The organism is uncultured Maribacter sp., assembly GCF_947496775.1.
Lineage (GTDB): Bacteria > Bacteroidota > Bacteroidia > Flavobacteriales > Flavobacteriaceae > Maribacter_B.
The window spans coordinates 807,400-865,070 of sequence record NZ_CANMDU010000001.1; the positions used below are offsets into that span (position 1 = coordinate 807,400).

Consider the following 57,671-nt stretch of genomic DNA (forward strand, 5'->3'; position numbering starts at 1 on the left):
GAAACTTTAGGACTATTTCTATTAATACCCCAACCTGGTCCGCTGGTTTAAATGGTAATAACTGGAGATTATTCAGGTTAGGTCATATTATTCTTTGGAGAGCAGAAGTTGCTGTTGAAGAAAATGATTTGGAAACTGCTAGAACTTTAGTTAATCAAATTCGTCTTAGAGCTCAAGATGATATCGTTATGGGACGAATCAGCAATACCACTTTCGGTGCAGATGATGCAGTGGTTATTGACGAAAGTCAGCCAGCTGCAAACTATTTATTAGGATTATATCCTTCTTTTCCTGATCAAGATTATGCAAGAAAAGCGGTTCGTCATGAAACCCGTTTAGAATTTGCATTAGAAGGAATGCGTTTTCAAGATCTAGTACGTTGGGGAATAGATGCTGAAACTATGAACGCGTATTTAGCGTCAGAATTATCTAGCAACAAGCTTCCTTGGATTCAAGGAGCCACGTATACAGATGGTCAAGACGATCATTTTCCAATACCACAAACGCAGTTAGATTTACAATCAGGGGTATTAACTCAAGACCCTGCGTATTAAAAAATAGTTATTATTTGAGTTAAGTTTTGAGCAAAAACGGTAAGCGACATACTTTGTCAATTACCGTTTTTTTTAACTTTCTTTTCTATCAAAAAAACAAAGCTTTTTTCGCCCTTATCTCATAAATTAAAAAGTAATAAAGACATATGATTTTAAATTACTTAAAAACGAACCATTAAACTTTCTAAAAAGACATTAGTTATGCCATATTAATTATGTGTGCTAACTAAATTCTTTAGATACTAATATTTTCGCAAGGATTTTAAAACTAATCAATAATGATAGATAAGACTACCACTAAAAAAAGATACAACATACTAGTCATGGTATTTATTACTGTGGTGATTAATTATTTAGACCGAGCCAATATTTCGGTTGCAGCTTTTGCTTTAAGAACTGAATTAGGAATAAACACAGAACAAATGGGTTGGGTGTTTTCTGCTTTTGGAATATTCTATGCCGCATTACAGATACCTGGAGGTATTCTTGCTGATAGAATTAAATCTAGATTTTTCTACTCCATTATATTAGTACTTTGGTCATTAGCTACTTTGTTTCAAGGATTTATAAACTCATTGGCAGCTTTAATTGGATTAAGAGCCAGTATAGGAGTTTTTGAAGCTCCTTCATACCCCATTAACAATTTAGTGGTGAGTAGATGGTTTCCTGAAAAAGAAAGAGCTTCAGCTATTGCAGTATATACGTCTGGGCAATTTTTAGGATTAGCATTTTTACTACCAGTATTAACATTAATTCAAGATTCCTTAGGATGGAGAGGATTGTTTATCGTTTCTGGTATCATAGGTTTAGTTTGGGCCGTAATCTGGTACTTCTTTTATAGAGACCCAAGAGATCATAAATCTATAAGTGAATCAGAATTAAAATATATAGAAAAAGGAGGCGGATTAATTGGATCAAAAAATAAAGAAAAAGAAAAAAAGAAATTTACTGTAAATGATTTAAAACAAGCTTTTATCTACAAAAAATTATGGGGTATATATATTGGGCAATTTTGTTTAGGGGCAATTACATGGTTCTTTTTAACTTGGTTTCCAACCTATTTAGTAGAATTTAGAGGACTAGACTTTGTTAAATCAGGTTTTTATGCTTCAGTACCTTATTTGGCTGCTTTTTTTGGAATTCTACTATCTGGTTTTACATCAGATTTTTTAACCAAAAAAGGCTTTTCTGTTGAAGTATCAAGAAAAGCACCTATTATAATAGGAATGTTAATGACTATTTTTATAATTGGGGCCAATTACACAGATGATATCTTTTTTATCATTTTATTTTTAGCCTTAGCTGGTTTTGGAATGGGACTTGCAAGTATTGCATGGGTCTTTGTCTCTTTAATAGCTCCTAAAGAAAATTTAGGATTAGTAGGAGGAGCTTTTAACTTTATTGGAGGCTTATCCGTATTTATTCCTGCTATTATTGGGTATCTTGTAGCTGACGGAGACTTTAGTCCTGCATTGATTTTTATAGCTGTTATTTCATTAATAGGTGTCCTTTCATATACCTTTATGGTCGGAAAAGTAGAACGTATTGTCCCAAAAGAAAATGTTTAAAATAGCAGCAGATAAATTAAAAAAATGAAAATTACAAACATAAAAACATTTCCAATTAATGTTGGCGGAGGTAGCCAACTTGTTATTAAAGTGGAAACAGATAGTGGAATTTATGGCTGGGGAGCATCTGGATTATCTGGAAGAGAACTTGCCGTTATTGGTGCTATAGAACACTATAAAACCTTATTAATTGGTAAAGACCCAAATCAAATAGGCGCTATTTGGCAAAACCTATATAGAGGTCAATACTTTGAGGGAGGAAGAGTACTTACTGCTGCTATATCTGCTATTGACATTGCCCTATATGACATAAAAGGAAAAGCACTTGGCGTACCTGTTTATGAGTTACTTGGTGGCAAACAAAGAGATTTTGTAGAATGTTTTGCATCTGTACGCTTTTCTTCTTTGGAAGAGCTTTTGAAACTATCTAAAGATTTAGTTAACGAAGGCTGGAATATGCTTCGCTTAGCTCCTGCTGAATTTGAATCTCAAGATGACCAAACCAGATTTGAACCAAGAGAATCCATATCCATTATTGCTGAATGGGTAACAAAACTACGAGAAGAAGTAGGCAAGAGTATTACCATTGGTATAGATTACCATACTAGACTCTCTCAGGCAGAAACATACTCTTTTATGCAAAAAATGCCGAAAGGCACTATTGATTTTATTGAAGAGCCTATCCGTGATGAAAATCCCGAGGCCTACGAAAATCTCCGCAAAATGATAGATGTCCCTTTTGCCATAGGAGAGGAATTTGCTAGTAAATGGCAATTTCTTCCATTCATTGAAAAAAACATTACTCAATATGCAAGAATAGATGTGTGCAATGTAGGCGGCATTACCGAAGCCATGAAAGTGGCTTCTATGGCGGAAGCTCATTATATAGATTTAATGCCTCACAACCCCTTAGGACCTATTTGTACAGCTGCAACAATTCATTTAGCAGCGGCATGCCCAAATTTTAGTTGGTTAGAAGAAGTAAATACTGGTGCTCATGTTATTACAAACGACCCAAAATTTTACCCAATACAACACAAACTAAAAGGACCCCGATATCCCGTAACGGATACACCAGGATTAGGCGTAGATTTCGATGAGGAATACGCAACAAAACAAAAATTTAAACCTATAGAAATCCCTCGCTTACATAAAAGGGACGGATCTTTTACAAATTGGTAAATAACATATGAGTTTTACAACCTTTGGAGAAATAATGCTTAGACTAACTCCTAGCGATCATGGATCAAAAATTATTACAGCTCAAAATTTTGGAGTTCATTTTGCTGGCTCAGAATCAAATGTAGCAAGCTCCCTAGCTCAATTGGGAAACAATACACAATTTATTACAAAATTGCCCAACAATTCATTAGGCGATGCCGCTATTAATTCATTGGCATCTTATGGTATAAACACAAATAACATCTTGCGAGGGGGAGATAGAATTGGAACCTATTTTATTGAAATTGGTTCTTCAATAAGACCTTCAAGTGTCATATATGACCGTAAAGATTCTGCTATTAGTAGAATAAATCATAAAGAGTTCGATTGGGAAAATATTCTCAAAGACCAAAAATGGTTATTTATCTCCGGAATAACACCAGCTATCTCCGAGAAATGCGCAGAAGAGGTTATTTTTTTAGCTGAAAAAGCTAAAAAAATGAATGTTAACGTAAGCTTTGACATGAATTATAGAAGAACACTATGGAGTGATGTTTCTAAAGCTCGAAAAATATTTGATAGAATTTTAGAGCACACAGATCTCCTTTTCGGAAATAATGGTGTTTTAAAAGATGTGTATGATATTGATGTACAAGGCAATAATTTAATAGACAAAACTATTAACACAACGAAAAAAGCAAAAGAAGTATTTGGGATAAATCAATTAGCATTCACGGTACGAAATCATCATTCCGCAAGTGAAAATGAACTTTCTGGTGTATATTTAGATAAGGATACCCCAACCGTATCTAATTCTTACAAAGTAAACATACTTGATCGCTTTGGTACCGGAGATGCTTTCGCTGCTGCTTTTTTACATGGATTAAATAAAGGTTGGAGTCAAGAAAAAACTATAGGATTTGCTACCGCTGCTTTTGCATTAAAGCATACCATAAAAGGAGATCAACATACAAGTAATGAAAAAGAAATAAGTTCCATATATCAAGGGAACATAACGGGACACGTTTTACGATGAAAAGAAAAGAAATACTAAATATTATTCTAGAAGAAAAAATAGTTGTAGTTATACGTTTAAAAGAACAACAACAAGTAGAAAAAGTTATTGAGGCACTGGTTTCTGGTGGTATTAGAGCTTTAGAAGTAACCTCTAACACACCTGGTTATTTAGAAGAAATTAAAAAAGCTAGAGCTAAGTATCCTAATGTCCTAGTTGGCGCAGGAACCATTACAAATAAGGCTAAAGCCCAAAATGCGGTTGCAGCGGGAGCTCAATTCTTAGTAACACCAAATACTAATATAGAAACTATACATATTGCACATGAAAATGATATTCCTATATTAATGGGTGCAATAACACCTACTGAAATTTGTAACGCATCCGAAGCGGGGGCTGATATAGTTAAACTTTTCCCTGCCGGTGATATGGGACTTGATTATTTTAAAGCTGTAAAAGGACCGCTAAACACCATTAACCTTTTCGCCGTTGGCGGAGTAAACATTAAAACTGCTGCGGATTGGATTTCCGCAGGAGCGGGCGGTTTAGGTATTGGTGGTGGGTTAACAAAACCTATTAATTCTGAAAAAGATTTTGATGATATTGTGAAACTAGCCAAGCAATATAAAGAAATCCTTAAGTAAAAGTATTTTTTCAATATAAAACTCTAAACACCATTTACTGACAAAAAAAATCGCCTGTTATAAGCAGGCGATTTTTTTACAATGCGCTAGTACTACTACTATTATTTCAATATAATTTTTTGCGTCTTCTTGTAATTTTCGCCACGAATAGTAATAAAGGTATCCATCATCTCTTTTAATTTTTCAGGATATTCTTCTGCTATATTCTTTTGCTGCCCTAAATCATCTTTTAAATTAAATAGCATTGGCACATCAGAGTTTGCTGGCTCTATATTTACTTGATCCATAACTGCTACACCTTTATACGCAGGTATCATAGCCCAATCTCCTTGCCTTAAAGCTGTTCTTGATCCAGCTTCTAAAACCAAGTTATCTCTACCTATTTTACTTTTTCCAAGAAAGACATTCATTAAATCTTGGCTATCACCTACTCTAACATCACTTCCCACTAAAGAAGCTAAAGAAGAAAGCAAGTCTAACTGACACACTAAAGCATCAGAAACACCCGGAACAATATTTCCTTTCCAATATGTAAAAAAGGGAACACGCGTACCTGCTTCAAATAAGCTATACTTCCCTCCTCTTAAACCGCCTGCTGGTGTATGTTTTCCTAATTTTTCTACAGCCTCATCATAATAACCATCATTCAATACTGGACCGTTATCACTAGAGAAAACAATAATTGTATTTTCTAACAAACCTTCTTCTTCTAAAGTTTTTACAAACTGACCAACACACCAATCTGCCTCCATAACAACATCACCTCTTACTCCTAAACCAGATTTACCAACAAATCTTGAGTGCGGTGTACGTGGTACATGTGGTTGTTGCATTGCATAATACAAGAAAAATGGTTCGTTTTTATGCTTCTTTACATAATCTTGAGCTCCTTTTAAAAAATGATCTGCCATATCTTCATCTACCCATTTTGCAGATTCGCCACCCTTCATATAACCTATTCTTGGAATACCGTTTACAATACTATTGTTATGTCCATGGTGCCATTTTAGTTTTAATAATTCTGGGTTGTCAACACCCGTAGGTTCTCCTTCAAAATTTTCCTTATAATTAATTTCAATAGGATCATTTGGATCTAGGTTTACCACATCTCCATTCTTAATGTAAACAGTAGGAACTCTATCTTGTGTAGCAGCCATAATGTAGGAATAATCAAAACCTACATCATTAGGACTTGGTTTCACCTTTTCATTCCAATTAACATGTCCGCTTCCTAAACCTAAATGCCATTTACCAACAACACCTGTATAGTACCCTTTTTCTCTTAACATTTTTGGCACAGTCATTTGGTCTTCACTAATAAGTAATGGCGCAGTACCTGGTAGTATTTTTGCATTTTCATTTCTCCATGGGTAAGACCCTGTTAATAATGCATATCTACTAGGGGTACAGGTAGCTGATGATGCATAACCATTTGTAAAACGCATACCGTTGTTCGCCAAATTATCCATATTTGGAGTTTTCAATACAGTAGAACCATTAAAGCCAACATCTCCATAACCCAGATCATCCATATAAATAAATACGATGTTAGGTTTTTTTTGAGTTTCCTCTTTAGAAACAATAGCTGCCTCTTTCTTTTCTTTACAACATGTAAAAACAGTTAAAGAAGTCATAACCAAAACTAAAAAAACTATTCTTTCCAAGTATGTGATTTTAAGTACCTTTTTCATTTTACCAAAGTGATTTAATTTAAAAATAATAGATATAAAATTGCCCCAAATGTCTTCAAAAATTTCAAAGTTCAGGAAATATACAGAAATATAACCTGACAACCCTTACAGTAAACGTAAAATATACGCTTAATAATCATCTATTATATTTTTATTTTTCCAGAACTCGAATACAGCCAACTTACTATAATAGGCTGAGAGTAACATATTAAAAAAGTGCTGTCCTTTATAATTATGTAATTAAGACAGATAACATCTTAACATACTGTGTACATTTTACATTCATAATATTATTTAGAAAAAACAAATTTCTCCATACTCTTTAACTCCGGAGAACCACCCTTATTTCCAGACCCGGATGCCACATAACAAGCATTTTTATAAACAACAATACCCGACCCATGTCTACCTCTTAATAAAGCAGGCTTTTTCTCCCAAATTTTCGTCTTTGTATTTAAAACCTCAACCTCATTATGAGCAACAGATTGGTTATCTGATTCTCCGCCAATTACCCAAATATATTCATGGATTGGGGTTACCATATTCCCTGCTCTCATTGTAGGTAAATTATTAGGTAAAATTTCCCATTTCTCTTCTTGAAAATCAAAAGCGCAAACCTCGGCTATTGTATGTTTAAAGGTTTCATCAGGGGCTTTAGATTGCCTACCTCCCAAAAGATACATTTTATGGCCTACTATTGCCGCTTGAAAATGATCTCTTTCCATAGGTGCGTCTGGCAGAATCTGCCATTTTCTTGTTTTTAAATCATATGTATCTAACCACTTTTTATGCTCCCCTATGTGGCCATTTTTTATTCCACAAGAAATATAAACTTTATTATTATAGATTACATTTCCTGTTGAGCCCCTTAATCTATCTCTGGGAATAGAATCACCTATAGTCCAATTATCATTAGAAACATTATAAATGTATATATTAGGAACTGGTGTCTCATCTGGATAGCCACCAGTCATTGCTCCAATAACATACACCAAATTCTTATGCACTACTGGCTGAAAATGATGTATTTCTATAGGCGGTTTAGCCCCGTTAGACCAAGTACTTGTTGCGTTATCATATATACTTACAGGTCTAATTCCTCTACCTCCTAATAAATAAAATTTATCTTTAACACCGACAAATGCTGCTTCGTGCCTTGGAACAGGTTCAGATTGGTCCACTGTAGTAACATATTGCCACATATTTTCTTTACTTGCCTTCTTCTTGGGCTCCTCACAGGAAGTTACTAGTAATTGAAACGCCATTAATCCCAATAAAAATCTTTTCATCTTTTTATATATTTTTAGGATTACCCAAAAACTCTTCTATTGGTATATTTTCATTAAACTCTTTAATTTTTATATTTCTATAGAAAATTTCTGCCGTTTCTGCCTGTAAACCAACTACCCCTTCTTTATGTTTTAGGTTCGTAATTACATTTACCACTTTACCGTTCAATTTAAAGATAGCATAGGCATCCGCCATAACAATAACTTCGCATTGATTCCATTTGCTATTTAAGCCATTATAAGTAGCATCTTTAAGTGCTCTATGTTCACCCCATTTATGGGGCTGTAGAACTCCACCATCCTCCATAGGTAAATACGTTTTACTTTCTAAAGTAGAAACATTTTCATCAGCAGACCAATCGAATTTGGATCCAGAATTCCATATATCTCCTGTATGATTTCTATTTTCTATATGATTATAGCGCACTTGATATTCTATACCCTCCGGCCATATTTTAGCATTAAACACGTGAAAGTACATTCCGGCATCATATTGATAATCTTTAAAATTATTAAAAATCTTTTCTCCCCATTTATAATCGAACTTAAAACTATATCTACTATATTTTTTATGGGTAAAAAACATGCAATGCGTTTCGTTTTTGTTCTCAAAAACTCCATACTCATTAGGAAAATCTTTAAAAACATGCATTTCTCCATTGTTTCCGGCTGCAAACACTTTCTTAGGCAAGTTCTTATCTGCACCACGACATTGACAGTCCCAATCCTGTACATCTTTACCATTATATAGGGCTGTGTATCCATCATTTGTTTCTTCACACCCAATAGTACTTAAAATAAAAATTGCGATTATTAGCCTAACAACAAACAACATGTTATTGTATTTTCCTTAATAGTATTGCCCAATCTATTTGTTTTTTACTAGGAGATTTTCCTAATGCAACTATACTTCCTCCAGTAACTTTTTTAACTTTTGATTTTACTAATGCTCCACCTTGTTTAGGGTTGTACCATAGTACTTCATAAGTACCAGATGCATTTGTTAAATCTATAGATGTTGTAGTCACAGAATTAAGATATACAACATACGTATCGCTCTCTTTTGCTAAGCAATATGCCGTGTGCTCATTTTTAGAGTTACCCACTAAGTCATTTCTATTTTCCATTTCCCAGAAAGGAATGTGGTTATCTTTAAAAAAAGAAATACAATTTACGGCTTGGTTCCAAAATAAATCTCTTGATCTATAATCTTGGCACGTAATATCTGAATGCGCATGTTTATACCCAAAATACCACTCGTTACCCCAGCCACCGGCCATATGTGTTCCCCAAAGGGCATTTCTCCTTGCCGTATCATGATTAGGGTTATCTGCATCTGGAACTAAAGAATGCTGCGCATCGCCTGGCTCATCTACGGCAACTGCCCATTGCTTACCTGCTTCCTTAGATGCCTTCAATAAATGCAAAACTTCTTTATGAATAGTACTAAAATCTGCTTTATGCGTTTGCACTGAAGGGCCTGTTAAACCACTATCTGGCCCCAACAAATCGTCATAAGGAATCCCGTTATGTATTACTAAATGATGGTGATATGGATCATTATTTTTAAAATAATGCGTCATGGCTAAACGTTGTTCAGTCTCTTGCGGAGGAGTTGTATGGTTCTGGACCCATTCTCCATTCTCTTCACAAAGATTCCAGTTTAATGCTAAATGATGCCCAAAACGTGCCATTAATTCTCTGTAATACAACTTACTATTTGCACCTACGCCACCATTATCTAATAATCCCTGATTTTCAACTTCTAATGTTTTAAAGTGCAAGAACAATCCAAGTTTTTGAGCGTGCATAAAAAGAATTTCCCATTGGTCCATTTTAGATATGTCTATTCTATCCCAGGTATCATAATCTACATACATGAATACATTTTGATCATCTCCTTTTATATTATTTGTAAGAAAAGAAACAGAATTAAGCCCTTTGGATGCTAAATAATTTAATGCCCCTACAATTGCTTTTCCTTTACCATTGCGCCATGTTGGGTCTTTTTCTTTCCAATCCTTTTCATGCGCTTCCCAAGTTTTTACTAGATTATCTTTATGCCCATCATTATGAAAAGTACCATCAAAATCTACAAAAGACAAAAAATTTTCCGGTGCATCTGGGCCTTGTTTTAAGAAATATTCCCCAGTTTCCGCGAATTTTAAATATCGTTCTCCTACATATTGTAATCTTCCTTTTCTTCTAAAATCTCGCCCTATTTTATCTGTTTCGGTTATAGTAAATGAACCTGAAGCCCCATCCATAAAACCACCACTTACTCCCGTTTTAGCTTTAGTACTTACAGCAGACCAATTTCCTTTTCTAAAATCTACATTATACGTCCATTCCCCTATTTCATCTGCTGAAAAATGAACACGCCATTTATTTCCTTTTTCTGCAGAAGTTTGCCCAGCGTTACCATCTGCTGCGTAATACCCAGGAACAAGGTATGTTTTATTCGTACCCTTATGTTTAAATGTAACATTAAACCTATAGTTCATAAAAGGGTTAAAATCTGCCTTTTCGGAAGTATTAGGGCCATCAAAAGTAAGAGTAGTTTTATGCCATTTTTTAAGTTCTCCCGTAATTTCTACGGCTGTTTTAGCTGCAACATCTTGTCTAATACTTTCTAATAATTTTTCCGCTCTTCCTATCTGCACTATTGCTATTCCGCTCCAACGACCTCTACTATATTCTTTCCCATCCCAACTAGCTATCTGAGCTTTAAGCTTAATGATATCATTAGTATTTATTTGTATGTCAGAAAATGCGTGTGCATAATCGGGGCCCTCTTCAAAACTATCTGTACTTAAAGGTGGTCTAAAATTTCCTTGATTAAATTGATTTATATTTAAATGAAATCTAGACCTTCCATCATTTTCCCCTACACCGAAAACAACAACATCGTACAATGCTGATGGCCCGGAGAATTTCAACTGCGCCTCTGCTTCTTTAAAGGTATTAGGATTAACCGCTAACCAAGATTTATCTTCATAAAAATCTCCCTTTTCAAACTCTTGCGCTTTTATAATAATGGCATTGGGGTTCTTTTCTTTTATTACATCCCAAAAAGAGTAGGTGTTATTCTTCTCTTGTTTTTTCTTTTGTTCCGGTTTATATTCTTTATTTTGAGTCATTAACCACTGGTCCATTTCAAAACCATCTTCGCGCATACTGAATTGAATATCGTGTACACCTGGCTTTTTAATATCTAAATAAATACTATTTGGAACCCCGCAATGCACCTCTAATGTTCTTTGCATGCTAGCCCATTTCCATTCATTTTTCCCATCGCACCATTGCATACGTTGCCCGGACTCTGGCCATGTTCCATCTATTCCTACATGAACACCATTATCTTCAGTCCCTGTACTAAAAGCTTTTACCCAAACATAGTACCTCCCTGGTGAAGTAATATTCACTTTATAACTAACCACCGCTAATTCTCCAGGCTCATTACTGAAATTTACACCGGAAGTTAACTTATCCTCATGAGTAACTCTTGTATCTGGTAAAATCTCAATGTATTTACCCCCCTTAGCACTTTCTGCATGAACTCCATCAGAATCAACCAAATTACTCTTAAAATCGGAAGAAATTACATGCCATTTTCTAACACTAGAATTAGACTGATTCGCAAATTCTTCTGCCTCTACTATTAGTAATCCTTTTTCTTCTTTATGTATTTTTTCTGACTGCGCATAAGAAGTAAACCCAAGTATCAGAAACGACATTGTGATAATTAAGTTTTGTTTTAGTCGGTTTTTAAAATGCTTCATTGGTATATTAATTACTAAATTATTTTATTTTTATTCGTAGAGTTTCGGACTACTAAAAAAGATTTTAGAATCTTTTTTTCATAAGGCTCTTCCTGATTATTCAACTGCTTCAACAAAAGTTTTGCAGCCTCTTCGCCCATTCTAAACCCTGGTTGATCTATACTAGTCAAGGATGGTTCCAATAACTCTCCCACTGGTTCGTTATTAAACCCTATTATAGAAAGTTTTTCTGGAATAGATATACCTCTTTCTTTTGCTGCAAGCATAACGCTTATTGCTATTTGATCGCTAAAGGTCAAAATTCCGTCTGGATGTTCTGGAGAATACAATAGTTTTCTTGCCGCAGATAAAATACTTTCTTTATCAAAATTGCTATACACAATATCTTCTTCATAAGCATGTAAACCATTTTCAACTAGTGCATTTTTATAACCTTCTGCTCTATCTGCGTTTATCTGTAAAATTTCTGGGCCACCTATATAAGCAATTCGTTTACAGCCAATAGAAATTAAGTGACTTACGGCCTCATAGGCCGCTCTTTTATTATCTATCGTAACCTTATTGGTCACAATATCATCACAATCTCTATTAAAAAAAACAAGAGGAATACCAAGTTTTTTTAATTCTGTAAAATGCCCAAACTTCTTAGTTTCACTAGCCAATGATGCTATAATTCCATTTACGCCAACATTAATCAACTCTTGCACTAAACTTTTTTCTCGTTCATAAGATTCGTTAGATTGACAAACAATTATATGCATCCCATGGGCTTCAGCTATACTCTCTATTCCACTAATAGCCATAGCATACAAATGATAACTAATTTTAGGTATTATTACCCCTATTAAATTAGAATTTTTTTGTTTCTGACTATCCAACATATCCAAAGACCTATACCCAATTTGTTTTGCCTTTTGCTTTACTTTTTGCTGGGTAGCCAAACTAATCCTATGATGACCTTTTAAAGCCCTAGATACTGTAGATATAGAAATATCTAAAGAAAGCGCTATATCTTTTAAAGTAGCAGCTATTTTTTCCTCTTTACTATTAAATGTCCTCAAAATTACCAAATTACATTTTGCGCAATAATTTGCGCAAAAAATACAATATTTACAAATATTTAATTGCGAAAATACATATATTTGTCAATATAGAGCGAATTATTTAACATATTCATAATTTTTATTTGCGCAAAATTGCGCAAATAACTTAAGATTTTAATAAAAAATCAAATCACAAATGAGTACATCATACAAAATAGCCGTAGTAAACGGTGATGGAATTGGAGCAGAAATTGTTCCTGCAGGAGTATCTGTTTTAAAAGCAGCAGCAAAAAAACATGACATTAATCTAGAATTAACAGACCTATCTTGGGGGGCAGGATATTATTTAAAGCATGGAGAGTTTATGCCCACGGATGGTATTGAACAAATGAAAACTTTTGATGCTATATATTTTGGAGCCGTTGGCTTAACGGAAGTGGATGATACCCTACCCGCAAGAGATTATACTTTTAAAGTAAGAAGCGAGTTAAAACAATACGTGAACTACCGTCCCGTAAAACTTTTTTCTGGTTTAAAAAGCCCTTTAAGAGACAAAACTGAAGAAGATATTGATTTTGTTGTGATAAGAGAGAATAATGAGGGAGAGTTTGTGCAAACCGGAAAAACTATGTACCCAGACCAACCAGAGGGAATGGCAATGGATACAAGTATATTTACAAGATTTGGTATTGAACGAATTGCGCATTATTCTTTTAAACTTGCTAGAAAAAGAAAAAACAAAGTTACTAACGTAACTAAGTCTAACACCTTAATTAATAGTCTTGCTTATTGGGATAAAGTCATTGCGGAAGTAGCAGAACAATACCCAGACGTGGAATACAATAAAATGTATATTGATAACGCTTCAGCAAGTTTTGTTTTACGTCCCGAAGTTTTTGATGTTATCTTAACAACTAATCTTTTTGGAGATATTCTATCCGATTTAGGCGGAGCTATAATGGGAAGCTTAGGACTAGGAGGAAGTGGAAATATTAATCCCGAAAAAGAATTTCCTTCCATGTTTGAACCCATACATGGTTCAGCTCCTGATATTGCTGGCCTGAATATCGCAAACCCCATTGGGCAAATATGGTCAGCCGCAATAATGCTAGAACATCTAGGAGAAACACAGGCATCACAAGATATTATTGCAGGTATTGAACATACTACCGCTAAAGGCAATCTTACCAAAGACCTTAAAGGAAACTCCACTACTACAGAAGTAGCAGAAAGTGTTGTTAATTATATTAATTCATCTGAATTAGTAACCTCTTAAACCTTATGATAGGCACAAAAATAATAGATTTAACCCTTCCTATAAATAATACTATGGGTGGGGTATCTATTGAACCTGCTAAAACCATATCTAAAGATGGTTGGAATGCAACCACCTTACACCTCTATTCGCATAGTGGAACTCATATGGATGCTCCAATGCATTTTAATGTTTCCAACGAGACTATAGATGTATTACCCGTAAAACGTTTCGTAAGCAAAGCTTGGAAAGTAAACTTAACCCATATTAAGCCCAAAGAAAGTATTACAGTTGCCCATCTTTCTTCTATCCAAGATAAAATTCTTCCTGGTGACAGCATCTTATTACATACTGGTTGGAGTAGCAAAATAGGAACATTAGCTTACCGCAACGATTTACCAAGAATTAGTAAAGAACTTGCCATTTGGCTTGGTTCAAAAAAAGTTAATATCCTTGGAGTAGAACCCCCATCTGTTGCAGATGTAAATAATATTTCTGAAGTAACAGAAATTCATGAAATAATAATGCGCAATAACATAATTATCGTAGAAGGATTAACTAATCTTAACTCCCTTGGAGATAATTCATTTACCCTAATTGCATTACCCTTAAAAGTAGAAAATGGAGATGGCTCCCCAGCAAGAGTAATTGCTATAGAAGAATAATGTCTATGCATAAACAAGAACTTTTAGAATCCATTGCAGCAGGGAATCTTTTAAAAGAACCTACGTCCGAAATTCGCCAGCTTCTTAAAGAAAAGAAAAAAATCATTGTAGTTCTAGATGACGACCCTACAGGAACTCAAACAGTACACAATGTACCCATAATAACAGAATGGACAGAAGAGATTATTAAAAAAGAAGTTCTTAGTAACAGAATCTTTTTTATACTTACTAATTCCAGAAGCCTACCATCTAAAGAAGCCAATATTGTAGGAAAAACTATTGGGCAACGTCTGCGTACAATTGCCGAAAAATATGATCGACACTTAATTGTGGTAAGCAGAGGTGATTCTACATTAAGAGGACATTACCCCGGTGAAGTTAATGCCCTTGCAGAAGGACTAAATCTTCCTAATGCTAAACATATTCTAGTGCCGGCTTTTTTTGAAGGAGGAAGGTACACTTTTAAAGATGTACATTACGTTCAAGAAAAAGACTCATTTACTCCGGCTGGAGAAACCCCATTTGCCAAAGACAACACTTTTGGCTACCAATCTTCTAATCTAATAGATTGGATAAAAGAAAAATCTGATAACAAAATTTCCTCAGATACTATTCATAGTCTGTCCGTTGACTCCCTTAGAAAAGAAAAAGCAAGGGTCCAAACTTCCATTCTCGAAAATTCTGAACTAACACATATAATATCCAATGCTACTGCCAATATAGACCTAGAAAAATTAGCCCTTGCATGTCTATCAACCAATGAGCCGTTACTATATCGTACTGCCGCTTCTTTTGTCAATGCCATTTCTGGCATACAACCTAAAGCCCTTCTAAGCAAAGGACAAGTACTAGGTCACAATAATAATCATGGAGCATTAATCGTAATTGGTTCTTATGTTCCTAAAACAACAGAACAACTTAACTATCTTAAACAACATACTTCTGCAATATTTATAGAACTTAATGTAACTAACGTAGTACAAGAATCTATTTTTAGAAAAGAAACACTATCTATAAGTAATGAGGTAGAGAATTTTATTAATTCTGGAAAAACGGTGGTATTATATACAAGCAGAACTATTGTAAAAGGAGAAACAAAAGAAGATAGTTTAAAGATAGTAAATCTTGTTTCTAAAGGCGTAATAGCAATTGTACAAAATTTAAAAACCACTCCAAAATATATACTTGCAAAAGGCGGAATAACTTCTAGCGATATTGCCACAAAAGCATTAATGGTTAGAAGGGCAATAGTCATAGGACAAATTTCCAAGGGTATTCCTGTATGGGAATTAGGATATGAATCAAAATTTCCTAGAGTGCCATACATAGTTTTTCCTGGAAATGTTGGGAGCAAAAATACACTAAATGACATCATTAAACTTTTAGAATGAAAAAAGAAAAGTATTTCCAAAAACGTTACTTTATGGTAACAGGAACATTCCTTTTAGCCTTACTTTTATATATAGATCGCATTTGTATTTCTGTAGCAAAAGACCCTATATCTAAGGCTTTAGATTTAAGTGACAAACAAATGGGATGGGTACTAGCCGCTTTTTCTTTGGGTTACGCTTTTTTACAAACGCCATCTGGCATAATGGCCGATCGCTACGGACCAAGAAAAGTACTATCTATTATAGTTCTACTATGGTCCAGCTTCACAGCATTAACTGGAGCAGCTTGGAACTTTTTATCATTACTTATTATCCGCTTTTTATTTGGTGCAGGAGAAGCAGGTGCATTTCCTGGTATGTCCCGAGCAATATATAGTTGGATTCCACTAAAAGAAAGAGGCATCGTTACTGGTATTAATTTTTCTGGATCACGTTTGGGCGCTGCTTTTGCTGTTCCCGTTGTAGCTTGGTTAATAACTGACTTTGGTTGGCGGTTTAGCTTTGTTGTTTTTGGAATAATAGGTGGTATCTGGGCTATTTTATGGTACCTACTTTTTAGAGACAACCCTGAAGAACATAAAGGTATCTCTATAGCAGAAAAAGAGTTCATAATAGCAGAAAGACAAGAAAAAAGCACAGAAAAAGAGAATAAGAAAATACACTTTGGCACTTTAATAAAATCTAAAAATATGTGGCTCGCAATGGGACAATATTTCTGTAGTAATTTTACATTTTTCTTTGCTTTAACTTGGTTATTTCCACATATTAAAAGCGAATACCAATTAGAAACATTAGAAGCTGGTTTTTACACCGCAATTCCATTAATATTTGGTGCCTTTGGCAATTGGTTTTCTGGTTGGCTAATAGATTCTATATTCAAAAATGGAAAATGGGACAAATCAAGAATATTCCCAGCATCTTTAGGTTTTTCGTTAGCTGCAATAGGGCTTTTAGGTAGTATTTATATGAACTCTGCAATAGGAGCAATTATCTTTCTAAGTATTGCAATTTTTGGAGCAGATATGACATTGCCACCTTCTTGGGCTTTTTGTGTAGATATAGGCAAAAAACATGCGGGTGCAATATCTGGCACAATGAATATGGCCGGAAACATAGGAGCTTTTATTACCGCGCTATTATTCCCATATTTACTAGCTTGGTCGGGATCCACAACTTTATTTTTTATTATTGGAGCAATTTTAAACGTTTTAGCTGTTATTTTATGGTTAAACATGAAACCTAATAAACATTTTTCTGAATATTAAAATGAAAACATTAAAAGGAGTTTGCATAGGCACAGGTTATTTTAGTCACTTTCAATATGAAGCTTGGCAGCGAATTAAAGAAGTAGAAATAGTTGCCGTATGTGGTACATCTATAGAAAAAGCACAAATTATCTGTGATAAATATGGAATTAAAAATGCATATGACGACTATGCAACTATGCTTAAACAAGAAAATCCGGACTTTGTAGACATTATTACTCCCCCAAACACACATTTAGAATTTTGTAAAATAGCCATTGATTATCATATAGATATTATTTGCCAAAAACCCCTCGCTCCAACTTATGAGGAATCCTTACAAATTGCCAAATTAGTCGAAGCATCCGATGTACGAATGATGGTACACGAGAACTTTCGATTTCAGCCATGGCATCAAGAAATAAAAAAGCTTCTCAATGCAAAAATTATAGGAGACAAACTGCACACCATTAACCTGCGTATGCGTATGGGAGACGGATGGCAAGAAGATGCTTATATGAACCGCCAACCCTATTTTAGAGAAATGAAACAACTTCTTATTTACGAAACAGGAGTTCATTATATTGATGTTTTTCGTTTTTTAGGAGGAGAAATAACAAAGGTATTTGCTAAATTAAAAACCCTAAATTCCAATATAAAAGGAGAAGATTTTGCTTGGGTCCATTTCGATTTTGAAAATGAAGCGCTTGGTTTTTTAGATGCCAATAGGTTTAATGAAAACACTTCAGAAGACCCAAGATTTACTTTTGGTACTGTTTTAATTGAAGGAAATAAAGGAAGCATAAGGCTATATGATGACGGTAAAATAACCATTCAACCTTTAGGAAAGAAAGAAATTGTTCATGAATACAACTATGCAAATATTAATTTCGCGGGCGATTGCGTTTTTACTACGCAAATGTATTTTATTAAACATTTGTTAAACAACAAACCATTCTCAACAGATGTTTCTTCGTATTTAAAAAATATTCAGATTCAAGATAAAATATACGAATCCAGCGCACTAGGAACTCCCCTTTCTATTGATTAACAATCCAATCAAATAAGATTTTAAACATGATATAGATCATAACTTCTAGCTCCTTTTCGTCCTACTTTTATTCATTTAATTATAAGTAATACACCCTGAGGTAATTTACTGAAATAAAAGAATTATGGTTTTTTCAAAAGACGAATTAGAGGACATACTTAATGCCTTAGACTTAGCAATTGCAAAACTTATTGAGTATGAAGAGAAATACAAAAAACCACTACATAAGGTACACCCAAAATACAAACAAAGTGCTAAAAACTTAATTCACTACTTAGCATTGCGCTCTTTTGACGAAAGTTTTTTACAGGAAAAATTAGAGAAAATAGACATGCCATTTTCTCCCAGAATAGGAAATAGCATTTTTTATAATCTTTTTTATTTTCAAGTAATTATAAAGAGCCTTTTAAAAAAAGAGTACTCTACATGTCCTGCGGGCATCATTACTAATAAAGAAGCAAAAAAAACACTTCAAACAAATTCAGAAGCCCTTTTTGGAAAACTAAAAAACCAAAGAAAAACGGGTATTATGGTAACACAACCTACGGAAGCAGCTACAAACTCTCATTTAATAAGTTCTTTATTAAACCTAGGAATGGACTGCGCTAGAATCAATTGCGCTCATGATGATAAAAAAATATGGAAGAACATTATAAGCCATATAAAATCTATAGACTCCTCTTGCAGAATAATGATGGACTTAGGTGGGCCCAAACTACGAACAGGTAAAATGAAAGCTGGCCCAAAGGTTATCCGAATAAAACCTAAAAAAAATAACTTTGGCAAAGTAATAGAACCTTCAAAAATTTGGCTAGCACCAATTGGTGTTCTTCCTCCAGAAAACAAAATAGCCGATGCCATTATACCTGTAAATAAAAAATGGTTAAAAAAAACCAAGAAAGGTTCCTTTATAATATTTAATGATTCTCGTGACAGAAAAAGAACTATTACCATAGAAGAGGAAGCTCCTAATGGAAGGTGGGGACATTGTTACACCTCCGCTTTTATAACTACAGGAACTGTGCTAAATGTTCATTTACAAAACACATCGGTTTCAGAAATACATTCTGTACATGAAACACAACCGTTAGAAGAAGTAATAGTATTAAAAGAAGGGGATATGCTACGATTAGACAAAAAACCCATCCTAGGTCAAGCCTCCCATTACGATTCAGAGAACGGTACCACGAAGATAGCTCATATATCTTGCACCTTACCAGAAATATTCTCTGCTGTTAAAGTGAATGAACCAATCTATTTTGATGATGGTAAAATAGAAGGTGTTATTACGGAAGTACATCTAAATTTTTTGATTATTAAAATAACCACAACTAAAAAAAATGGAGGAAAACTCAAAGCTGACAAAGGTATTAACTTACCCGCAAGTCATATAAAAGTTGGAGGGCTAACAAAAAAAGACAAGCTAGATTTAAATTTTGTTGCAAAAAATGCTGACGTAGTTAATTTTTCTTTTGTTAATAATGCACATGATGTTTCCGATCTATTGCACGAACTAAAAAAACGAAATGCTAATATTGGCGTCCTATTAAAGATTGAAACGCAAAAAGCTTTTGAAAATTTACCAAGTATATTACTAAAAGCCATGCAAAATTATCCGGTTGGAGTTATGATTGCTCGTGGCGATTTAGCAATAGAGACCGGCTGGAAAAACGTAGCCATAATTCAGGAAGAGATAATGCAACTTTGCGATGCAACACACATACCCCATGTATTAGCTACACAAGTATTAGAAAATTTAGCGAAAAAAGGAATTCCAACAAGAGCGGAAATTACAGATGCCGCAATGGCACAAAGAGCAGAGTGCGTAATGTTAAACAAAGGGCCTTATATAGAAAAGGCAGTTAAAATGTTAGACAAAATTCTTAGCAAAATGCAACGTATACAAAAGAAAAAGGGCGCTGTATTACCTAAGTTAGTTTTTAATGAAGAAGTATTGATTAACCAATAAAAATCTTAATTATCTCGTGTTTATTATTATGGAGCCCACAATAACATCTATTTATTCCTTTGTCATTACTGTAATTAATAATTTTAAGGCGAATAGTACCTACAATAAGTGAGTTTAAAATACGCGATGCATCCTTATAATTACTCTTTCTATAGCATCAATCTTTAAGATTATATTTCTAGACAATCTATTCAACCATAACATAATGAGCACATTCTATCCAAACAAATAGCTTAGTTTCATCTTTTTTACTTTAGTAATCCTAAAAAAAATGACAATAAAGGTCATTTTTGTTTCAGTTGCGCTCTTCCTTGTCGGATGGTACTTTTACACTGCTCTCTCAGCGATTTATCTCTAATTCTAGGTAAATAACTTTCTAATGACCTTATTTTACTTTCTAACTCACTTTTTTGCGCTTTGCCTTTTGCATTATACCCTTCCCTTGGGTTAAACGCCCAACCCATTAATCTATCGCAGGAATTAATTTCTTCTTGTACTTTTTGTTCTATTGCTTTTTTCATTTCTATATATTTTCAATAATCTTATAACTACCCATTAAATGGCACATGAGGCCCATTAAAACGGTTGTACATTTTTTATGCAATTTTCTATTTATCCAATATTTTTTAACCAAAAAGAAAAAGTATGTTACTAAAAAAAACACTAATACTACATACAATATTTGCCGTTTACCGTCTATCATAAGATCTACTAATTAACTTTTTTTAATTGTAACCTACTCTTTTTCTTTCGTTTGTTTTCATAATTTAAAACTAACAGCTTTGACATGTAAATAGTAATCCATTTTCTATGGTGATATTTCCTAGTAGATATCCAATACCAGCATCACCAAATTCTATAGATAAATTATCTTTTGAAGTTAATTGAAATACTAATTGTGCATTGGCCTCTAACTTTTGATTATAAGAATACTCTGAACTTTGTAACCAATGCGGATAGCCAAATAATTTATCATTTGCGTTTGCTGCGCCAATATTATGTTCCATCATATAATCATAAATATCATCAGGAACTTGTAATTCAATCCCTAATTTTATATAATCTTCTTGATGCGGATAATCCATAAACTCCTTAAATTGTATAATTCTATTTTCTGGAAAAATATTATCGTGGTTTGGATATTTTATTGCTGAATCTCCTTTAATGACAACCTTTCTACAAAGACTTGTTGTTAAACCTTTTGATACTGATTTAGCTTCGCAATTTGTATTTAGATTAGTACAATGGAACAATTGAAGCAATTCTCCTTCCGTACTCTCAGGAACATCTCCTAAGTTTAATTGTAATAATAATTGCAAATGTTTGCCACAGTTTGTGCATTTAGGGTACTCGTTTTCTTGTAACAAATATGGTAATCCTCCAAATTTAGAATGTGCGGATTGTTCGTTTTTGACTGATTTAGAAATAGGCATGTATGCTTTTTTACTATACTTATTTAAGGTAGTTATAGCTTGCAGTATTTCGCATTTTGCCTCAACCGTAGTATAGCCCTTAAATATTGGCAATTTAGAGTGGTGTACTGTTTTTTTTGCGTCTATTTTTTTATCAATAGTGTAACGTAATTCTGGTGCAAAAAACTCTTTTAGTAGGTTTACATCTAAACTAGGTTGTAAAAAAGCAGTCCTTAATAGCTCTATATTTTTTGCCTCATAAACTGCAAATACTTCTTTTTCTATCTGTTTTAATTCTTTTTGAGTAGGCTTTAACTTAGCAAATAATTTAAAAAACCAAACTCGTGTGTTCAATCGTAAATCTTTTAAAGGTGTTAGCAAACAAGTTTTTATCAGTTTAATTCTGTCTAATTCAATTGCTTCATAAACTTTATAAATGATTTTGACCCAACTATCTATTTCTATATAAAAATCTCGATACCCTGACCTACTTTGTGCATCATCTAAATAATTCTCAGCCTCTTCTGTAAATAATAAGTATAGGTGCTCTTTTGAGAACTTAGGATAATTAGTTAATAAAGTAGCAACAGTAGTTTCAAACGCTTCTTTAGGCGCTATTTTATAACGTGTATCTAAATAAATAAGTTTATTGATTATAAAACAGTCTTTAAAAGCATAGTTGTAATTACTGATTAAATCTGCAATAACTTCAAATTTTAAATTCATGATATTTAAGTACCCCCCTATATAGTCTTGAAACCATTTTGGACGATATTTTTGATACTGCTTTTCTTCAAAATAATATTCTGGAAGTTTTTTAAAATTCGAAACATATTCTTTTAATGTAAACGATAGTAAACCACAAAGCGTTAATTGCTGTTTTTGAAACGCAGTATTCTTTTTAGCAAATAACTCTAGTATACAAGACTTTAAATTTTGCTGCTCAACTACTGATAACATGCTAAATTGCTCTATTATCTCTTCATGAGCCTTTAATTGTCTTTTAAATTCTATTTCTGTCATTTTTCTGAGTAGTTATTTCATATCTAAATTTATTCTTGGTGTAATTAGCTCTAACAAACTGTAAGGATCTACTAGCAACCACAATAAAAGCACTAAAAACAATATTCAAATAATCATTGATAAAAGGTGCTTAGAACGTCTTTCATTTAAATGCGATATTAAAAAGAAAACGATTAAATAATACACAAAAAGGATACCAGAGGGTACAGCTATTAACGAAACTACATCTTGAAACATACGCATAACAAACTTCACAACGAATGACAAAATCAATATTATAATCGTTCCTTTTCTTAAAAAAGTAATCATTTTTTTTTAACTAAATTTCTCATTAAAACAGTCGCGTTTTCAGGTGCCTGCCTTAAAAATTTTATGGGAATAGAACTCTGTAATTTTAAGTCATCATAAACAGCCTTATCCTCTACAGAAAAACTATTGGAATACGTTACACTTTTATAATCAAAAGCATACGTAATAATGTAATTGTAATTTTCAATGGTTACAACGCTTCTACCATCTCTTCTAGTATAGGATACATCTTCTATTTCCTTATTAACAATAGTGGCTTTTGTATAACAACCATACTTTTTAGATAATGCTTGTTCGTAATAATGCATAAAACTAGATGGGAAAATGTATAAAATTATAAGTACGGGTACCACAATAAATGTAATTGCGAAAACATACATCCCGAAGGACTCATCTGCCTGTGTTGCAAAATAAAACACAATTGAACCTACTAGAATAAATGGTATGGTAAATAAGAAAATAGCAGCGTTTTTTTTAAACGATTCAAAAATGAAATTTAGTTTATCTACTATTGAAACTGTGATCATAATTTACTAGTCAAAGTTTTTCATAAGTCATCGTAAGAATAGCATTAACTGAAAACATATCTCCTTCAATGGTATTAGTAGCGTGTCCTTGAAAAAACACATCTTGAAAAGATTGGTACTGCCACTTGTTGTTTACCAAATTAAAAACAGCTGTTTCTTTTGTATTATTATGTGTAAATTCTAATGAAATAGAAGTGTCTGTCGCTGCAGAAACAGTACCATTTACGGCTAACTCCGTACATTGTAAATCAGAATAAAAACCTATTGGATCATCGTAAGTTTGCTGAATTTTTTGAGAACTCCATATAAAAGTAAAATCTGGCTTTATTTCTAAGGTAATAGCACCGCAAGTAAAATATGATATAAGCTCCGTTTCCGCACCTATAAGCCCTCCCGTTCTAAGGTTGGTATTACTTTTTATAGAACTTACTTTATAAGAACCAATTATATCAGCATTTAAAGGTGCTTTTGTTGTATTACTATCGTCATTATTACAGCCTACAAAAGAGAAACTTAATGCTGCTAAAAGAAAGAATAGATATATTGTTTTTTGCATTCTATTGGTTTTAATATAATCACAAATCTACTAATCGCATCTTTCAAAAAGGTATCACTCTATTATATGATACATGTACTTATAAGTTTACAAACAACATTTTTTCTCATCTAACAATCGATATAAATTAGCTCAACTTTATTTGCTCTATTTTTGTTGTTTCTAGTTTTTTAATTTGAGTTTTGAGTATTGCTCCAAATGCAACAGACTCTGGTATAAGTAAAACATAACTTTTTCCCCTAACTCCATCTTTAATTAAGTAATATCAATTTTCAGTAAGTATTTTATAGTCTTTTAAAAAATTTATATTTAGTTCCTATGTAAAACACCTTGTATAAAGTAATACTCAGAGTAGATTTTTATGTTACTTAGACAAATCAAAATTTACAATTGTTGTATCATTTTTTATAGTAAAATTAACTCCAATTTCAAGCGAAAATCCATTTGTATAATACCCAACATCGGCTGTTTCCTTTTCTCCGTTTGCTCGAGTAAAGACAAGAGAATAAGCTCCGTCCGTTTTATTTTTTCGCATCGACAGAAATTCAGTTATGCTTTCATTTGGCTCAATTCGGTCTACTTTTATTACGCTTAGTTTCTCAGTTGTAGTAAACTCTATATTTGTTATTGGCTTATTTGAGTGGTTTTTAATGGTCATTTCAATTCCGTTATTTTTGAACATAAAACAAGAGTTCAAAGTGAGAATCATAATTATTGCTAGCAATTTTTTCATATTTACGGAAATTTTCATGTATGAGATTATTGGAGTGGTTTAAGCATATTGTTTATTAATTACACCCCTAATATAATTACTTTTCTTACTTTTTTATTGGACTGTAGCCGTAACTGCTTTTTTCTGCCAACTCTTTATGCTTGTCACCTCTCAGATAAAGACAATAAGCGTTCCAAATTGGCGAATAACCATCTTCTAAATACCATTTTAAACGTGTTTTTGTAATGGTTTGATTATTAAACTTTTCACTATACAAAGACATACTTTGGTCGTTTTCTTTAGAAAGCCATTCTACAAATTCAGTTTTTGATAGAAATGTTATAATGAGATTATTTACATAAGATGCACACCCATCATCCACAGTATTTAACGTATAACCTTCTTCACTAAAAAACAAACCTAAACCGCAATAATATTTATGTGAATGGTAAAGACCATTATTTGAGTTTTCCGCTAGTTTATTAGCTACTTGTTGTGCCAATACTTCTCCATATTTATTGCTATCTAACGCATTATAGGTTTCTGTTTCTTTTTTAGATAAGCTCTCTATTTCAATTTTTGGCTTGTGTAACTTCATAGTATAGCAAAGTTACGAACTACACTTAGTAAACAAGTATCATATAAGTGAGTGATACTTGTTCTATTTCTTTTTAAAAAAATCTAGCTTTTTCTATACTCAGAAGGTGTTTTCCCTGCTACATTTTTAAAAACTCTATTAAATGAGGCTTTACTTTTAAAACCAGAGTCGTATGCAATAGCTTCAATTTTGTAATTTTTAAATTCAGGGTTTTTTAACATTTTTTGAGCATGATCTATTCGGTAAATATTAATGAAGTTATAGAAATTTTGCTCAAATGATAGTGTTAATACTTCTGATAAATGATGGGTATTTATTTCCATTTTTTTGGCCAACCCAGATTGCGTTAAGTCAAAATCTAAATAAGGTTTTTCTACCTCCATATATTCCAAAACACGATTCATATACTGCTCCCTGTCTTGTTTTTTCAATGACGAGTTTTTATATTTTTTGGAGCTATTTTCCTTATAACTCTTTTCTTTAGAAAGCTGTTGAATATTTTCTTTTAAAGAAGCATTTTGGTTTTGCAACCACCTATAATCGTCTTGTAATTGTTTATTTTGTTTAATAATTTGTCGTTTTCTTTTTCTGTAAAATAGAGAAAAACCACCCGAAACAATTAGAAGTAAAATAAAAATAGTGCTTAATATGTGTATTCTTGTTTCACTTTTTTCATTGACTGTTTTTATTTTTTCTTCTGCCTCTTTTTCCACATCTAAAACTGCGGTTTCTTTTTGGTCTTCTATATATTGAGTGTTTAATTCTAAAAATCGCTTTTGCGATTTTTGAGAAGCTTCAAAGTCTTTTAATTGCTCATAAATATCTGCTAAATACTTTTCGGCTTGCATTTCTATTTTATCATTTTTTTTATCAATTGCTACTCTTTTAGCCTTGTTAAAAAATGTTTTGGCCATCTCCATTTTCTTTAAACCCTTATGAGACAGACCAATGTTTAGCAGAATCATATCTTTTTGCAAAATAGAATCGTTAAAAGTACTATTAAGCTGTAGTGCTTGTTTTCCTATTTTTAATCCGTTTATATAGTCCTTTTTTTTATTGAATAAATCGCTAATATCTGTAAGTGCCGTAACCTGTAAATAGATGTTTTGCAAAGAATCTCCAAGATGTTTTAGTTTATATTGATATTCAAAGGATGCGTCAAAATTATTTAATATAGAATTTGCTTTCCCTAAACCAGAATAAACACCTGCTTTTATATATCCGTTGTTGGGATACTTTTCTATCAATGGCAATGCTTTTTTAAAAAAATATATTGCTTTATTAGCATCTTTAATACGATTGTAAATATTTCCCATATTTACCATCGTCATTATTTTGTTTTTTTGACTATTAGGTACTCTTTCACATTTTTCTAAAACTATTAAATAGGTGCTTAGTGCTTTTTTTAATTGATTGGTGTTTTTATAATAAACTCCCTGATTCATTATAGCAAGCAACTCTAAATCCGCCAATTTATGCTTTTCAGAAATATGCAAAAGCGAGTCAGTATATAGTTTATGTTTTTCATTATCTCCTTTTTTATAGAAAAACTCGGACAGTTTAGCGTAGTCTACAGCCTTTATTCTAGCAGAATCTTGCCCTAGTATAGTATAACCGGAAAAAAGAAAAAAGAAAAAAAAGCAGTATTTCATCATTGCACCTCCTTATAAAACATTCTTTAGTTTTGGTTTGATATACTATCAACGATTTCAAATTTAGCTCTTCTCTCTTTCATTGATATACATTACGGATAAAAAAAGACTTCTAGTTGTTATCCATTTTATGCTTTTTCATGCAAACTCAATTCAACCGTAAGTAAATTGTAAAACAAAAAATCCTTAACTCTCTACTATGTAGATTGTTAAGGATGTTTTCTGCGGTCTGGACGGGACTCGAACCCGCGACCCCCTGCGTGACAGGCAGGTATTCTAACCAACTGAACTACCAGACCGTGGCGTTTAGCGGTTGCAAATATACGCCGCTTATTTAATTACACAAGCAATTTGAAGAAAAAATTCATCAAAAATTAAAATTTATGTTTTTCTATCAAAAAGGTATTTAATATTTTCGAAAAATCAGAAGCAACATCTACATCTACGTATCTTATTTTATACTGAGCACACTTTAACTTAAGTTCCTCTATAGTAGTATGTAACTTATTTTCATAATCCTTTTTAACCGTATCTGCATATAAATCTATATGCACACCAGTCTCTACATCTACAAAGCGTTTTGGGGAATTATCAAAATCAAAATTTAATTCCGTTCCTTTATCTAATACATGAAAAAGAACTACTTGATGCTTATTGTGTTTTAAATGTCGAAGCGCATCAAACAGAGCTTTATTGTCTAATGTAGACTGAAACATATCGGTAAACAAAAAAACAAGGCTCCTGCGTTTTATATTCTCTGCTATCTGATGTAAATAGGTATATGTTTTAGTTTCCTTATTAAGGTTTTCTTCTTGACTTATTTCACTAAGCTTTGCTAATAACATTTGATGGTGCCGCTCACTTCCCTTTTCTGGAAAATAATTGTGGTAAGAAGAAGAGTATACACTTAAACCAACCGCGTCTCGTTGCTTTTTAAGCACATTCATTAGAGCTGCTATTGCCAATACAGAAAACCCTATTTTATTTAAATTATTTACTCCTAGTTTTTCGACCTCTGGATAATACATGGAAGCCGAATTATCTAAAATCATATGACATCTTAGATTGGTCTCTTCTTCGTACCTTTTAGTATATAATTTATCTGTCTTGGCAAATAATTTCCAATCTATATGCTTAGTACTTTCTCCTTTATTATAAATTTTATGCTCTGCAAATTCTGCCGAAAAACCATGAAAAGGACTTTTGTGAATACCACTAATAAATCCCTCTACAACTTGGCTTGCCAGTAATTCTAAATTTTGAAAAAGGGACGATTTATTTAACTCTGATTGAAGGTTCATATTATAATATCTTTTACTAAGATAGGAAACCTATTCTAGCTTAAATATAAATTTATTATTGATATATCAATAATAAATTTATATTTGTAGTAAGTTTTAATACGTAAATACAATTATGTCCGGAGGAAATATTGAAGATGTTATTCTTTTTCAGATAGACAAGACAAGTAAAATTTCTAAAAAATATTCTCAAAAAGAATTCGACAGAATAAACTTAGGAATTACTATTGATCAATGGGTTCTTTTGAAAATTATTGAAGAAACTGCTCCCATATCTCAAAAAGAACTAGCGGATAAATCACTTAGAGACCCAGCATCTATTACCCGAACATTAGATATTTTAGAAAAAAAGCAACTTTTATTAAGAGAGCCTATTTTAAATAATAGAAGACAGTATAATATAATACTAACTAGTAATGGAGCAAAATTTGTAAAAAATAATATTGCAATGATAAAGGAACATCGAAAAAAAAGTTTGGAAGGATTTTCTAAAAAAGAAAAAGAATTACTTAAAAATCTGCTCTTAAAAATTCAAAAAAATATGAGTTAGTATTTTTTTGAATTTAAAATTGATATATCAATAATTGATATAATATTAATGTAAATCTAAAATTATGAAAGAAATGAATTACCCATAGCTATGAATTAAAAAAAAGAGATTTAAAAACCATTAAAAAATTAAAAACATGAAAAAATTAAGAATTCTAAGCCTGTTATTACTATTATTAACATTCAGCTGTACGGCACAAACATCAGAAAAAACCTCTATCAGAGAAACAATTACTGCGTATTCCGACGCAGGAGATACTAACAATACAAATGCTCTAGACAAACTCTTAAATTCTAACTATAGGGTAGTAACGAATCGACTTTTTGGAAGCAAAAGTGTTCGTGTTATTTCCAAATCGGAGTACCTAAAAAAAATTAAATCTAAAGAATGGGGAGGAGACTCTCGCCTTCTTACTATTGAAAATATTGCAATTAATGGCACTACTGCCAGTGCCAAAGTAACTTTCAAAGGAAAAAAAGCAACTATATCGTCTATACTTATCCTAATACAAGAAGAAAAAGGAAATTGGAAACTAATTAATGACACTCCTACATTTAAATAGCACAAAAAAAGGGTTTGACGAAAGTCAAACCCTTTTAATAAATATAACTTTCCTTTTCTACATTGCTGCATCTATAGCATCGGTGTACACTTTCTTAGGAGATACTCCTACTTGTCTACTTACAATTTCACCATCTTTAAAAACCAATACCGTAGGTATGTTTCTAACGCCATATTTAGCCGCAAATTCTTGATTAGCATCTACATCTACCTTTCCTACAACGGCTTTACCATCATACTCTGCACTTACCTCATCAATGATAGGTCCTACCATTCTACAAGGTCCACACCATGCTGCCCAAAAATCTACTACTACTGGTTTATCACTTTTTAATACTACTTCATCAAAAGTAGCATCTGTTATTTCTAATGCCATTTTTTTATTTTTTATAAATATTACACAAACTTAGTCAAATTATACTCTATTTCCTTACTAACGTAATATACCTTTTTCCTATTGTGATATTAGCAAAGTTTATAGTTTTTTAATTAATCTTATATTTTACCTCTTGCCCCTCTAACGCCGCAAGTAATTCTGGTGTTATTTGCACTTTCTGCTTTCTAGGAGACATATTTACTTTTATCTTCTCTTCCATTTCATATACTATGAAATTTAAAGGGTGCGTCCCCGTAAAAGAGCTTATAGTATCCTTTAATTGTTTTACATTCTCTTCTTTTAATTGTGCTACATCTAAATTTATAGTCAATTTTTTGGCGTAGGTTTCCATTACCTCTTGTAACAACATAAAACTATTAAACTGCATTCTCGGGTCTCCTTTTTTTCCAGTATCTCTATTGGTCCAACCATCTTTCACAAATATTTTTACATAAGCAAAAGAATTTATCATTAAGAAATGCCTAAATTTTAAATACTCTTCCCCAAAAACCCGAAACTCAAAAGAATCCATGTAATCTTCCATAGTAAACATAGCCCAACCTTTCCCATTTTTAGAGACTCTATGTTGCACATCGGTAATAACACCTGCAAAAGAAATTTCTCTGTTTACATAAGAAGGTAAATCTGTAAAACAGGAAATAGTTCCATTAGTAAAGGCTTTTATTTCGGACTTAAAATCGTCCAAAGGATGCCCAGAAATATAAATCCCTACTACTTCTTTTTCTCGACGGAGCTTCTCCATAGTTCCCCACTCTTCGCATGGTGGTATTATAGGCTCAGGAATTTCCGCTTCGCTCATACCTCCAAACATATCCATTTGCGAAGAATTCTTGTTTTCTTGATACTTAGACCCAGACTTTATTATCTTTTCGAGGAAAGTTACACCATCTCCTTCCGTGTTAAAGTACTGCGCCCTATGCGTAGTTCCAAAAGAATCGAAACCACCAGCAACCGCCAAACTTTCAAATGCTTTTTTATTTGACGCTCTTAAATCAATACGTTTTGCCATATCGAAAACGGACCTGTAGGGTCCTTCTTCTTTTCTATTCTCTACTATAGTTTCTACCGCTCCTTTTCCTACTCCTTTTACTGCACCCATTCCAAAACGTACCGCTCCAGCATCATTCACCGCAAACTTGTAATAAGATTCATTTACATCTGGTCCAAGAACATCTAAGCCCATACGTTTACATTCTTCCATAAAAAAGGTAACTTGCTTAATATCATTCATATTATTAGAAAGTACCGCTGCCATATATTCCGCAGGGTAATGCGCTTTACAATAGGCTGTTTGGTATGCAATCCAAGCATAACAAGTAGAGTGCGATTTATTAAAGGCATAGGCCGCAAAAGCTTCCCAATCCTTCCAAATTTTCTCTAGCTTATCTTCGGCATGTCCTTTTTCTGAGGCCTGTTTTATAAATTTAGGCTTCATTTTATCCAGTACATGCTTTTGTTTTTTACCCATGGCTTTACGCAAAACATCTGCCTCACCTTTAGTAAAATCTGCCAATTTTTGAGACAGTAACATCACTTGCTCTTGATATACCGTAATTCCGTAGGTTTCCGCTAAATATTCCTCACAAGCATCTAAATCATATATAATTTCTTCTGTACCATGCTTACGAGCAATAAAACTTGGAATATATTCCATTGGCCCTGGACGATATAAAGCATTCATGGCAATTAAATCCGCAAAAACAGTTGGTTTTAAAGACCTCATGTGTTTCTGCATTCCTGGAGATTCATATTGGAATACCCCTACGGTTTCTCCTCTTTGGAATAGTTCGTATGTTTTTTCATCATCTAGAGGAAAATTTTCGGGATCTAGCTCTACTCCATGTTTTGCTTTTACAATTTTTACGGTATCCTTTATTAAGGTTAACGTTTTTAACCCCAAGAAATCCATTTTTAGTAGCCCAGCATCTTCCACAACCGAGTTATCAAACTGAGTGCAGTACATATCCGAATCTTTTGCTAAAGCTACCGGAACGAATTTCGTAATATCATCTGGTGTAATTATTACACCGCAGGCATGTATACCAGTATTACGCACAGACCCCTCTAATACATAGGCCTGATTTAGAGTTTCGGACTCTAATCCGTCTCCCTCAGAAATTGCTAAAAGCTCATTTACTTTTATAAGCTCTTCACTATTAAACTTCTTTTTAAGCGTAGCCTCATCCACCCCAATTATCTTCTTAAGCTTAGACATATTAGGAATAAGCTTTGCCATACGGTCCGAATCCATCAAAGGCAAATCCAATGCACGAGCGGTATCTCTAATAGAGGATTTTGCGGCCATGGTACCATAAGTGATAATCTGCGCCACTTGGTTAGCACCGTATTTATCGATTACATAATCCATTACGCGCCCACGACCTTCATCATCAAAATCAATATCAATATCGGGCATGGATACACGATCAGGATTTAAGAAACGCTCAAAAAGCAAATCGTACTTAATAGGGTCCAAATTAGTAATCCAAAGACAATAGGCAACAGCGGAACCGGCTGCGGAACCACGACCGGGCCCTACAGAAACATCCATTTTACGCGCTGCCCGTATAAAATCTTCTACAATTAAGAAATAACCAGGATATCCTGTTTTTTCAATTACCTGTAGTTCAAAATCTAAACGCTCATCAATCTCTGGAGTAATATCTCCATATCTTATTTTAGCTCCTTCGTAGGTAATATGACGTAGAAATTTATTCTCTCCACGCTTGCCTCCGTCTAACTTATCCTCTTCAAATTGAAATTCTTCTGGAATATCAAAAGCCGGCAATAATACATCTCGCGCCAGCGTAAATGTTTCTATTTTATCAACTACCTCCTGAATGTTAATAATAGCCTCTGGTATATCTTTAAAAAGCTCCTTCATTTCTTCCGAAGATTTAAAATAATATTCCTGATTAGGCAACCCATAACGATACCCTCGTCCACGACCTATAGGAGTTGCCTGTTTTTCTCCGTCTTTTACACACAGTAAAATATCGTGGGCATGGGCATTTTCCTTTTCCGCATAATAAGTATTATTGGTCGCCACCAATTTAACGTTATGCTTTTTAGCAAACTGAATTAACACTTTATTTACACGGTCTTCATCTTCCTGACCATGACGCATTAATTCTATATACAAATCGTCTCCAAAAGTTTCTTTCCACCAAACCAAAGCTTCTTCTGCTTGGTTTTCCCCAACATTTAAAACTTTACTAGGAACTTCACCATACAAATTCCCAGTTAATACAATAATATCCTCCTTGTACTGCTCAACTACTTTTTTATCTATCCTTGGAACATAATATTTACCATCTACAAAAGCAATAGAAGACATCTTTGCCAAATTGTGATACCCATTCTTGTTTTTAGCTATCATCACAATTTGGTAGCCGTTATCTTTCTGAGTTTTGTCTTTATGATTTTCACAAACCTGAAATTCGCAACCCAATATTGGTGTAATTTCTTTTTCAGGAACAAACTCATGCAAAGGCTCTTCTCCTTCTTCTAACCTATTTTCTTGCGTAGCTTCATATCGTATCTCATTGGCATCGTTCCTAGATTTTACACCTTTATTATGGTTTATTACTCCATTAACAAAATGGAATGCCCCCATCATATTTGCATGATCCGTCATAGCAACCGCTGGCATATTCATTTTTGCCGCAGCCTTAACCAAATCTGGAACACTTATCGTAGATTGTAAAATAGAGAACTGCGTATGGTTATGTAAATGCGCAAATTCTGCGGTTTTTAAGGAGGCTAAATTTTGGTCAATTTCTTCTTGCGAAACTCCACCTGTATCTTTTTCCCATAAAGCATCTGCAATCTTTTTAGATGCTTTTTTTAGGTTGATATGCTTAAGGCCAATAAGTTGAATTTCTTGCGGATTGGCCACATTAAAATTCTTAAAATAATCTGGTTGTACATCTAACTGCTCAACTGTATACTGCTGCTTACGAATAAGCTCTAGAAAACAACGCGTTGTTGCCTCTACATCGGCAGTAGCATTATGCGCTTCTCCAAAGGCCTCTCCAAATAAAAACTGATGTAATTCTGTCAGCGTTGGTAATTTAAATTTACCACCACGACCTCCCGGTATTTGGCACAATTGGGCTGTATGTTCCGTACAAGTATCTAATACAGGTAATTCTTGCAAAGGGTTTTCTACACCTAAACGATGGAATTCTGCCCCCATAATATTAACATCAAAACCAACATTTTGTCCAACCACAAATTTGGTTTTGGACATAGCAATATTGAATTTTTCCAAGACCTCCGCTAAAGAAATACCATCTTGCGCCGCCAATTCCGTTGAAATACCATGTATTTTTTCTGCATCATAAGGAATATTAAACCCATCTGGTTTTACCAAATAATCTTGACTCTCTACCAAACGACCCATATCATCATGCAACTGCCATGCTATTTGTATACAGCGAGGCCAGTTGTCTGTGTCCGTTATAGGAGCGTTCCAACGTTTAGGTAATCCGGTAGTTTCCGTATCAAAAATAAGGTACATAGAGCGTTTGGTTTCAGAAAAAATAAGTAGATAAAAATAGGCAAAGTTGCGGTTAATTTTACAGAAAAACGGAAGGAGTTATTAACTAGTTTTACAAAGCACGTTAAGAAATATACTAATATCATTGTTCTTTTAATGAAATAAATTATATTTGCACCCGCTTATAACTAAGCAAATTAAAAAAGAATTAATAACCAAGGGTCGGGCACCCTACAAATTAATGTGATATGCCAGTAAAAATTAGATTACAAAGACACGGTAAAAAAGGAAAACCATTCTATTGGGTTGTTGCTGCAGATGCAAGAGCAAAAAGAGATGGTAAATTCTTAGAAAAATTAGGAACATACAATCCTAATACAAATCCTGCAACAATTGACCTTAATATAGACGGTTCTGTACAATGGTTACAGAATGGTGCACAACCAACAGATACTGCTAGAGCAATTTTATCTCATAAAGGTGTTATGTTAAAAAATCACTTAGCTGGTGGTGTACGTAAAGGAGCTTTAACGGAAGAGCAAGCGGAAGAAAAATTTGCTGCCTGGTCTGCTGAAAAAGAAAAATCTAACGCTGCTAAAATAGGTGGAATAGATAAAATTAAAGCAGATGCTAAAGCAAAAGCATTAGCTGCTGAAAAAGAAGTAAATGAGAAGCGTGCTGCTGAAGCTGCCGCTGCTGCATTACCAGATGTAGAAGAAGCTGCTGCTGACTCGGAAGATGCTGCTGCATCTTCGGAAGAAGAATAGATATATCTGACGATGCAAAAGGAAGAATGTTTCTACTTAGGCAAAATCGTCTCTAAATATAGTTTCAAAGGAGAGGTATTAGTTAAACTAGATACCGATGACCCAGAAACATACGAAAAAATGGAATCAGTTTTTGTTTCTTTAGGAAATAATCTGGTTCCATTTTTTATTAACAAGTGTCGCTTACATAAATCGAATCTCTTACGTATTGATTTTGAGGAGGTAAAAACAGAATCAGATGCAGACCGTATTATGGGGTCTAAACTATACCTTCCTTTATCTTTTTTACCAGAACTTACGGGAACGCAATTTTACTACCACGAAATAATAGGTTTTACGGTTATAGATGATGTACACGGAAATATTGGCACTATAAAAGGAGTAAATGATACCACCTCACAGGCTTTATTTGAAATTGAAAAAGAAGATAAAGAAATACTTATCCCAGTTAGAGATGAACTTATCACTAAACTAGATAGAGAAGAAAAAACTATCTATGTTTCTACCCCAGAAGGGTTAATAGATTTATACTTGGAATAAGAAAATCCAAATAAAAAATTCCAAATTCCAAAAAATGGACACTAAAAAAGTTTATGATTTAGAAGAAAGAACTTTTTTATTTGCTAAGTCTTGCAGACTTTTGGTAAAACAACTACCCAAAACTATTTCTAATATAGAAGATGGAAAACAACTCGTTAAATCTTCTGGCTCCGTAGGCGCTAATTATATTGAAGCAAACGAAAAATTAGGAGAAAAAGATTTTAAAAATCGCCAGAAAAGAAGCCAAAGAATCTAAATATTGACTAAACTTACTAGAAGCTATAAATACTAATACCGATATAAAAGCATTAATGCAGGAAGCAGAAGAATTAAGAAAAATACTATCTGCCATAATCAATAAAACGTAATCCAATATGTTTGGAATTTGTTTTTTAATTTTTTGGGATTTTATATGAATAAGCCGTTCTCATTTAAACAATTTACAATTAAACAGGATCGCTGCGCCATGAAAATTGGAACGGATGGCGTACTCTTAGGTGCCTGGACTAGTGTAACCCATAATTCTTATTCTATCTTAGATATAGGAGCAGGGACTGGTATTATTTCCCTTATGCTAGCACAACGCAGTGCTGCCGAAAATATAGAAGCCATAGAATTAGATGGTGATGCTTTTGAACAATGCACAGAGAATTTTGAAAACTCCCCCTGGAGAGACCGCCTTTTCTGTTTTCATGCTGGTTTCGATGAGTTTGTAGATGAATATACGGAAGAAGAACCAGACGAATTTGAGTTGTACAATGTCATAGTTTCCAACCCTCCGTTCTACACAGAAGAAGTAACTAGCGGAAATAATGCCAGAGATACCGCCAGACAAAATACCTCTTTACCTTTTAATGAGTTAATAGAAGGCGCCTCTAAATTACTAACAAAAGACGGTTCTTTTTCTACGATTATACCTTTTAAAGAAGAAAAAAATTTTCTTAATATTGCTAAAACAAATGGTTTGTTTCCTTCTAGAATTACAAGAGTTAAAGGCAACCCAACTAGTGAAATAAAAAGAAGCCTTTTAGAATTTACTTTTTCCAAAACTGAAACTTTTATAAACGAACTAATTATAGAAAAGGAAAGACACCAGTATACGGATTCATACAAGGAGTTAACCAAAGATTTTTATTTAAAAATGTAACTCCATGTGATTGTAATGTTATATTTCTTTACATATCTTTGAGAGAAATCCATGCATTATGAAACCCGATTTATTTGAAGCTCCCGACTATTATAATTTAAACGATTTACTTACCGAAGAACATATTTTGGTTCGTGATGCGGCCCGGAAATGGGTAAAAAGAGATATATCTCCTATCATAGAAGAATATGCGCAAAAGGCCGAGTTTCCAAATCAAATAATAAAAGGGTTGGCTGAAGTGGGTGCCTTTGGCCCATACATTCCTATGGAATATGGTGGTGCTGGTTTAGACCAAATAAGCTATGGTTTAATAATGCAAGAAATTGAACGTGGCGATAGTGGCGTTCGCTCTACAGCTTCTGTACAATCTTCCTTAGTAATGTATCCTATTTACGCTTATGGAAACGAAAAACAACGAAAAAAATACTTACCCAAATTAGCTACAGGAGAAATGATGGGGTGTTTTGGTTTAACCGAACCAAACCATGGCTCTAACCCAAGTGGTATGGAAACAAAGTTTAAGGATATGGGAGACCATTATCTTTTAAATGGAGCCAAACTTTGGATATCTAATTCTCCTTTTGCGGATATTGCTGTGGTATGGGCTAAGAATGAAGAAGGCAGAATACATGGCCTTATTGTAGAGCGCGGGATGGAAGGTTTTACAACCCCAACTACACACAACAAATGGTCGTTACGTGCATCTGCTACAGGGGAGTTAATTTTTGACAATGTACGGGTTCCCAAAGAAAATCTACTCCCAAATAAATCGGGTTTAGGAGCTCCATTGGGATGTTTAGATTCCGCTCGCTATGGTATTGCCTGGGGTGCTATTGGAGCGGCTATGGATTGTTATGATACTGCTTTACGCTATGCCAAAGAACGTATCCAATTTGGAAAACCTATTGCGGCTACTCAATTGCAGCAAAAAAAACTTGCCGAAATGATTACCGAAATCACCAAATCGCAATTACTTGCTTTTAGACTAGGACAACTAAAAAATGAAAACAAAGCCACCTCTGCGCAAATATCTATGGCTAAGCGTAATAATGTAGATATGGCTATTAAAATAGCAAGAGAGGCAAGACAAGTGTTAGGAGGTATGGGTATAACAGGAGAATACAGTATTATGCGCCACATGATGAACCTTGAAAGTGTTATTACTTACGAAGGTACGCATGACATACATTTGTTAATTACTGGAGCAGATATAACCGGCCTATCTGCATTTAAATAGATTAACTTTAGTTATTTAAATCTAAAATATCTAATAAAGTTAACTTAAACCTCATCGTATATTAACATACTACGAGTGCCTTACCATTACTTTTGCATTGTCCTATTTTTGGGAAACGTTCCTATATTTTGAGTTAGTTAGTTTAAACCGATGGAAACGTCGGTTTTTCTTTTTTTAAGTAGATGTTATAAGGCGGCTATACCAAAAACCAGAATCTTTTATTCTTCTTTTTTGTGTTTTAAAATCCACATGTACAAGGCCAAATCTTGGATAATAACCTTCCGCCCATTCAAAATTATCCGTGAATGTCCAAACAAAATAACCATCTACTTTAAATCCCTTTCCTCTTGCTCTTTTAACTTCCTTTACACAATCTTCTAAATACGCCTTACGATCTTCATCTTTAATTTTATTATCTATAACAGCATCAGTAAAAGCAGCTCCATTTTCCGTAATAATTACTTTTTTTACGTTAGGGTAAGAATTAAAATGAACAATCATATTGTACAAACTAGGAGGGTATACTTCCCAATCCATCAAAGTTTTTTTAACATTTCTTTTTGACGCCTTTATTATTTTTGCCCTTAAATATGGTACTAAAAAGCTATGTTTTACAACCTCTCTAGTATAATTTTGAACTCCAATAAAATCGAAATCAAAAACACTATTCTCCTTATCTTCTGGCTCTAAAAACTTTAAAATCCTTTTTAAAACAGGTACATCTTGTAACGGATACCCCATTCCTAAAGACGGTTCTATAAATAGCCTATTCAGTATTGCATCTGCTTTTTTAGCGGCAACAATGTCTTTCTTTTTAGTACTATAAGGAGTTATTTGAGAACAAGAAAAGGTTGTTCCAATATTAGCATTGTTAACTAAACTCCTAAGTACCCTTCCTCCTATTGCTTGGCATAAAACGGCATGATGAACTGCAGGTAAAAATTGTTTTAAGCCTTTTTTCCCTGGCGCATGAACTCCCAGAAAGTAACCAGCTCCGGTAAAAACCATTGGTTCATTTAAAACCATCCAGTTTTTTACACGATCACCAAAACTAATAGCACATACCGTAACATACTCTTTAAACCATTCTAAAATTTTTCTATTTACCCAGCCACCTTGTTCTTCTAAAACTTGTGGTAAATCCCAATGATAAAGAGTTACCCATGGCGTAATATCACATTTCAGGCAAAAATTAATTACATCATTATAAAACTGTATTCCCTTTTCATTAATCTTACCCACTCCATTTGGTAGTATCCTAGTCCAAGAAATTGAGAATCTAAAATTCTGAATTCCCATAGATTTCATTAAAAGAATATCTTCTTTATATCTATGATAAAAATCGCAACTTATATTTCCATTTTGATTTTGATAAATATTACCCTTTTTCAAAGAAAACGCATCCCATATAGATTTACCTTTATTATGTTTATCATAAGCTCCTTCAATTTGGTGAGCAGCTGTAGCGACTCCCCAAACAAAATTTTCTCCAAAATCTTTAGCACATAATTTACTGGAATTCCCTTTAGGCATATATTCTCTATACTGTCATTGCTTCTTGAAGCAATTTATTAATTATTACATCTGTAACTTCAGGGTAGTCTACCTCTATAATTTTACTAGAATCTACCCAAGAATTCATTTTATCTAAATGTTTTTCTTTAAAAGATTTTAATGTAGGTACCCCCATATCTTTAAGTGCTGCTCTATTACACTGTTGCTCGTATTGTCCTTTCATAGGAACAACTAGGAGTTTTTTCTTTAAGTAAAGGGCTTCTGCTGGAGTTTCGAACCCTGCTCCACATAAAATCCCTTTACTACTAGCCATACTATGTACGAAAGCCTCATTAGTAATAGGCACAATAGATATGTTATCCTTGTAGTAAGGAGTTTTATTATGTTTTGAAAATACCTGCCAATTAACGTGCTTAATTTTAGATAGTACTTTTACTATTTTTTCATCGCTATAAGAAGGTAAATAAACAGTATAGTGATTCCCTTTAGTTACTTTTAAATTGCGTATATCTTTTCTAATTATTGGGGTAAAAATATTTTCTTCATAAGCTTTAAAATGAAGCCCGTATTGATGGGTAGTAGGAGCATAATTTTTAAGTATCATCTTTCCTAACAAATCCTTTTTCTTGGGTTTTGGAGCATTAGAAGATAATACCGCTGCCTGATGACTAAAACTAAAACACTTCTTATTTTTAAGCTTACAAGCCCAAGCCGATACTGGCTCAAAATCATTAATAACAATATCGTAATCCTCAATAGGAATGCTTCTTATTTCTTTTTGCAAACGGGCAGTATTTGCTTTTAAATAAGTGCGCCACATATTTACACCTCCCTTTTTTCCAAAAATAAAACTTAGTCCTTTTAACTGATATTTTATGTTATGCGGAATATTAATATCGGCCTGAGTACCACTAACTAAAATATCTAAATTTACATTTTTATTTTGCAAGGCAGGAATAACGTCCCTTGCCCTACTTAAATGCCCATTGCCTGTTCCTTGAATAGCATATAATACCCTCATTATAATATATTATAATCTTAATTCTGATTTTTAGGAGCTCTTAGAATCTGAAATTCTTTTACCAAACTATCAAAAAGTTCATTCTTTTCTAATACCTCTGTTGGCTCAGAATCTTCTTCTTTTTGGTTAATAACCGAAGTATCTTCTAAATAACTATAAAGAGTCCATTCCGAATTATTATATTCCAATGCTGTTAAATTTTCTATCCAATCTCCAGAATTTAAATACATTACACCTCCTTTTGGTGTTGTAATTTCTCGCATCGCTGGCTGATGAATATGGCCACAAACCACATAGTTATACTCGTTTTCTATTGCAATATCTGCAGCAATTTGTTCAAAATTATTTATAAATTTTACAGCAGATTTTACGCTATTTTTTATTTTTTTAGACATAGAAACTGGTCCCTTTCCTAGCTTTTTACTAATAAAATTTACCACTCTATTTAATACAATTAATAAATCATACCCCTTTGCGCCCAACTTAGCTATCCATTTAGAATGTTGCATGGTAACATCGAAAACATCCCCATGAAAAAACCACATTTTTTTATCATCAATGGTCAACAAAACCTTATTTACAATAGTAAAAGACCCCAATTTAAAACCTACAAATTTTCTGAGCATTTCGTCATGATTCCCCGTAACGTAATGCACTTTAACCCCTTTAGAAATCCACTCCATAATTAGTTTTACAACTTTCATATGTGCCTTTGGCCAATATCTCTTGTTAAATTGCCATATATCTATAATATCTCCATTTAAAATAACCTCTTTAGGCTTAATTGATTTTAAATATTTTAAAAGTTCCTTAGCATGGCATCCGTAGGTGCCTAAGTGCACATCTGATATAACTACAATATCAACAGACCTTTTTTTCATAAAACTTGTTTAAACTTCTTAAAAGAAACTCTATTGAATTTAAGCGGAGAATAATAACTAACGAATTGTGTTAGACAAAATTGAATAACCCAAGTTGCTATCGCAATAAAGATAATTTTCATAGGAAGAATATATATATACAAAGATGTATATATAGAAAATAAAAACTGTAAGCTAAGGTTTACTTTTGAGTTATTACATTGTTAATATGCCCCCTATATAAGTTAAATTAAAGAGCTGTAAAATCAAAAAACCGGGTATTCACAACAACTATAGTGGGTTACGCAACAATACTTTTTTTAAAATTAACTTCCCTAGTATATTTACCATGTAATAAAAAACGAAATAAAATTTTTCATTTTCATATAGTGTTCTCAGAAAAGAGCTTTGTCTTCATTGACAAAGCTCTTTTTAGTTTAAAAGGATTTTAATCTTTTTACGCTTTATTAATTTTCACTTTAACAGACTTACTTATTGGTGTTCTACTTTTATCCGCATATTGGTTATAAGGAATAACCATATTTGTTTCTGGATAATACGCTGCAATGTTTCCTCTTGGAATCTTATAAGATATTACTTTAAAATTATTTGCAGTACGTTCTTTATTATCATAATTACTAGTAATATTAACTACTTGCAATTGTTTTAATCCATACTGCTTCATATCCTCTGGATGCATAAAAACCACTCTCCTTGCATTATATATTCCTCTATACCTATCGTCTAAACCATAAATAGTTGTATTAAACTGATCATGCGACCGAATTGTCATCAACAAAAATTCATCTTTTTCTAAATGATGAGTTGGAAGGGTGTTGACTGAAATTTGAGCTTTTCCATTTGGAAGCATACTAAAATCTAACTCTCTTGCATTATGAGGCAGGTAATACCCTTTACCTTTAGACCTTTCTTTAGTATTGTCATACCCCTTAATTACTTGATCTATCTTGGTTCTAATAAGCTCATAATCCTTGGCCATTTCTCTCCAAGGCACAGAATGATTATCTGTTAGGTGCGTAGCGGCGATTTCAGCAATAATCTCTGGCTCACTTTTAATAGAACCAGAAGCTGGTTTTAAAATCCCCATAGATTGCCTTACTCTACCCATACTATTCTCTACAGTAACATAGCGTTGTACTCCATCTTTTACATCTTTTTCAGAGCGCCCAAAAGTGGGAAGTAAAAGTGCCGTTTTGCCAGTAACCAAATGTGTCCTATTTAATTTAGTACTCACTTGAACTGTTAAATTACACTGCTCTATAGCTTCCGCAGTATATTTAGTGTCTGATGCTGCCATTAGAAAATTACCTCCTAAGCACATAAAAAACTTAGCCTTACCATCGTGCATGGCATGTATAGCCTCTACGGTATCTAACCCTTCTTCATCCGGAGCTGTAAATCCCAAATGCTGCTCTATTCTTTTATTTAATTCCGTATTAACGAAATGCATGATACCTACACTACGATCCCCTTGAACATTACTATGCCCTCTTACCGGACATGTTCCTGTATTTGGCTTTCCTATAGCTCCTTTTAGTAATAAAATATTGACAAACTCCTTAATATTTTCTACTCCATTCTTATGCTGTGTTAAACCCATTGCCCAACAAATAATAATTTTAGATTTAGTGGCTAATAGTTTCACCGTTTCATCTACCTGTTGTTTTCCTACCCCGCTTAGTGTAAGGAGCTCTTCTTCGTCATAATTTTCTATATCTGCCAGTAAAGCATCATACCCTTGTGTATATTTTTCAATAAACGCATGATCAAAAACATCCTTATTATCTTTATCTAATGATGCCAATCTTTTAATCAATAATTTGGCCAATGCCATATCTTGGTTAATCCTTACTTGTAAATGTATATCTGCAATATCTTCTCCAGACCCTAAAATTCCTTTTATATTTTGAGGGTTTTTAAAATTGATTAAACCTGCTTCTTCCAAAGGGTTTATACTTATTACTTTTCCTCCATTTATTTTACATTTTTCTAAGGCAGATAACATTCTAGGATGATTAGTTCCTGGGTTTTGCCCTGCAACAATAACCACCTCAGCCTCATAAAAATCTTCTAAAGTAGCAGATCCTTTCCCCATTCCTAAAGTTTCTCCTAATGCAACACCGCTAGATTCGTGACACATATTAGAGCAATCGGGCATATTGTTTGTTCCTATAGCTCTGGCAAACATACCGTACAAGAACGCTGCCTCATTACTAGAGCGTCCTGAAGTATAAAACACGGCTTCGTCTGGAGAATTTAATTTCTTTAACTCTTCCGATACGATACTATAAGCTTCTTCCCAAGTTATAGGCTCATAATGCACACTATTAGGGCGCAGTACCATTGGCTCTATAATCCTCCCAAATTTGTTTAATTGATAATCGGTAAGTTCTGAAAGTTTTTCAACAGAATTTTCTTTAAAAAAAGCAGCACCAATTTGTGAGGATGTTGCTTCATCTGCAAGGGCTTTTACACCATTTTCGCAATACTCAGCAAAACTAGATTGTTTTTCTGGTACTGGCCAAGCACAACTAGGACACTCAAACCCCTTATCTTGATTCATTTGCAATAAAGCCCCCATAGATTTTAAAACCCCCATTTCTTTAAAACCATGCTTAAGAGCCTCTTTAACCCCCAATACACCTGCGGCTTTTTTTTGCGGCTCTCCTACTCTAATATCTAAAAAGTCTTGGGGTCCTGTTACTGAAACATTTCTTTTAAAATCTGATTTCATTAATGCTAATACCTTTGTTGTTCCAAGGAAAAATACTGTTTTTTTTTAAGTTAAAATCAAAAAAAGAATGGTTTACAACAAAATCCCTACAATACACATCAAATCTTTTAAAAAAGGATATTACTCCTGTACATTTACACTGTAATAAAAAATAAAATTTTTCATTTTCATATAGTGTTCTCAAAAAAAGAGCTTTGTCTTCATTGATAAAGCTCTTTTTAGATTTATAACTATTTTCTCGGTAGTCGAAATTTAAATACCTCAATACTTGCATCGAAACAAAAATTGGCATTTAAAGAATACCTCATAGGCGTACTCTAGGTAGTTTCTTCACTTTAATTTCAACTTAAATTTACAAAACATCTTATTTCATAGTTTTAAAATAACTTTAAGTTAAAAATGGATTAACTATAAGTAATTTAAAAACATATAGCTTTGGAATGTTCTATTAGGTTAATTAATATTTAATTAACTCCTTTAAAACCGGTATTCGTACCGGTTTTATTGTTTTATACACCTACTGCTTAACTTCAACTTAATAAATTTCTGCTACCTATCTACAATCAACACCTTCCCTTTTACCAATTTACACAACACTCCATTAATCGTAATATTACAATGATTTAATTCTTAAAAAAAACGAAATATTACATTCCGTTTTTTACTCTATTAGAACCAAGGTTTTTTACCTACTTGATACGTATTATAGAATTCTTCATCGGATTTAGTTAGGTAAATAATACCTTCTATAAAAGGCACTATACCCGCTATTCCACAAGTAACTACAGAGGCTATTATTTGAATAATTCCTTCTTTCGTATATCCCAAAATAAATTTATGAATACCTAACGAACCTATTAGAATTGCTAATAAACCAGCCAATACTTTTTTGTTTTCCCCTCCTTCTCCTCCAAAAGCTTCTTTTGCGCTATCTGCAAAATCATTGGCTGTTTTCTTTGCTTCCTCCGCAAATTCACTCGCCGCTTCTTTTGCATCTTCTGCAAATTCGCTAGCTTTTTCTTTGGCTTCACCCGCAAATTCCTTGGCAGATTCTTTAGCCTCTTCAAATTTTTCAGATGCATTCTCCCCTAAGTCCTTAGCTTTGTCTTTTGCAGCATCAAAAGCATCTTCTGCCTTATCTCCTAAATCTTTGTTTTCTTCTGACATTATTATTTAGTTTTTGGTGGTTAATAACTCTCCTTAAATGTAATAATTATTTGATTATCAAAGAAATGCTTTATCTATTGGCTCCCAAAGTTCTAGTTTATTCCCATCGGGATCCAAAATCCAACCAAATTTTCCATATTCATATTCTTCTATTTCACCAACAATCGTTACTCCTTCTTCTTTTAAAATTGCTAATAACTCTACTAGATTTTCTACTCTAAAATTCATCATAAAAGATGATTTACTTGGGGCAAAATATTTAGTATCCTCATTCATAGGGCTCCATTGTGTTGAACAATCCTCTCCCTCTTTATCTTTCCACCAAAAAGTACATCCATATTGGTCCGTATTTAATCCCAATCTATTTTTATACCATTCTTTAATAGCATTTGGGTCTTTTGTCTTAAAGAAAAACCCACCTAAACCAGTAACTCTCTTTTTCATCCTTTCTTTTTTACTCGATAATCGAGGCTATTTTATTTTTTCTTCATAAAGATTAATCCAATCTTTTGGAGACATTTTAGCAACTAATTCGCCTATTAAATCATAAGGTATATCCTCTAAATATTTAAAACGTATACAACTTTTTCCCATATTTATTTTTCTTTTGCAGTGTTTAGGGTATTCTTCTACAAACCAATTATATAGATTAGTATCCGCATATATCCCGGAATGATATATGGCAACAAAATTTTTCTGCGATGCCACATTGATAAATGGTAACGGTAACTTGGGATCGCAATGATACCCTTCTGGATATAAGGAATGTGGCACTACATAGCCCAACATTTTATAACTGATACATTCTTTAAAACCATTAGGCAGATTAGCTTTAATAATAGTTCTAATATTAGAAATTACTTCTTTCCTTTCTTCTGGCAATTGCTCTATATATTCTTCCGGAGTGCTCGCATTTGAGGTCATCTTACTTCTTGTATTAAAGATTACCTTCTAAAGTTAACAAATTTTAAAGTACTACTCCTTTCTATATAAATCCAAAGCTCTTTGTAATAATGAGGCCAATTTTTGCGCGGGAATATCTATTACTGGATTAACTCTTAATATTTTCATACGGGAGCGTTTCCCTGCTTCTAATTCCGGATGATTAAGACGTGCTCCTTCGACAAAAAGTATATACGGTTCTTTGGTATTTTTATCTACCCATAAATACACAAATGCCTTCTTTTTATAGCAAAAACATGGCATTCCGTACTTTGTGGTTTCTGCAATATTCTCATCTTGTTTTAAAATAATATCTCGTAGGGCAAGTAAACAACCTTTGTTAGGCTCTTGTTTATTAAAATAAAAAGCATCATTTTGAGTCATTTTAACATCTTAACAGAATTTTGCTTTTACCTTGTCTACAATAGTTTGCGCTAACTTTACTTTACTTTCCACAGTCCAACCTGCTATATGCGGAGTTAATACTACTTTATCTGATTTTATTAGATACTGAAAAGCTTCGGGCATGTTAGCTTCCGTAAACATATTTTCAAAAGATGATTTTTCATATTCTAAAACATCTAAACCAGCTCCTAGAATCTTTTTAGATTCCAAAGCTGCTACCAAATCGTCTGTTCTAACACATTTACCCCTTGCTGTATTTAACAGCCAGAGTGGCTTGTGAAAGGCGCTAATAAAACCTTCATTTATCATTCCGATAGTCAGATCTGTTTGAGGCACATGTAAGCTTAAAACATCTGTTTTTTGTTGTAACTCTAATATTCCCACCTGGCGAGCATCATCATTACCAACACCACCGACTATATCATAACAAATAACCTCTACATCAAAACCTCTTAGTTTTTTTGCAAAAGCCTTTCCCATATTCCCATAACCGATGATTCCAACGGTTTTTCCATCTAATTCGACCCCTCTATTACCTTCCCGATCCCATCTACCAGAACGAACTTCTTTATCCGCGATATTTAATTTATTAAATAAAGAAAGTAACATACCTAACGCATGTTCTCCCACTGCATTTCTATTACCTTCTGGAGCAGAGGCTAAAAAAATTCCTTTTTCCTCTGCATAATTCGTATCAATATTCTCCAGACCTGCACCTAATCTTCCTATAAATTTTAGGTTAGTTGCTTTATCTAAAAACAATTTATCTATAGTAAATCGGCTTCGAATTATTATACCATCATATACATGTAATTTAGATTCTATTTCCTCTTTAGAAGAGGTATAATCTTCATCGTTTTGAAAACCTATAGCATTAAATTGCTCTATTATTAAGGGATGATTAACATCTAAGTGTAATACTTTCATAAATTATATCTTGGGGTATTCTGTTTGGGTTTTTTCGTCCTGTACTTTTCCTGTATGCGCAGTAGTCAATTTTTCAAAAAGAAGCACATGTACTACTTCTCCGTTTTTAGTCATTGGGTTATGCTCCACCCCTTTAGGAACCACAATTATCTCTCCTTCTTTAACCACCTCTGTGCGGTCTCTAAATTGCATATACAAAGTTCCTTTTATAACCTGAAATAACTCATCTTCATTATCATGAGCATGCCAAACAAATTCATCTTTAAGCTTTGCAAGTAATACTTGCATATTATCTACAACAGCTATCTGATGCGGATGCCATTGTTTTGAAAATTCGGCATGTTTGGCTACAATATTTATACTTTTCATTACAACGCTATTTAAATAGTAAACTTCGGCCTTGGGGGTGCTTAAATCTTGATTAGGGAGAAAGGTATTGCAAAAGGACTTAAATTCCTAATACCATTTTGGCAATCCAAAAGTAAATAAGAATTCCAAAAATATCATTGCTTGTAGTAATAAATGGACCAGTAGCTATAGCAGGGTCTATTCCTCTTTTATCTAAAAACAGTGGTACAAATGTACCAATAAGACCTGCGACTATTATAACTACTACTAAAGAAGCAGATATGGCAAATGCTGTATTTATTTCTCCTTTAGTTATCCAAACAAAAAGAAACAAAAACAATGCTAAAATAGTCCCATTTAATGCCGATAATAGCATTTCTTTAATTAAACGTTTATTAATGCTTCCTTTTACATCATCATTCGCTAAACCTTGCACAATAATTGCGCTAGATTGCACCCCAACATTACCTGCCATTGCCGCAATTAGAGGAGTAAAAAAGAATAATACAGCATACTTTTCAAATGTATTTTGAAACCCTTCCATAATTAAAAAAGCCCCAACTCCACCAATAAGGCCTAAAAAAAGCCAAGGTAAACGAGCTCTTGTAAGTTCTAATATACTATCATCTGCTTCTACATCTTGAGTAATACCCGCTGCTAATTGGTAATCTTTATCTGCTTCTTCTTTTAATACATCTACAATATCATCAATGGTAATTCTTCCCAATAAAGTTTTAGCATCATCTACTACCGGAATAGCTTCTAAATCGTACTTTGCCATTACTTTAGCTACATCTTCTACATCATCCTGTACATGAACATAATCTACTTTAGAAATATAAATATCTGCTATCTTTTTCTCGTTTTTAGCTACAATAAGATCTTTTAAAGATAAACGCCCCACTAACGTATCTTGTTTATCTACCACATATACGGAGTGTACTCTGGTAACTTCTTCTGCCTGGCCTCTTATTCTGCGAAGACAACCAGCAACCGTCCAAGTATCATATACTTTTACGAGCTCTTTAGCCATAAGCCCCCCTGCTGTATCTTCATCATAAGCAAGAAGTTCCTTTATTTCTTCTTTATGCTCTTCGTCTATTATTTCTGAAATTACCTCCTGTTGGCGATCTTCTGGTAGTTCTGCAATAATATCTACTGCATCATCAGTATCTAACTCTTGTAATTCTTCTGCAATTTCTTTAGAAGATAAATTTCCTAAAATAGCCTCTCTAAGATCATCATCTACTTCCGTTAAAACATCTGAAGTTTTGTCACTATCTAACAACTTAATTAAATAGGTGGCTTCTTCTTCTTTTAACTCATTTACAATTTCAGCTACATCGGCATAATGCACCTCTTCTAGAAGAGATTCTAATTGCGAATTCTCTCCAGATTCAATGCGCTGTTTTATTTCAGCTACAAGCTCGTCTGTAAGTTTAAACGGTGTCATGTGCTATCTTCTTGGTAAGCGTAATAAAATCGGCAACAGCCAATTGTTCAGGACGCTTGTCAAAGATAACATCTTCTTTTAGATTATCAGAAATAGCAAAAGATTTTAAACTATTTCTTAATGTTTTTCTTCTTAGGTTAAACGCTGCCTTTACTACTTTATACAATAACTTAACATCGCAATCTAGTTTTAAATTCTCTTTCCGAGTTAATAAGATTACACCGGATTGTACTTTCGGTGGCGGATTAAATACTTCTGGTGCTACAGTGAATAGATATTCTGCCTTATAAAATGTTTGTGTTAAAACCGAAAGTATACCATAGGCTTTACTGCCTTCTTTAGAGCATATACGTTCTGCTACTTCTTTTTGAAACATTCCTGAGAATTGCGGCACTTGATCTCTAAGTTCTAACATTTTAAACACAATCTGCGTAGATATATTATATGGAAAGTTTCCTGTTATTGCAAATTGTTCTTTACCAAAAAGGGTTTCTATATTGTACTTTAAAAAATCAGCCTCTACCACCTTAAAAGTTCCTTTTCGCTGTTGTAATTCTGGATGTTCTAAAGGAAAATTAGTATTTAGGTATTCTATAGATTCCGTATCCAAATCTAAAGCTACTAAATTCATTTCTTGTGCTAACAAATGCTTGGTTAACACTCCTGTTCCAGGGCCTATTTCTATGACATTTTTATATCCATTTAGCGACAGTGTATTTGCTATATCATAAGCAACAGTTTCATCTTTTAAAAAATGTTGTCCTAAGTGTTTTTTTGCTTTTACTGGGCTCTCTTCTTGCCAGTGTTTTTTATATTTTGGCTTATCTCCTACATATTTATTCTTCCCTTTTTTTGCCATAACTTAATGTTCGCTAACTATTTCTAATTCCGTTCTAAACGCTACAAATTTCCCAGCATAACGTTTTGCTCCATCCGAACGCATTTTATCAGCATCTTCTTGATAATATTTCTGTAAAGTTTCTTTACTATCAGTAGTATACTGTACGGAATATGTTTTTCCTCCCATTTCCTCCTCAATCAAGACTTTGGTCATTAACGCTTTGGTAAATTTACCCGTGGCAAGCATTTCTGGAATATGAGTCTCTTTCATCCAAATAAGCCAAGAATCTACTACAGATTCTTCTACATTAATAGTAACATTATATATATACATAATTTTTAATTTATTACATCGCCGCGTAACCTTCTAAAACGTTTCCCGGCAATCGGGGAATAGTAACTGTCTTGGTAATTATAGATTATTTTTTCGTAATGACTTTTAGCTTCCTCTGGCTTATTTAATTTTTCTTCATACAAAGTTCCTAATGCAAAATGAGCATCGTCTGCCAAGATTCCTTGTCCATAAAATTCAACTATCTTTTGATAATTAAAAACGGCTTTAGAGTATTCTTTTAACTGCTGCAATAGCTCTCCTTGTTTTAACAAAGCTTCATCCTCTATTTTCTCTCCTTTATGATTTTCTAGAATATCGTCTAAAAGTGTTACTGCGTCTTTTGTTTTATTTTGATAGGCCAATAAATCTGCTCTGGCATATTTTCGTAATGCTATTTGCGTAGAATCTTCCAAAGTATTATCCGATATTAAAAGACTTAACTGCATGGCATCATTTGCAATGAGTTGCGATGTAGAACTTCGCAGTACTTTTAATTGTGTTAGAGCCCAATTAAAGTCTCCTTTATAAAAACTAGTCTGAGCTACTTTAAAACGAGCATTTTGCCCAATAACATCATTCTTAAACTTTTGCTGAATTTGCGAGAAATATATAAGAGCCTCATTAAATTTTCTATGATACACTAAAATTTCACCAAGCGCAAATTTTACATAGGCTACAGCCTCTCTATTTAGCGGAATTTCTAAATAATCTTTCAGTATTTTAATGCCTGGTTCTGGTGTGTTCCTTTTAAAAGTTAAAAATTTAGCATAAGCCACTTGTAACCTAAGTGTTGTATTTTTAATACCGTGTATTTGTAGTAATTCTTTATACTTTTTTTCGACTACATCTAGCGATTCTCCTTGCGATAATTGAATGTTTATTAACTGCAATTCAGAATCTAACCTTGTTGCACTGTCGTCTGTTTCTTCTAAAACAAACTCATATATATCTTTTGCAACGTCTAACTCCTCAGCACCAAGAGCAGCGTCTGATAAATCTATCAGCCGATTAGTATTTGACCCTTCTGTTCTTTTATATATAGCTTTTTCTTGTCTAAAAGCACTACTGTATTGTTTTTGTTTTACAAACAACCAACTTAACAGTTCATTCCAAAGCGTATCCGGATTTCTTTGTGCATTCCTTAATAAAATTCTTTTTAGTTTTAGGTTATTATCATTATTTGGATCATCGCTGATAAAAGCGTCTAGGTTTCTTAACACATTAGATTTAGAGGTTTTTCCTTCAATAATCAAGCTTAAATAAGCTTCGTACATCTGTTCTATATTCCCTTGTTCCCCATGAATTCTGGCTAATTGAAAATTAAAATTCAAAGAAGAGTTTAATTTCATTGCTTTTTCATATGCCGTAATTGCATAATTAAGTAAAGTGTATTTATGAAATTTAGCCCCTATTTGAGCCCCATAATTAGGGTTTTTATTTAAAAAATCAATTGCCTTATCATATTGCTTTTCCGCTTCTTCTTTTTCCTCTTGAAGCGTATAATTATACCCTAAATCTATATACAAAACGGGCATAGATTTACGCATTTTTAACCTTTTAAATAAAAAATTTTCAGCATCTTCATAGCGTTCTAACTGTTGATAACACGCTACTAGTCCTTCTGCAAAATCTAATCTATTGGGGTTAACATCCACTAGCTTCTCATAATACACTACAGCTTTACCGAACTCCCCGTCATTAAAATATTGTTGCGCTAAGAAATCTTCCTGAGCAGAAGTCCAGAAAAAACAACAAAGAAACAAAGATGTGAGAAATACGCGCAAGCTTAGGTTTTTCTCAAAGATACACAGATTAACGAAAGGGCATGTTAATGGAAGTATAAGAATTAGTCTATCTTACTAAAACCACAATACGGAACTAACACTTCTGGAATTTCTATTCCGTCTTCTACTTGATAGTTCTCCAAAATACCTGCAAGCACTCTTGGCAATGCTAGAGAACTACCATTTAAAGTATGTGCTAATTGGCTTTTGCCATTTTCATCTTTATATCTTAGTTTTAATCTATTGGATTGGTATGCCTCAAAATTAGAAACCGAACTAATTTCTAACCAACGGTCTTGCGCTGTAGAAAACACCTCAAAATCATAGGTTAAAGCAGATGTAAAGCCCAAATCACCGCCACATAATCGCAATATTCTATAAGGCAATTTTAATTCCCTAAGAATGTTCTTAACATGTTCTACCATACCGTCTAAAGCTTCAAAAGATTTAGATGGGTGTTCTACACGTACAATCTCCACTTTATCGAACTGATGTAAACGATTTAATCCACGAACATGGGCACCATAACTCCCTGCCTCTCTTCTAAAACAAGGTGTATATGCAGTATAACAAATAGGGAATTGTTGTTCTTTTAAAATTTCCCCTCTAAATAAATTTGTAACTGGTATTTCGGCAGTAGGAATTAAATATAAATCATCCTCTCCTATATGATACATTTGCCCTTCCTTATCTGGTAATTGTCCTGTTCCGTAACCAGAAGCTTCATTCACCAAATGAGGTACTTGTATTTCTGTATAACCAGCCTCTGTATTTTTATCTAAGAAATAAGCTATTAATGCACGTTGCAAACGAGCTCCCTTTCCTTTATAAACAGGAAAACCAGCTCCTGTAATCTTAACTCCTAATTCAAAATCTATAATATCATATTTCTTAGCTAGCTCCCAATGTGGTAAAGCGTTAGACACTAATTCCGGCACTGTACCTTCTGAAAACACTTCTTCATTATCCTCATCAGTATTCCCCGCAGGAACGCTGCTATGAGGAATGTTTGGAATCTGATATAATAAAGATTGTAATTCTTCTTCTACAGTAGTCAAAGTATCGCTTAAAACTTTTGAATCTTCTTTTAAAATTCCTGTTTTTTCTTTTAAAACATTTGCTTCTTGGGCTTTTCCAGATTTAAAAAGCATCCCAATTTCTTTAGACAAGGCATTAGACTCTGCTAAGGTTTTGTCCAATTTTGTTTGGGTTTCACGTCTTTTATCATCTAATTCTATAGCCTTTTCTAATAAAGGAGCTCCATCTATATTTCGCTTTGTTAAAGCGGTAATAAAATCGTTTTTAGAATCTCTGATTGCCTGTAATTGTAGCATTGTTTTATATTTTGAACTGCAAATTTAGGTTTATTTGCGTCTACTGCCAACTGAAATTCGTTTACTCATCTGTTAATTGAGATGTAAGAATCCAATTGTTATGCGAAAAGTGATTCCAAGGGGTATTTGCTAAGTCTATTTCTGGGTTAATAAAATTTTTCATTGGCCTAGCATTTATACTAATTTTAGAGTTAATAGCATATACGGAAACCTCTTCTCCTTTTTCTTGATATTCCTTTTTAATATGTTGCGCAAATTGCCATATAAAATCTGGATAAGCAGCAACCCTTGCCCTTTGTTTATGCGTTAGGTATTTCTCTTGTTTTATATAACTAGCTTTACCCGTTTTTTTATTTACGACTTTAAAAAGAATACTCCCTCTTCTACTACGCAACATCATACGCCAACTTAATCGATGTCCTTCTTCTGTCCATAATACATTATCCTTTATAAAATGGTGTCTTATTGGTAAAAGTATCTGAATCATAAAATACACTCCAAATACGCCTTTAAGTAAATTAGCATAATTAGGTTTGCCAATTTCCTTGACAGAGTATCGTTCTTTCTTTTTGAAGAATATTTTTCTAATTATTTCGGGCTCAAAAAAGAATACTGTAAATGCCAAAGATAAAAAAGGAAATATGCCTATTTGAAAAACTACGGCATTAAATAAATGAAAAAATATGGATAGAAAAAAGGCAATTTTCCTCGTTGGTTTATATAATAAAGCTGGAATCACTAATAAATCGAAAAGAATACCAAAAACGCCCATAATAACATGCACCCAGTGCTGTTGCAGAAACGTGCCAATAACATAGTAATCTGCTTTACTTTGCATTAGGAGTTTTAGCATTCCGAAATCTAACCAATCCCCATACATTTTTGCAACAGAAGCGTAAGTGTAGACCACAAATAATTGCGCGACAACGATCCATTTAACATATGCATACATGGAATTGCTCTGTACTACTCTATCCTGCTTAACATCTAAAGAATTACTCTTCTCCGCAGGTAAAAAACACATAATTAATGTAATTAAAACCAACAAATAGTAATGATTATTATACGATGTTTTTTGCATCAGATAAACCGCTGTCCATAGAATAAAAAAGGATATAACACTAAATCTATATTTGTATCCTATTGCGATGAAAACTCCCAGAGTACCCATCACAAAAAAATAAAAATACATACCATTTCCTGGCAAAGGCTGTAACCACTCAAAACCAATAAAGTTAAATGTAAAAGATGGCTCTATTAAAGTCTTCCTAATCCATCCGGTTATAATTGCTCCATAGCTTTCTAGCGCTACTAATATTCCAAAAAAGATTCTAAAAATTATAAGGGAACTGTTATCTATTCTCCGGAAAAGAAATCGATTTAACATCTTACTTTAGTATTAGTTGTAAAGAAGTTTCTTTATCTAAAACCAATTGCTCTTTAAGCGCATCTACAGATTCAAATTTACGTTCATCTCTAATTCTATCTAAAATATCAATCTGTATTTTTTGATGGTACAAATCTTGATTAAAATCAAAAAAATGAACTTCGATACTTTGTTCTTTTCCGCCTACTGTAGGATTAAAGCCAATATTCATCATTCCAGAAACACGCTTTCCTGCTATAGTACTCTGCACAACATAAACTCCATTTTTAGGTATGAGTTTATATTTTTCTTTCATTTTAATATTTGCCGTTGGAAATTGTATTTGCCTACCTAAACCTTTTCCTTCTTTAACAACTCCTGTAAGCATATAACTATAGCCCAAATACTTATTAGCAGTCCTAATATCACCTTCTTTTAAGGCTTTTCTTATTTTAGTAGAACTAACAGACACATCATTTATCTCTTGCGCCGGTATTTCTTCTACATCAAAATTAAATGTGTTTCCGAAAGCAATTAAATCGGTAATATTAGCATTTCTATTACGCCCGAACCTATGATCATAACCAATAATTATCTTTTTTGTACCCAATTGATCCACCAATAGGTCGCTAACAAATTCTGTTGCAGAAAGCCTTGAAAACTCCGTAGTAAAAGGATGCACAATTAACTGTTCTAAACCTAATTGTTCTAAAATTTCTCCTCTTTCCTCAATAGTATTTAAAAGTTTTATATCTGCATCTTTCTGTAAAACCATTCTAGGGTGCGGAAAAAAAGTAAGTACTGTAGGAACTAAACCTAATTCTTTGGCATTATTAATAAGGCGATTAATTATTTTTTTGTGTCCAATATGTACTCCATCAAAAGTACCAATAGTTATTGCTATTGGTTGTTTTTTATCGTACTTGGATATGCTTTGAACTATATTCACTTAATAATAACTAATAAAAGACTTATATTTGGTTTAGAGATAAAAGACCCTGAATGCTTACAAAATTACGTTTACTTTTTTCAATTACCATAGTATTTCTTTCCTTTTACGGATCTGCGCAGAGTAGTTACTGGAAACAAGAAGTTCCTAGAAACGCTTTAAAAAAGTCTTTTTCGCAGCGATTTAGGGTTAAAAATGCTAAAACTTTTTCTTTAGACGCGCAAAGTTTTAGGGAGTCTTTATCCTCTTTTTCTAAGAACGAAAGTAAAATTGTTTTTTTTCCGGATGAAAACGGAAAACAGAATGCCTATTTAGTTAAAGAATCTTCTGTATTATCTCCCGAACTTGCTTTAAAATACCCCAATATAAAATCTTATGTTGGCTACGACATGAACAACCCAAAAGACAGAATACGTTTTAGTATTTCTCATAATGGAATACAAAGTATGGTTATTCATGGGGATAAAAAAGGAAATACTTATATCGAAAAAGCAGATAAAAACAAATACATAAGCTTTAGAAGAGATGAAAGCAATAAAACTGAAAAAGATTTTATTTGTAACACAACCTCTAAAATGGAAGCTAAAATTGGTCCCAGTGCCTTAAAACCAGTGGATGACCAAATTTTAAGAAAATTCCGTTTAGCTGTTTCTACCACTGGAGAATACACGGACTTCCATGGAGGAACCGTTGCAGATGCCTTAGCCGCAATTAATGCCACTGTGACAAGAATCAACGAAGTTTTTGAAACAGATCTTGCAATTACCCTTGAGTTAGTTACCAATACAGATTTGGTAATATATACAGATGCTGCAACAGACCCTTATGAATCTAACCTGAATACAGAAGTACAAAATACACTTTCTAACATCATTGGTGGTGAAAATTATGATATAGGGCATCTATTTCATGTAGATGCTGCAAATGGCAATGCTGGCTTTGTTGGCGCAGTTTGCTCAGATGCAAAAAAAGGAAGTGCTTTTTCGTCTCACCCAAACCCAGTAGGAGATTTATTCGATTTAGATTATGTTGCCCACGAAATGGGTCATCAATTTGGAGCCAACCACACATGGTCTCATGAATCCGAAGGAACACAAGTACAAGCAGAACCAGCAAGTGGAACCACAATAATGGGGTACGCTGGTATTGTTGGCGCTAATAATGTTGCTTCCAACGGAGAGGCTTATTATCATTATAATAGCATTGTACAAATAACACAATATCTTAGTTTTACTGGTTGCGCAGAAGAAATAGCTTTAACAAATACCCCTCCAGTAGTAGACTTAACAGGCAACTTTACTATTCCAAAATCTACTCCTTTTGTTCTTAAAGGGAATGCTACAGATATAGACGCTACAGATGTACTAACCTATACTTGGGAACAAATAGATGACGGCGTTGTAACCCAATCTACCTTTGGCCCTACTAATATTAGCGGCGCCAATTTTAGATCTCAAAAACCCACTATTAATCCTGAACGATATTTTCCGAAATTATCTAGCGTTATTTCTGGTAATTTAACGCAAACCATGCCTCCTATTAATTCTGCATGGGAAACA

Annotated in this window: 51 protein-coding genes and 1 tRNA gene (2 of these 52 only partly in view); 19 read left to right on the top strand and 33 right to left on the bottom strand. The window is 33.3% G+C overall.

What is annotated here, in order from left to right; translation table 11 throughout:
- From Q0856_RS03535 to Q0856_RS03555, 5 genes are all read left to right on the top strand, one after another.
- Positions 1 to 554, top strand: the 3' portion of a protein-coding gene (locus Q0856_RS03535) for a RagB/SusD family nutrient uptake outer membrane protein (protein ID WP_298502687.1). The gene continues 1,201 nt to the left of window position 1, outside the view; only the last 554 of its 1,755 coding nucleotides appear in the window; its start codon lies off the left edge, out of view; its stop codon occupies positions 552 to 554.
- A gap of 278 nt (positions 555 to 832) precedes the next feature.
- On the top strand, positions 833 to 2,122 hold the full coding sequence (locus Q0856_RS03540; protein WP_298502690.1) for an MFS transporter: 1,290 nt from the start codon (positions 833 to 835) through the stop codon (positions 2,120 to 2,122).
- Positions 2,123 to 2,146: 24 nt separating this feature from the next.
- Positions 2,147 to 3,304 (top strand): mandelate racemase/muconate lactonizing enzyme family protein, encoded by a 1,158-nt coding sequence (locus Q0856_RS03545; protein WP_298502693.1) that lies wholly within the window; start codon positions 2,147 to 2,149, stop codon positions 3,302 to 3,304.
- Between the two features lie 7 nt (positions 3,305 to 3,311).
- Positions 3,312 to 4,319 carry a sugar kinase gene (locus tag Q0856_RS03550; RefSeq protein ID WP_298474334.1) on the top strand — a complete coding sequence of 336 codons (1,008 nt, stop codon included), beginning with the start codon at positions 3,312 to 3,314 and terminating at the stop codon, positions 4,317 to 4,319.
- Positions 4,316 to 4,942 carry a bifunctional 4-hydroxy-2-oxoglutarate aldolase/2-dehydro-3-deoxy-phosphogluconate aldolase gene (locus Q0856_RS03555; protein WP_298474336.1) on the top strand — a complete coding sequence of 209 codons (627 nt, stop codon included), beginning with the start codon at positions 4,316 to 4,318 and terminating at the stop codon, positions 4,940 to 4,942. The genes Q0856_RS03550 and Q0856_RS03555 overlap by 4 nt, the downstream gene beginning before the upstream one ends.
- Positions 4,943 to 5,043: 101 nt before the next feature.
- Here Q0856_RS03555 and Q0856_RS03560 read toward each other — a convergent pair whose 3' ends face one another.
- The 5 genes from Q0856_RS03560 to Q0856_RS03580 form a co-directional block, all read right to left on the bottom strand.
- Positions 5,044 to 6,576 carry an arylsulfatase gene (locus Q0856_RS03560; protein ID WP_298503048.1) on the bottom strand — a complete coding sequence of 511 codons (1,533 nt, stop codon included), beginning with the start codon at positions 6,574 to 6,576 and terminating at the stop codon, positions 5,044 to 5,046.
- Positions 6,577 to 6,923: 347 nt separating this feature from the next.
- Entirely contained in the window at positions 6,924 to 7,922 is a 999-nt protein-coding gene (locus Q0856_RS03565) for a kelch repeat-containing protein (RefSeq protein ID WP_298502695.1), read from the bottom strand.
- A 4-nt stretch (positions 7,923 to 7,926) separates the two neighbouring features.
- On the bottom strand, positions 7,927 to 8,757 hold the full coding sequence (locus Q0856_RS03570; RefSeq protein ID WP_298502698.1) for a DUF1080 domain-containing protein: 831 nt from the start codon (positions 8,755 to 8,757) through the stop codon (positions 7,927 to 7,929).
- A 1-nt stretch (position 8,758) separates the two neighbouring features.
- Positions 8,759 to 11,704, bottom strand: coding sequence for a DUF5060 domain-containing protein (locus Q0856_RS03575; protein ID WP_298502700.1), 2,946 nt, complete (start codon positions 11,702 to 11,704; stop codon positions 8,759 to 8,761).
- 14 nt (positions 11,705 to 11,718) lie between these two features.
- The gene (locus Q0856_RS03580) at positions 11,719 to 12,765 is read right to left on the bottom strand and encodes a LacI family DNA-binding transcriptional regulator (RefSeq protein WP_298474344.1); all 1,047 of its coding nucleotides are present in this window, start codon (positions 12,763 to 12,765) and stop codon (positions 11,719 to 11,721) included.
- A gap of 178 nt (positions 12,766 to 12,943) precedes the next feature.
- Here Q0856_RS03580 and Q0856_RS03585 point away from each other — a divergent pair, with 178 nt between their 5' ends.
- The 6 genes from Q0856_RS03585 to Q0856_RS03610 all read left to right on the top strand — a co-directional run bounded on the left by Q0856_RS03585 (position 12,944) and on the right by Q0856_RS03610 (position 20,322).
- On the top strand, positions 12,944 to 14,023 hold the full coding sequence (locus Q0856_RS03585) for an isocitrate/isopropylmalate family dehydrogenase (RefSeq protein ID WP_298502703.1): 1,080 nt from the start codon (positions 12,944 to 12,946) through the stop codon (positions 14,021 to 14,023).
- 5 nt (positions 14,024 to 14,028) lie between these two features.
- Positions 14,029 to 14,667: a cyclase family protein gene (locus Q0856_RS03590; RefSeq protein ID WP_298474348.1), complete on the top strand. Its 639-nt coding sequence runs from the start codon at positions 14,029 to 14,031 to the stop codon at positions 14,665 to 14,667.
- Positions 14,668 to 14,672: 5 nt separating this feature from the next.
- A complete protein-coding gene (locus Q0856_RS03595; RefSeq protein WP_298502706.1) occupies positions 14,673 to 16,058 on the top strand; it encodes a four-carbon acid sugar kinase family protein in 1,386 nt (461 codons plus the stop codon).
- Positions 16,055 to 17,323 (top strand): MFS transporter, encoded by a 1,269-nt coding sequence (locus Q0856_RS03600; protein ID WP_298502709.1) that lies wholly within the window; start codon positions 16,055 to 16,057, stop codon positions 17,321 to 17,323. The genes Q0856_RS03595 and Q0856_RS03600 overlap by 4 nt, the downstream gene beginning before the upstream one ends.
- Position 17,324: 1 nt before the next feature.
- Positions 17,325 to 18,353 (top strand): Gfo/Idh/MocA family oxidoreductase, encoded by a 1,029-nt coding sequence (locus Q0856_RS03605; RefSeq protein ID WP_298502712.1) that lies wholly within the window; start codon positions 17,325 to 17,327, stop codon positions 18,351 to 18,353.
- Positions 18,354 to 18,477: 124 nt separating this feature from the next.
- On the top strand, positions 18,478 to 20,322 hold the full coding sequence (locus Q0856_RS03610; RefSeq protein WP_298502714.1) for a pyruvate kinase: 1,845 nt from the start codon (positions 18,478 to 18,480) through the stop codon (positions 20,320 to 20,322).
- Between the two features lie 284 nt (positions 20,323 to 20,606).
- Here Q0856_RS03610 and Q0856_RS03615 read toward each other — a convergent pair whose 3' ends face one another.
- The 9 genes from Q0856_RS03615 to Q0856_RS03655 form a co-directional block, all read right to left on the bottom strand.
- Complete coding sequence (locus Q0856_RS03615; RefSeq protein WP_298474358.1) at positions 20,607 to 20,843, bottom strand: hypothetical protein; 237 nt, start codon at positions 20,841 to 20,843, stop codon at positions 20,607 to 20,609.
- Positions 20,844 to 21,095: 252 nt separating this feature from the next.
- Complete coding sequence (locus Q0856_RS03620; protein WP_298502717.1) at positions 21,096 to 22,757, bottom strand: DUF6493 family protein; 1,662 nt, start codon at positions 22,755 to 22,757, stop codon at positions 21,096 to 21,098.
- Positions 22,758 to 23,062: 305 nt separating this feature from the next.
- Positions 23,063 to 23,593, bottom strand: a complete 531-nt coding sequence (locus Q0856_RS03625; RefSeq protein WP_298502719.1) for a hypothetical protein — start codon at positions 23,591 to 23,593, stop codon at positions 23,063 to 23,065.
- A 10-nt stretch (positions 23,594 to 23,603) separates the two neighbouring features.
- Positions 23,604 to 24,149, bottom strand: a complete 546-nt coding sequence (locus tag Q0856_RS03630) for a hypothetical protein (RefSeq protein WP_298502721.1) — start codon at positions 24,147 to 24,149, stop codon at positions 23,604 to 23,606.
- Positions 24,150 to 24,513: 364 nt separating this feature from the next.
- Entirely contained in the window at positions 24,514 to 24,882 is a 369-nt protein-coding gene (locus Q0856_RS03635; protein WP_298502723.1) for a hypothetical protein, read from the bottom strand.
- An 85-nt stretch (positions 24,883 to 24,967) separates the two neighbouring features.
- Positions 24,968 to 25,459, bottom strand: coding sequence for a hypothetical protein (locus tag Q0856_RS03640; RefSeq protein WP_298502725.1), 492 nt, complete (start codon positions 25,457 to 25,459; stop codon positions 24,968 to 24,970).
- 83 nt (positions 25,460 to 25,542) lie between these two features.
- The gene (locus Q0856_RS03645; RefSeq protein ID WP_298502727.1) at positions 25,543 to 27,114 is read right to left on the bottom strand and encodes an AraC family transcriptional regulator; all 1,572 of its coding nucleotides are present in this window, start codon (positions 27,112 to 27,114) and stop codon (positions 25,543 to 25,545) included.
- A 222-nt stretch (positions 27,115 to 27,336) separates the two neighbouring features.
- A tRNA-Asp gene (locus tag Q0856_RS03650) sits at positions 27,337 to 27,410 on the bottom strand.
- 75 nt (positions 27,411 to 27,485) lie between these two features.
- Positions 27,486 to 28,412 carry a DUF58 domain-containing protein gene (locus Q0856_RS03655; RefSeq protein ID WP_298502729.1) on the bottom strand — a complete coding sequence of 309 codons (927 nt, stop codon included), beginning with the start codon at positions 28,410 to 28,412 and terminating at the stop codon, positions 27,486 to 27,488.
- A gap of 115 nt (positions 28,413 to 28,527) precedes the next feature.
- Here Q0856_RS03655 and Q0856_RS03660 point away from each other — a divergent pair, with 115 nt between their 5' ends.
- Both Q0856_RS03660 and Q0856_RS03665 read left to right on the top strand, forming a co-directional pair.
- Entirely contained in the window at positions 28,528 to 28,962 is a 435-nt protein-coding gene (locus Q0856_RS03660) for a MarR family transcriptional regulator (protein ID WP_298502732.1), read from the top strand.
- Between the two features lie 136 nt (positions 28,963 to 29,098).
- The gene (locus Q0856_RS03665; RefSeq protein WP_298502735.1) at positions 29,099 to 29,524 is read left to right on the top strand and encodes a nuclear transport factor 2 family protein; all 426 of its coding nucleotides are present in this window, start codon (positions 29,099 to 29,101) and stop codon (positions 29,522 to 29,524) included.
- 57 nt (positions 29,525 to 29,581) lie between these two features.
- On the opposite strand, the gene trxA is transcribed toward Q0856_RS03665, so the two are convergent.
- Both trxA and dnaE read right to left on the bottom strand, forming a co-directional pair.
- Positions 29,582 to 29,899: a thioredoxin gene (gene trxA / locus Q0856_RS03670; protein ID WP_298474376.1), complete on the bottom strand. Its 318-nt coding sequence runs from the start codon at positions 29,897 to 29,899 to the stop codon at positions 29,582 to 29,584.
- A gap of 109 nt (positions 29,900 to 30,008) precedes the next feature.
- The gene (gene dnaE / locus Q0856_RS03675) at positions 30,009 to 34,442 is read right to left on the bottom strand and encodes a DNA polymerase III subunit alpha (RefSeq protein WP_298502737.1); all 4,434 of its coding nucleotides are present in this window, start codon (positions 34,440 to 34,442) and stop codon (positions 30,009 to 30,011) included.
- 227 nt (positions 34,443 to 34,669) lie between these two features.
- Here dnaE and Q0856_RS03680 point away from each other — a divergent pair, with 227 nt between their 5' ends.
- The 5 genes from Q0856_RS03680 to Q0856_RS03700 all read left to right on the top strand — a co-directional run bounded on the left by Q0856_RS03680 (position 34,670) and on the right by Q0856_RS03700 (position 38,112).
- Positions 34,670 to 35,188 (top strand): 30S ribosomal protein S16, encoded by a 519-nt coding sequence (locus tag Q0856_RS03680; RefSeq protein ID WP_298474380.1) that lies wholly within the window; start codon positions 34,670 to 34,672, stop codon positions 35,186 to 35,188.
- A 12-nt stretch (positions 35,189 to 35,200) separates the two neighbouring features.
- Positions 35,201 to 35,728 carry a ribosome maturation factor RimM gene (gene rimM / locus Q0856_RS03685; protein WP_298502740.1) on the top strand — a complete coding sequence of 176 codons (528 nt, stop codon included), beginning with the start codon at positions 35,201 to 35,203 and terminating at the stop codon, positions 35,726 to 35,728.
- A 34-nt stretch (positions 35,729 to 35,762) separates the two neighbouring features.
- The gene (locus Q0856_RS03690) at positions 35,763 to 35,984 is read left to right on the top strand and encodes a four helix bundle protein (RefSeq protein ID WP_298474384.1); all 222 of its coding nucleotides are present in this window, start codon (positions 35,763 to 35,765) and stop codon (positions 35,982 to 35,984) included.
- A gap of 156 nt (positions 35,985 to 36,140) precedes the next feature.
- Positions 36,141 to 36,875, top strand: a complete 735-nt coding sequence (locus Q0856_RS03695; protein ID WP_298502743.1) for a methyltransferase — start codon at positions 36,141 to 36,143, stop codon at positions 36,873 to 36,875.
- 58 nt (positions 36,876 to 36,933) lie between these two features.
- Positions 36,934 to 38,112, top strand: a complete 1,179-nt coding sequence (locus Q0856_RS03700) for an acyl-CoA dehydrogenase family protein (protein WP_298502746.1) — start codon at positions 36,934 to 36,936, stop codon at positions 38,110 to 38,112.
- Between the two features lie 174 nt (positions 38,113 to 38,286).
- On the opposite strand, the gene Q0856_RS03705 is transcribed toward Q0856_RS03700, so the two are convergent.
- The 17 genes from Q0856_RS03705 to Q0856_RS03785 form a co-directional block, all read right to left on the bottom strand.
- Entirely contained in the window at positions 38,287 to 39,645 is a 1,359-nt protein-coding gene (locus tag Q0856_RS03705; protein ID WP_298502749.1) for a GH1 family beta-glucosidase, read from the bottom strand.
- Positions 39,646 to 39,652: 7 nt separating this feature from the next.
- Entirely contained in the window at positions 39,653 to 40,648 is a 996-nt protein-coding gene (locus tag Q0856_RS03710; protein WP_298502752.1) for a glycosyltransferase family protein, read from the bottom strand.
- A gap of 17 nt (positions 40,649 to 40,665) precedes the next feature.
- The gene (locus Q0856_RS03715; protein WP_298502755.1) at positions 40,666 to 41,529 is read right to left on the bottom strand and encodes a UDP-2,3-diacylglucosamine diphosphatase; all 864 of its coding nucleotides are present in this window, start codon (positions 41,527 to 41,529) and stop codon (positions 40,666 to 40,668) included.
- A gap of 436 nt (positions 41,530 to 41,965) precedes the next feature.
- Positions 41,966 to 44,263, bottom strand: coding sequence for an FdhF/YdeP family oxidoreductase (locus Q0856_RS03720; RefSeq protein WP_298502757.1), 2,298 nt, complete (start codon positions 44,261 to 44,263; stop codon positions 41,966 to 41,968).
- A gap of 669 nt (positions 44,264 to 44,932) precedes the next feature.
- Positions 44,933 to 45,430, bottom strand: coding sequence for an NINE protein (locus tag Q0856_RS03725; protein ID WP_298474397.1), 498 nt, complete (start codon positions 45,428 to 45,430; stop codon positions 44,933 to 44,935).
- Positions 45,431 to 45,487: 57 nt separating this feature from the next.
- Positions 45,488 to 45,874, bottom strand: coding sequence for a VOC family protein (locus tag Q0856_RS03730; RefSeq protein WP_298474399.1), 387 nt, complete (start codon positions 45,872 to 45,874; stop codon positions 45,488 to 45,490).
- 27 nt (positions 45,875 to 45,901) lie between these two features.
- On the bottom strand, positions 45,902 to 46,354 hold the full coding sequence (locus Q0856_RS03735) for a DUF1801 domain-containing protein (protein ID WP_298474401.1): 453 nt from the start codon (positions 46,352 to 46,354) through the stop codon (positions 45,902 to 45,904).
- A 51-nt stretch (positions 46,355 to 46,405) separates the two neighbouring features.
- Positions 46,406 to 46,756, bottom strand: a complete 351-nt coding sequence (locus Q0856_RS03740; RefSeq protein ID WP_298502761.1) for a DUF1801 domain-containing protein — start codon at positions 46,754 to 46,756, stop codon at positions 46,406 to 46,408.
- Between the two features lie 9 nt (positions 46,757 to 46,765).
- Positions 46,766 to 47,704 (bottom strand): 2-hydroxyacid dehydrogenase, encoded by a 939-nt coding sequence (locus tag Q0856_RS03745; RefSeq protein ID WP_298502764.1) that lies wholly within the window; start codon positions 47,702 to 47,704, stop codon positions 46,766 to 46,768.
- Positions 47,705 to 47,707: 3 nt separating this feature from the next.
- Positions 47,708 to 48,073 (bottom strand): cupin domain-containing protein, encoded by a 366-nt coding sequence (locus tag Q0856_RS03750; protein WP_298502766.1) that lies wholly within the window; start codon positions 48,071 to 48,073, stop codon positions 47,708 to 47,710.
- A gap of 79 nt (positions 48,074 to 48,152) precedes the next feature.
- A complete protein-coding gene (gene mgtE / locus Q0856_RS03755; RefSeq protein ID WP_298474410.1) occupies positions 48,153 to 49,505 on the bottom strand; it encodes a magnesium transporter in 1,353 nt (450 codons plus the stop codon).
- On the bottom strand, positions 49,492 to 50,364 hold the full coding sequence (gene rsmA, locus Q0856_RS03760) for a 16S rRNA (adenine(1518)-N(6)/adenine(1519)-N(6))-dimethyltransferase RsmA (protein ID WP_298474411.1): 873 nt from the start codon (positions 50,362 to 50,364) through the stop codon (positions 49,492 to 49,494). Before rsmA ends, mgtE begins: the two co-directional genes overlap by 14 nt.
- A gap of 3 nt (positions 50,365 to 50,367) precedes the next feature.
- Positions 50,368 to 50,679 (bottom strand): DUF4286 family protein, encoded by a 312-nt coding sequence (locus tag Q0856_RS03765; protein WP_298502769.1) that lies wholly within the window; start codon positions 50,677 to 50,679, stop codon positions 50,368 to 50,370.
- A gap of 5 nt (positions 50,680 to 50,684) precedes the next feature.
- Positions 50,685 to 52,463 carry a tetratricopeptide repeat protein gene (locus Q0856_RS03770; protein ID WP_298502772.1) on the bottom strand — a complete coding sequence of 593 codons (1,779 nt, stop codon included), beginning with the start codon at positions 52,461 to 52,463 and terminating at the stop codon, positions 50,685 to 50,687.
- Positions 52,464 to 52,525: 62 nt separating this feature from the next.
- Positions 52,526 to 53,797 (bottom strand): serine--tRNA ligase, encoded by a 1,272-nt coding sequence (gene serS / locus Q0856_RS03775; RefSeq protein WP_298474417.1) that lies wholly within the window; start codon positions 53,795 to 53,797, stop codon positions 52,526 to 52,528.
- A 61-nt stretch (positions 53,798 to 53,858) separates the two neighbouring features.
- Positions 53,859 to 55,184, bottom strand: a complete 1,326-nt coding sequence (locus Q0856_RS03780; RefSeq protein WP_298502775.1) for an HTTM domain-containing protein — start codon at positions 55,182 to 55,184, stop codon at positions 53,859 to 53,861.
- Between the two features lies 1 nt (position 55,185).
- Positions 55,186 to 56,112, bottom strand: coding sequence for a bifunctional riboflavin kinase/FAD synthetase (locus Q0856_RS03785; RefSeq protein ID WP_298474421.1), 927 nt, complete (start codon positions 56,110 to 56,112; stop codon positions 55,186 to 55,188).
- 53 nt (positions 56,113 to 56,165) lie between these two features.
- On the opposite strand from Q0856_RS03785, the gene Q0856_RS03790 reads away from it, so the two are divergent.
- Positions 56,166 to 57,671, top strand: partial view of a reprolysin-like metallopeptidase gene (locus Q0856_RS03790; RefSeq protein WP_298502778.1) — the 5' portion only. It continues 2,259 nt past the right edge of the window; only the first 1,506 of its 3,765 coding nucleotides appear in the window; the start codon lies at positions 56,166 to 56,168; its stop codon lies beyond the right edge, outside the window.

Coding starts and splice junctions, on each gene's coding strand:
- Q0856_RS03715 (WP_298502755.1), bottom strand. CDS start 41,529: ATGAAAAAAAGGTCTGTTGATATTGTAGTTATATCAGATGTGCACTTA.
- Q0856_RS03600 (WP_298502709.1), top strand. CDS start 16,055: ATGAAAAAAGAAAAGTATTTCCAAAAACGTTACTTTATGGTAACAGGA.
- Q0856_RS03780 (WP_298502775.1), bottom strand. CDS start 55,184: ATGTTAAATCGATTTCTTTTCCGGAGAATAGATAACAGTTCCCTTATA.
- Q0856_RS03575 (WP_298502700.1), bottom strand. CDS start 11,704: ATGAAGCATTTTAAAAACCGACTAAAACAAAACTTAATTATCACAATG.
- Q0856_RS03665 (WP_298502735.1), top strand. CDS start 29,099: ATGAAAAAATTAAGAATTCTAAGCCTGTTATTACTATTATTAACATTC.
- Q0856_RS03565 (WP_298502695.1), bottom strand. CDS start 7,922: ATGAAAAGATTTTTATTGGGATTAATGGCGTTTCAATTACTAGTAACT.
- Q0856_RS03555 (WP_298474336.1), top strand. CDS start 4,316: ATGAAAAGAAAAGAAATACTAAATATTATTCTAGAAGAAAAAATAGTT.
- trxA (WP_298474376.1), bottom strand. CDS start 29,899: ATGGCATTAGAAATAACAGATGCTACTTTTGATGAAGTAGTATTAAAA.
- Q0856_RS03640 (WP_298502725.1), bottom strand. CDS start 25,459: ATGAAGTTACACAAGCCAAAAATTGAAATAGAGAGCTTATCTAAAAAA.
- Q0856_RS03765 (WP_298502769.1), bottom strand. CDS start 50,679: ATGTATATATATAATGTTACTATTAATGTAGAAGAATCTGTAGTAGAT.
- Q0856_RS03705 (WP_298502749.1), bottom strand. CDS start 39,645: ATGCCTAAAGGGAATTCCAGTAAATTATGTGCTAAAGATTTTGGAGAA.
- mgtE (WP_298474410.1), bottom strand. CDS start 49,505: ATGACACCGTTTAAACTTACAGACGAGCTTGTAGCTGAAATAAAACAG.
- Q0856_RS03610 (WP_298502714.1), top strand. CDS start 18,478: ATGGTTTTTTCAAAAGACGAATTAGAGGACATACTTAATGCCTTAGAC.
- Q0856_RS03630 (WP_298502721.1), bottom strand. CDS start 24,149: ATGCAAAAAACAATATATCTATTCTTTCTTTTAGCAGCATTAAGTTTC.
- Q0856_RS03750 (WP_298502766.1), bottom strand. CDS start 48,073: ATGAAAAGTATAAATATTGTAGCCAAACATGCCGAATTTTCAAAACAA.
- Q0856_RS03540 (WP_298502690.1), top strand. CDS start 833: ATGATAGATAAGACTACCACTAAAAAAAGATACAACATACTAGTCATG.
- Q0856_RS03695 (WP_298502743.1), top strand. CDS start 36,141: ATGAATAAGCCGTTCTCATTTAAACAATTTACAATTAAACAGGATCGC.
- Q0856_RS03740 (WP_298502761.1), bottom strand. CDS start 46,756: ATGACTCAAAATGATGCTTTTTATTTTAATAAACAAGAGCCTAACAAA.
- Q0856_RS03560 (WP_298503048.1), bottom strand. CDS start 6,576: ATGACTTCTTTAACTGTTTTTACATGTTGTAAAGAAAAGAAAGAGGCA.
- Q0856_RS03730 (WP_298474399.1), bottom strand. CDS start 45,874: ATGAAAAAGAGAGTTACTGGTTTAGGTGGGTTTTTCTTTAAGACAAAA.
- Q0856_RS03595 (WP_298502706.1), top strand. CDS start 14,673: ATGCATAAACAAGAACTTTTAGAATCCATTGCAGCAGGGAATCTTTTA.
- Q0856_RS03625 (WP_298502719.1), bottom strand. CDS start 23,593: ATGATCACAGTTTCAATAGTAGATAAACTAAATTTCATTTTTGAATCG.
- Q0856_RS03550 (WP_298474334.1), top strand. CDS start 3,312: ATGAGTTTTACAACCTTTGGAGAAATAATGCTTAGACTAACTCCTAGC.
- Q0856_RS03570 (WP_298502698.1), bottom strand. CDS start 8,757: ATGTTGTTTGTTGTTAGGCTAATAATCGCAATTTTTATTTTAAGTACT.
- Q0856_RS03680 (WP_298474380.1), top strand. CDS start 34,670: ATGCCAGTAAAAATTAGATTACAAAGACACGGTAAAAAAGGAAAACCA.
- Q0856_RS03585 (WP_298502703.1), top strand. CDS start 12,944: ATGAGTACATCATACAAAATAGCCGTAGTAAACGGTGATGGAATTGGA.
- Q0856_RS03725 (WP_298474397.1), bottom strand. CDS start 45,430: ATGTCAGAAGAAAACAAAGATTTAGGAGATAAGGCAGAAGATGCTTTT.
- rsmA (WP_298474411.1), bottom strand. CDS start 50,364: ATGGCAAAAAAAGGGAAGAATAAATATGTAGGAGATAAGCCAAAATAT.
- Q0856_RS03590 (WP_298474348.1), top strand. CDS start 14,029: ATGATAGGCACAAAAATAATAGATTTAACCCTTCCTATAAATAATACT.
- Q0856_RS03720 (WP_298502757.1), bottom strand. CDS start 44,263: ATGAAATCAGATTTTAAAAGAAATGTTTCAGTAACAGGACCCCAAGAC.
- Q0856_RS03635 (WP_298502723.1), bottom strand. CDS start 24,882: ATGAAAAAATTGCTAGCAATAATTATGATTCTCACTTTGAACTCTTGT.
- Q0856_RS03655 (WP_298502729.1), bottom strand. CDS start 28,412: ATGAACCTTCAATCAGAGTTAAATAAATCGTCCCTTTTTCAAAATTTA.
- Q0856_RS03745 (WP_298502764.1), bottom strand. CDS start 47,704: ATGAAAGTATTACACTTAGATGTTAATCATCCCTTAATAATAGAGCAA.
- Q0856_RS03690 (WP_298474384.1), top strand. CDS start 35,763: ATGGACACTAAAAAAGTTTATGATTTAGAAGAAAGAACTTTTTTATTT.
- Q0856_RS03615 (WP_298474358.1), bottom strand. CDS start 20,843: ATGAAAAAAGCAATAGAACAAAAAGTACAAGAAGAAATTAATTCCTGC.
- dnaE (WP_298502737.1), bottom strand. CDS start 34,442: ATGTACCTTATTTTTGATACGGAAACTACCGGATTACCTAAACGTTGG.
- Q0856_RS03620 (WP_298502717.1), bottom strand. CDS start 22,757: ATGACAGAAATAGAATTTAAAAGACAATTAAAGGCTCATGAAGAGATA.
- Q0856_RS03660 (WP_298502732.1), top strand. CDS start 28,528: ATGTCCGGAGGAAATATTGAAGATGTTATTCTTTTTCAGATAGACAAG.
- Q0856_RS03710 (WP_298502752.1), bottom strand. CDS start 40,648: ATGAGGGTATTATATGCTATTCAAGGAACAGGCAATGGGCATTTAAGT.
- Q0856_RS03645 (WP_298502727.1), bottom strand. CDS start 27,114: ATGATGAAATACTGCTTTTTTTTCTTTTTTCTTTTTTCCGGTTATACT.
- rimM (WP_298502740.1), top strand. CDS start 35,201: ATGCAAAAGGAAGAATGTTTCTACTTAGGCAAAATCGTCTCTAAATAT.
- Q0856_RS03735 (WP_298474401.1), bottom strand. CDS start 46,354: ATGACCTCAAATGCGAGCACTCCGGAAGAATATATAGAGCAATTGCCA.
- Q0856_RS03605 (WP_298502712.1), top strand. CDS start 17,325: ATGAAAACATTAAAAGGAGTTTGCATAGGCACAGGTTATTTTAGTCAC.
- Q0856_RS03700 (WP_298502746.1), top strand. CDS start 36,934: ATGAAACCCGATTTATTTGAAGCTCCCGACTATTATAATTTAAACGAT.
- serS (WP_298474417.1), bottom strand. CDS start 53,797: ATGCTACAATTACAGGCAATCAGAGATTCTAAAAACGATTTTATTACC.
- Q0856_RS03545 (WP_298502693.1), top strand. CDS start 2,147: ATGAAAATTACAAACATAAAAACATTTCCAATTAATGTTGGCGGAGGT.